The 44,054-nt window shown below is 42.9% G+C and carries 41 protein-coding genes, 2 tRNA genes and 2 pseudogenes; 32 read left to right on the top strand and 13 right to left on the bottom strand.

Translation table 11 applies throughout. The annotated features are described in order from the left end of the window. Window positions 1–127 precede the first annotated feature (127 nt). The gene (locus tag ACED45_RS16865; RefSeq protein WP_371714528.1) at window positions 128–685 is read left to right on the top strand and encodes a hypothetical protein; all 558 of its coding nucleotides are present in this window, start codon (window positions 128–130) and stop codon (window positions 683–685) included. Window positions 686–747: 62 nt separating this feature from the next. Next, window positions 748–1,170 carry a DUF2787 family protein gene (locus ACED45_RS16860; protein WP_371714527.1) on the top strand — a complete coding sequence of 141 codons (423 nt, stop codon included), beginning with the start codon at window positions 748–750 and terminating at the stop codon, window positions 1,168–1,170. 802 nt (window positions 1,171–1,972) lie between these two features. On the opposite strand, the gene ACED45_RS16855 is transcribed toward ACED45_RS16860, so the two are convergent. Next, entirely contained in the window at window positions 1,973–2,854 is an 882-nt protein-coding gene (locus ACED45_RS16855; RefSeq protein ID WP_065677652.1) for a helix-turn-helix transcriptional regulator, read from the bottom strand. Window positions 2,855–3,121: 267 nt separating this feature from the next. Between ACED45_RS16855 and ACED45_RS16850 the strand changes: the two genes are divergently transcribed. Then, window positions 3,122–3,379, top strand: coding sequence for a hypothetical protein (locus ACED45_RS16850; RefSeq protein WP_065677653.1), 258 nt, complete (start codon window positions 3,122–3,124; stop codon window positions 3,377–3,379). Window positions 3,380–3,679: 300 nt separating this feature from the next. Further along, on the top strand, window positions 3,680–3,847 hold the full coding sequence (locus tag ACED45_RS16845) for a hypothetical protein (RefSeq protein WP_010429941.1): 168 nt from the start codon (window positions 3,680–3,682) through the stop codon (window positions 3,845–3,847). A gap of 271 nt (window positions 3,848–4,118) precedes the next feature. Here ACED45_RS16845 and ACED45_RS16840 read toward each other — a convergent pair whose 3' ends face one another. The 9 genes and pseudogenes from ACED45_RS16840 to ACED45_RS16800 all read right to left on the bottom strand — a co-directional run bounded on the left by ACED45_RS16840 (window position 4,119) and on the right by ACED45_RS16800 (window position 13,795). Then, window positions 4,119–5,027, bottom strand: coding sequence for a DUF4238 domain-containing protein (locus ACED45_RS16840; RefSeq protein WP_371714526.1), 909 nt, complete (start codon window positions 5,025–5,027; stop codon window positions 4,119–4,121). A gap of 35 nt (window positions 5,028–5,062) precedes the next feature. Further along, the gene (locus ACED45_RS16835) at window positions 5,063–5,551 is read right to left on the bottom strand and encodes a hypothetical protein (protein WP_371714525.1); all 489 of its coding nucleotides are present in this window, start codon (window positions 5,549–5,551) and stop codon (window positions 5,063–5,065) included. Window positions 5,552–5,685: 134 nt separating this feature from the next. Beyond that, window positions 5,686–6,588, bottom strand: a complete 903-nt coding sequence (locus ACED45_RS16830; protein WP_371714524.1) for a DarT ssDNA thymidine ADP-ribosyltransferase family protein — start codon at window positions 6,586–6,588, stop codon at window positions 5,686–5,688. A gap of 378 nt (window positions 6,589–6,966) precedes the next feature. Continuing rightward, window positions 6,967–8,997, bottom strand: coding sequence for a DNA polymerase (locus ACED45_RS16825; RefSeq protein ID WP_371714523.1), 2,031 nt, complete (start codon window positions 8,995–8,997; stop codon window positions 6,967–6,969). A 65-nt stretch (window positions 8,998–9,062) separates the two neighbouring features. Then, on the bottom strand, window positions 9,063–10,874 hold the full coding sequence (locus tag ACED45_RS16820) for a DNA-binding response regulator (RefSeq protein ID WP_371714522.1): 1,812 nt from the start codon (window positions 10,872–10,874) through the stop codon (window positions 9,063–9,065). 2 nt (window positions 10,875–10,876) lie between these two features. Continuing rightward, window positions 10,877–11,500, bottom strand: a complete 624-nt coding sequence (locus tag ACED45_RS16815) for a hypothetical protein (protein WP_132968478.1) — start codon at window positions 11,498–11,500, stop codon at window positions 10,877–10,879. Window positions 11,501–11,627: 127 nt separating this feature from the next. After that, a complete protein-coding gene (locus ACED45_RS16810) occupies window positions 11,628–11,882 on the bottom strand; it encodes a hypothetical protein (RefSeq protein WP_065677658.1) in 255 nt (84 codons plus the stop codon). Window positions 11,883–11,921: 39 nt separating this feature from the next. Next, the gene (locus ACED45_RS16805; RefSeq protein ID WP_065677659.1) at window positions 11,922–12,476 is read right to left on the bottom strand and encodes a hypothetical protein; all 555 of its coding nucleotides are present in this window, start codon (window positions 12,474–12,476) and stop codon (window positions 11,922–11,924) included. Between the two features lie 558 nt (window positions 12,477–13,034). Continuing rightward, a pseudogene (locus tag ACED45_RS16800) lies at window positions 13,035–13,795 on the bottom strand (IS5 family transposase). 782 nt (window positions 13,796–14,577) lie between these two features. Between ACED45_RS16800 and ACED45_RS16795 the strand changes: the two are divergent. From ACED45_RS16795 to cobA, 9 genes are all read left to right on the top strand, one after another. Continuing rightward, window positions 14,578–15,840 carry an ABC-three component system protein gene (locus tag ACED45_RS16795; protein WP_065677092.1) on the top strand — a complete coding sequence of 421 codons (1,263 nt, stop codon included), beginning with the start codon at window positions 14,578–14,580 and terminating at the stop codon, window positions 15,838–15,840. A gap of 3 nt (window positions 15,841–15,843) precedes the next feature. Then, on the top strand, window positions 15,844–16,326 hold the full coding sequence (locus ACED45_RS16790) for a three component ABC system middle component (RefSeq protein ID WP_065677091.1): 483 nt from the start codon (window positions 15,844–15,846) through the stop codon (window positions 16,324–16,326). Further along, complete coding sequence (locus ACED45_RS16785; RefSeq protein WP_371714521.1) at window positions 16,323–18,284, top strand: DUF3732 domain-containing protein; 1,962 nt, start codon at window positions 16,323–16,325, stop codon at window positions 18,282–18,284. The genes ACED45_RS16790 and ACED45_RS16785 overlap by 4 nt, the downstream gene beginning before the upstream one ends. 367 nt (window positions 18,285–18,651) lie before the next feature. After that, window positions 18,652–18,738: transfer RNA gene (locus tag ACED45_RS16780), tRNA-Leu, on the top strand. 64 nt (window positions 18,739–18,802) lie between these two features. Next, window positions 18,803–18,876 (top strand) — tRNA-Cys (locus ACED45_RS16775). Window positions 18,877–19,494: 618 nt separating this feature from the next. Next, window positions 19,495–22,053 carry a nitrite reductase large subunit NirB gene (gene nirB, locus ACED45_RS16770; protein WP_060981256.1) on the top strand — a complete coding sequence of 853 codons (2,559 nt, stop codon included), beginning with the start codon at window positions 19,495–19,497 and terminating at the stop codon, window positions 22,051–22,053. A 15-nt stretch (window positions 22,054–22,068) separates the two neighbouring features. Continuing rightward, window positions 22,069–22,392, top strand: coding sequence for a nitrite reductase small subunit NirD (nirD, locus tag ACED45_RS16765; protein WP_017066844.1), 324 nt, complete (start codon window positions 22,069–22,071; stop codon window positions 22,390–22,392). A 122-nt stretch (window positions 22,393–22,514) separates the two neighbouring features. Continuing rightward, the gene (locus tag ACED45_RS16760) at window positions 22,515–23,330 is read left to right on the top strand and encodes a formate/nitrite transporter family protein (protein WP_061016882.1); all 816 of its coding nucleotides are present in this window, start codon (window positions 22,515–22,517) and stop codon (window positions 23,328–23,330) included. Window positions 23,331–23,658: 328 nt separating this feature from the next. Continuing rightward, window positions 23,659–24,435, top strand: a complete 777-nt coding sequence (cobA, locus tag ACED45_RS16755; protein WP_107899106.1) for a uroporphyrinogen-III C-methyltransferase — start codon at window positions 23,659–23,661, stop codon at window positions 24,433–24,435. Window positions 24,436–24,486: 51 nt separating this feature from the next. Here the strand turns inward: cobA and ACED45_RS16750 are convergent, their stop codons facing one another. After that, window positions 24,487–25,056, bottom strand: coding sequence for a DUF4174 domain-containing protein (locus tag ACED45_RS16750; RefSeq protein ID WP_371714520.1), 570 nt, complete (start codon window positions 25,054–25,056; stop codon window positions 24,487–24,489). 249 nt (window positions 25,057–25,305) lie between these two features. On the opposite strand from ACED45_RS16750, the gene ACED45_RS16745 reads away from it, so the two are divergent. From ACED45_RS16745 to ACED45_RS16735, 3 genes are all read left to right on the top strand, one after another. After that, window positions 25,306–25,779 carry a LabA-like NYN domain-containing protein gene (locus tag ACED45_RS16745; protein ID WP_004731130.1) on the top strand — a complete coding sequence of 158 codons (474 nt, stop codon included), beginning with the start codon at window positions 25,306–25,308 and terminating at the stop codon, window positions 25,777–25,779. 80 nt (window positions 25,780–25,859) lie between these two features. Continuing rightward, window positions 25,860–26,525, top strand: coding sequence for a response regulator transcription factor (locus ACED45_RS16740; protein WP_060981260.1), 666 nt, complete (start codon window positions 25,860–25,862; stop codon window positions 26,523–26,525). Beyond that, on the top strand, window positions 26,522–27,907 hold the full coding sequence (locus ACED45_RS16735; protein ID WP_371714519.1) for a histidine kinase sensor domain-containing protein: 1,386 nt from the start codon (window positions 26,522–26,524) through the stop codon (window positions 27,905–27,907). Before ACED45_RS16740 ends, ACED45_RS16735 begins: the two co-directional genes overlap by 4 nt. 207 nt (window positions 27,908–28,114) lie before the next feature. Here the strand turns inward: ACED45_RS16735 and ACED45_RS16730 are convergent, their stop codons facing one another. After that, the gene (locus ACED45_RS16730; protein ID WP_048660112.1) at window positions 28,115–29,419 is read right to left on the bottom strand and encodes a dicarboxylate/amino acid:cation symporter; all 1,305 of its coding nucleotides are present in this window, start codon (window positions 29,417–29,419) and stop codon (window positions 28,115–28,117) included. Between the two features lie 560 nt (window positions 29,420–29,979). Between ACED45_RS16730 and ACED45_RS16725 the strand changes: the two genes are divergently transcribed. From ACED45_RS16725 to ACED45_RS16695, 7 genes are all read left to right on the top strand, one after another. Next, the gene (locus ACED45_RS16725) at window positions 29,980–32,097 is read left to right on the top strand and encodes a TonB-dependent siderophore receptor (protein ID WP_371714518.1); all 2,118 of its coding nucleotides are present in this window, start codon (window positions 29,980–29,982) and stop codon (window positions 32,095–32,097) included. 179 nt (window positions 32,098–32,276) lie between these two features. Beyond that, window positions 32,277–33,044 (top strand): DUF3450 domain-containing protein, encoded by a 768-nt coding sequence (locus tag ACED45_RS16720; RefSeq protein WP_048660114.1) that lies wholly within the window; start codon window positions 32,277–32,279, stop codon window positions 33,042–33,044. After that, window positions 33,044–34,420, top strand: coding sequence for a MotA/TolQ/ExbB proton channel family protein (locus ACED45_RS16715; protein WP_210445655.1), 1,377 nt, complete (start codon window positions 33,044–33,046; stop codon window positions 34,418–34,420). The genes ACED45_RS16720 and ACED45_RS16715 overlap by 1 nt, the downstream gene beginning before the upstream one ends. Beyond that, window positions 34,420–34,980 carry a MotA/TolQ/ExbB proton channel family protein gene (locus tag ACED45_RS16710; RefSeq protein WP_371714517.1) on the top strand — a complete coding sequence of 187 codons (561 nt, stop codon included), beginning with the start codon at window positions 34,420–34,422 and terminating at the stop codon, window positions 34,978–34,980. Before ACED45_RS16715 ends, ACED45_RS16710 begins: the two co-directional genes overlap by 1 nt. Then, window positions 34,977–35,381 carry an ExbD/TolR family protein gene (locus ACED45_RS16705; protein ID WP_004731145.1) on the top strand — a complete coding sequence of 135 codons (405 nt, stop codon included), beginning with the start codon at window positions 34,977–34,979 and terminating at the stop codon, window positions 35,379–35,381. Before ACED45_RS16710 ends, ACED45_RS16705 begins: the two co-directional genes overlap by 4 nt. Window positions 35,382–35,400: 19 nt before the next feature. Then, window positions 35,401–36,021 (top strand): energy transducer TonB, encoded by a 621-nt coding sequence (locus ACED45_RS16700; RefSeq protein WP_371714516.1) that lies wholly within the window; start codon window positions 35,401–35,403, stop codon window positions 36,019–36,021. Further along, window positions 36,018–37,196 carry a tetratricopeptide repeat protein gene (locus tag ACED45_RS16695; RefSeq protein ID WP_371714515.1) on the top strand — a complete coding sequence of 393 codons (1,179 nt, stop codon included), beginning with the start codon at window positions 36,018–36,020 and terminating at the stop codon, window positions 37,194–37,196. The genes ACED45_RS16700 and ACED45_RS16695 overlap by 4 nt, the downstream gene beginning before the upstream one ends. A gap of 130 nt (window positions 37,197–37,326) precedes the next feature. Here the strand turns inward: ACED45_RS16695 and ACED45_RS16690 are convergent, their stop codons facing one another. Beyond that, window positions 37,327–37,647, bottom strand: coding sequence for a hypothetical protein (locus tag ACED45_RS16690; protein WP_285954463.1), 321 nt, complete (start codon window positions 37,645–37,647; stop codon window positions 37,327–37,329). 342 nt (window positions 37,648–37,989) lie between these two features. On the opposite strand from ACED45_RS16690, the gene ACED45_RS16685 reads away from it, so the two are divergent. The 9 genes and pseudogenes from ACED45_RS16685 to ACED45_RS16645 form a co-directional block, all read left to right on the top strand. Then, window positions 37,990–38,619 carry a PepSY-associated TM helix domain-containing protein gene (locus tag ACED45_RS16685; protein ID WP_371714514.1) on the top strand — a complete coding sequence of 210 codons (630 nt, stop codon included), beginning with the start codon at window positions 37,990–37,992 and terminating at the stop codon, window positions 38,617–38,619. A gap of 71 nt (window positions 38,620–38,690) precedes the next feature. After that, complete coding sequence (locus ACED45_RS16680; RefSeq protein WP_371714513.1) at window positions 38,691–39,209, top strand: DUF2271 domain-containing protein; 519 nt, start codon at window positions 38,691–38,693, stop codon at window positions 39,207–39,209. 118 nt (window positions 39,210–39,327) lie between these two features. Next, on the top strand, window positions 39,328–40,164 hold the full coding sequence (locus tag ACED45_RS16675) for a DUF4198 domain-containing protein (RefSeq protein ID WP_229647496.1): 837 nt from the start codon (window positions 39,328–39,330) through the stop codon (window positions 40,162–40,164). Between the two features lie 115 nt (window positions 40,165–40,279). Beyond that, the gene (locus ACED45_RS16670) at window positions 40,280–40,615 is read left to right on the top strand and encodes a hypothetical protein (RefSeq protein WP_048608222.1); all 336 of its coding nucleotides are present in this window, start codon (window positions 40,280–40,282) and stop codon (window positions 40,613–40,615) included. Further along, window positions 40,612–41,211, top strand: a complete 600-nt coding sequence (locus ACED45_RS16665; protein WP_371714512.1) for a DUF6162 family protein — start codon at window positions 40,612–40,614, stop codon at window positions 41,209–41,211. The genes ACED45_RS16670 and ACED45_RS16665 overlap by 4 nt, the downstream gene beginning before the upstream one ends. Before the next feature lie 13 nt (window positions 41,212–41,224). After that, window positions 41,225–42,160, top strand: coding sequence for a metal ABC transporter solute-binding protein, Zn/Mn family (locus ACED45_RS16660; RefSeq protein WP_371714511.1), 936 nt, complete (start codon window positions 41,225–41,227; stop codon window positions 42,158–42,160). Further along, a complete protein-coding gene (locus ACED45_RS16655) occupies window positions 42,160–42,894 on the top strand; it encodes a metal ABC transporter ATP-binding protein (protein ID WP_371714510.1) in 735 nt (244 codons plus the stop codon). Before ACED45_RS16660 ends, ACED45_RS16655 begins: the two co-directional genes overlap by 1 nt. Then, window positions 42,894–43,769: a metal ABC transporter permease gene (locus tag ACED45_RS16650; RefSeq protein WP_371714509.1), complete on the top strand. Its 876-nt coding sequence runs from the start codon at window positions 42,894–42,896 to the stop codon at window positions 43,767–43,769. The genes ACED45_RS16655 and ACED45_RS16650 overlap by 1 nt, the downstream gene beginning before the upstream one ends. Before the next feature lie 2 nt (window positions 43,770–43,771). Further along, window positions 43,772–43,999 (top strand): annotated as a pseudogene (locus ACED45_RS16645) (ABC transporter substrate-binding protein); the annotation flags it as partial. Window positions 44,000–44,054: the final 55 nt, after the last annotated feature.

Here is a 44,054-nt window from a genome sequence, read left to right as displayed (position 1 = left end):
GATGATCTGATCGTAGCTTTAAGCATTAGTTCCCTGATTTAGGAAACAAAGCCTCTCACCCTGTACAGATTTTGTTACCACAAGCAGAGTCGTTATAACTTAAGCCAAACAATAAGGAGAAATATGTATGTCCCGAAAAACCGCTAGTAACAAAAATAAAGCCGATAGCGAAGTAGAAGTTATTGAAGAAAACTTACCGACAGGATTGGAACCGGAGAAAGTACAAGAGACACAAGACCAAGATAATCAGGAAGCAATAGAGTGTGAGAATACTTCCATTCTGCTATCCGGGAAAGCAAAAAAGCTTAGTCCAAAGAGCGAAAGTTGCATTTATTTCGACTTGGTCAAAATAAGAGGAGATGAAGAACTGTATCTAAAGCTAACGGGTAATGACAGTGGGGGATTATTCACCAAAGAGCTTATTCCAATGAAAAAACTTATAAATATTCTTAAGGAGTACAAAGATAAATCATTTAAAAGTACAGTGTTAAAACCAGCAATAATCGGCGGAAGTGCGAATAATCCATCATTTATAGCTAGTACGCTAAGATCTGATGCGATGGGACTAATAAAGGCTGCGCCAAATAGTCTGTTTCTTCACGTTCTGTCGCCAGATTTTGATGTACGTTGTAATAAACTGATCGCATTAGTTGACGCTGACGGAACCCCTGAAACCACTGCATAACCCCCTTTCATACCGCGCACTAGCCAAGAGCGCAATCCACGTAAAATCAAAGAGCAATTATTATGAAACTAACCTATGGCGAACAGCTAGGGCTCTCCGTGTCTGACGCTTTTAAACAACTAATCAATGATGAAGTCGGTAAACATCAAATTAGCGATGACGTTACCACAATTACGCTTAATTACCGTGATAGTTTATATTCCCCTGAAGATGGAGGATTCCACCCAATCGAGTTACGTTTCGAAAAGAAAGGTGACTGCTGGTATCTGGCTTACCTGACGGACTTTTCCTATGCTGGCCTTTACTCCGAACTTGAGAAAGAAGTCGATTTCGATGTGAATCACGGTGTTGCCTTTATACGGTTCATGGGGGAAGTGCCACTAAGCAGGCCAGATGTTCAAGACTTCTTTAACACCTACCAGGCTAACTTTATCAGTTATGTAGAAATGGAAGCTTACGATGACGTTAAGCTAACTGTTGACTGAAACCAAGTACCAGACCGGGACAAGAAATGAACAGGAGAAATTTTCACGTTGTTTTGGTCTGTGAATTGGACAAGCCATCATACCAGTGCAAACAAGGTGTGATGGCTTTTGCCTTTTCATTACAGGTTACTAAGCCAAGGGATTAGAAAATCCTTGTAAGAGAGCAGCTGAATTATCTGAGATTATTACCTTTTCTGAAATGAAGACTTAATTCTTTTAAGCAAAAGCTGTGGCAAAGATATCGTGTAAGCTATTTCGGTTAGTAAAAGCTAAGACTGAAAAGAGGTGTGATGTGTTCGTGTACGGTCAAAGCGGCCACGGAGCCTAAATCACATTGTTATAAGGTGAACTGGCCGGTTGATGGGGGACGGATTAGTAATCGGCTATTCCGGCCCCATTACCATTACTGGCAATGAGGAAGGGTAATGGATCGCCAAACGGACAACTTTCGTTAAACGTGATGCACTCTAACGATAGCCAGAGGTGATTGAATCTGTAATTTCAATAGCTATATATTATTAACAATTCGGCCCCTAGCGGGTTATTTATTAGTTTATTAGGATGTACTAAAAAATGGCAACGTTTTAAGTTTTCCCTTATTCGGTATCAGTCTACGATTCCATCAAGTCAAGGGCTTTGCATGCGGAGCATGGAAAGACAAGAAAATGGTTCATACTGGAATGTTCAAGGCTAGGGCCGAGGAGTTGGGTAACTCGCGGCTTGATTATGTAGCGGGATGTCTACGACGGAGATGCCAGCCAACACCAAGATTTAGACGGTGATTGACTAGGAACTGTGGCTTTTACATGACGGTGTTCAGGTAGATCTGAAGTTCTTGCTTCAACTGGTACCGTAACCAGTCGGGTGACAATACCTCTGCATCAGGAAGCCACGCCTTTAGCTGACGAAGCAAGTGTGGAATGTTATTGGTTTGGTTACAGGCTAATACGTCTCCGGAATTCAGTACTTTCAACACTCGAAAATCATGGTCGGTGCTTTCATTGAAGAAGGCATCGGCAATGCGTCCTCGAATCTGTATAACCACGTCGACAGGAGTTATTGACTCAACATCTGATCGCCAACCAGTGATGATCTGCTCGACGTTAGTATCGGGAGAGTATTTGTCCTCATATCGGACTAACTCGGAAATTCTGGCAACTCTGAGTAAATCTAGGCGGTTTCTGTGTGCTCCGGCGAGATACCAGAGTCCTCTATCGTTCACCAACCGGTATGGGTGGAACTGATCATAGGCCTGTCCATCGCAGACAAAGCTGATTACGTGCCGTAGTTGAACCGATTCGATAAGTTTCTGGAACATAGAAGCGTTTTCGCTGATGTCTTCAATCCGTGGGTTCTTGAATAGAAACGGCGGCGTCGATTTGTTGTTAAGCACTCCGTTACTCAGGTAGTGCTTGCCCGAAAACAGGGTGTCTAGTCCCATGTTGGCAAGTAATGTTGATATTTCGTGGCTAGTCTGCTTACCCAAGACTTTTGGATCAAGAAAATAACATGCACCTTCGCGTTGAATAGGGAGGTAATTTAATCGCTCATTGAAATCCCGCTGCAGGGTTCTTTCACTCACACCGAACTCTCGCCTCAATTCTTCCAGACATAGCCGTTCTCCCGTATTCAAACGGGTCAAAATAATACCAAGTCTTTTCGCTAGGGTGTCGTGTTCTTTCATGCTACGCATTTTAGATAGACCACTCGTCAGGGCATGTCGTGCTTTGAGAGAATCCGATTATTTCTAGCGAAACTTCATAAGGTTACTGATATTGCTATAGCTTTTATTGGTCGCCAAAGCGTATGTCTGACAAGGCATATGTAACTTGAGTGAAATTGATTCACTCGTCTCGACATTACCTGTCGATCACCCTCTTTAAACTATTAACCATTCTCGCTTTCGGTGCCTTTACCGATGGCGTCATGACGTATTCAAGGAAACAACACAATGAAAAAATCAATCATCCTGCTAGGTCTATCGTGTCTATTCGTTACCACATCATCATTCGCTGGCGGTACGCTCGGCGGTAATCCGGCTGACATTTCGAAGATAGAAAAATCCTGGAATGGGAAAGCAGGTAAACAAGTTTACTCTCAGTCTGGCCAACGTATTGAGTGGTATGCCGATGCCTGTGGAACAATGAATGGTCATGTCACTGATGTGACTCAATGCAGCCCAGATACCCCGAAAGGTAAAGCACAATAAGTTTTGTTGCGGAGCTTGGCTCACGATATCTCAGTTTCGAAATTGGAACTCTCTAGGCTGCGGTATCAATGAGCTCCGCAACACACTAATCAACCAACAAGAAGGAGCCTTTACATGGCGATTAAATCAATAACAACATTAGTCACAACCTGTCCTGCATGTGGTGAGCGTGCATATGATGATGGTAGCTGTCAGGTGTGCGGCCAGTCTCACTAAAGCTACATTAACAAAAACTCTAAAGGGTCATGTTCTTCATCGAGCATGGCCTTTTTTCATATCTATATAAAGAGGTAGGGAAGTATGCAAAGTAAAACATTCTCACAATCAAAGAAGAACACTGGTATCCGTGGTGCTCAAGTCGGTGCTGCGATTGGTGCTAGATATTGTCCATACCCATATTCCATATTAATTGGGGGAATCGTTGGGTACGTAATTGCTATCGTCGCCGACGAGGTTATTGATGATTGATGGATAAGCTTGATAAGCAGGGGATAACCTCTGCTTTTTTTGTTAAAGGGTAATTAGGTCCAAAAAGGTGGACGCATTTCCTTTATAAAATTGACTCATTAAGGAATGTCGTCCACTTTCGTTCACGCAGTGATTGGACTTGAATTTTTTGAGTTCTGAGTGTCTCCAAATTATTTTTGGACAAAACTGAGTCAATTACATTATTAAATTAGATTATTACGGATTAGGTTTTGTATGGAAAAGGCTGCAAAATGTGTGAGCTAACGCTGTGTTATGTAATTGCATTCTCGGGATAGTCTGGAGTTAGTTTTTCTATGCCCCATTCTGGGTAATCACAACCATCAGCTATGGACATGATTTTTCTTATACTTTCGTATGCCGGCCACACATTCTCTACTTCTGTAACGTGTAGCGAAAAAGGCGGCTGTGTATATGACCCCAACACTTCAGTAAACATGGTGTCTGATATAACGCCCGCATGATCGGGACTCAAAATTAACGAACGATATGCAGATTTAGCCAAATAAAAATTTACCATGTGAGCCCACCCTTTAGGCATTTCGTAACCCATTGTTGGATTGCTATTCTGCTCAAAAGGATTCCAATTTTCACTCATTGGCGTAGCAACGAAACATAAATGAGGAGTTAGAGGATAGACGAGGTAGCTATTTCGAAGTTCGATAAAGCCAGTTTGTAAAACAGGGTTGTCAGTTCTTACTAAGTAATCGTCACAATGCGTTTTCAATAACAACCAATTTCTATTAGCAACAAAATTCAAATCAAGGCACTCTTGGCAACCTACTCGATCGCACATTGGCTTTGATTTCACTCCTGTTAATTCAACAGCTGTCTTTTCGTATTCAATGTAGCTAGGTGTTCGAACTAGCTGAGACAGAAGAAATTGTGCCCATAGAAATCTTTCATCTCTACTTAACTCATTATAAGTGATAAGCTTTTCGTAAATCGGAGCAACTTTAGTCTCTAAGTCTTTATCTAAAGAGTTCTCTACTTCCCAAGTATATAAACCTCTCTTTCGACCCCACTGCTTTTTGCCTTTGCTTTCTTTTTTAACTGATGTTGTGTACTCACACCAGAAATAGGACATGAAGTTAGACTCGTCAGCCCAGTACTTGTTACTAAACTTTGGCACGTAATGGGATAAAGGTTTTTTCTTTGCCACTAGTTACTTACTCCTGTAAATCATATAACGCTTTATTAGCCCAAATCCCCAAACGGATTTTTCAAATATTGCCCTAAGATTTCCGCTGCTACATCTGGTGTTTTGTCCGCTAACTTATCGACAACCTGAATTCCCTTTTGCTTCCAGTAACCGTCTGGAACAACTGCGTAATGGAGAGAGTCTCGAATCACTTCTAGTTCTTGTAGGCGATGTTTGGCATTAACTTGAAGACGACAATCATGTTGCTCATGTAATTGACCGTTACGACTACGCCACATGAATTCATAATTCTTGAAGTTGTTGCTCAAGAAGGTAACAGTTTTCTGAACAAGACGCTGATGTGTTCGTATATTTTCCTCACCATCCATCCACATTATCGTTTGCCTATTGGGGTCGTAATTATGAACAGGGATGATTTTGGTTTCTTCATACCACAAGGTCCATTCTTGAATAATGCTATCAAGCTCACTTTTAACCCACGATTTCCTAGGGTTTAGAATTTCCAAGCTTTCAAAGTACTGCATACCTTCCTCATTTGGGCTAACGCCGTGTTAAGTGCCGCCCTACCTAATCCATTGTACCGTAAGCACAAAATCCAACTAGAACTGAAAACTCCAAGCGTTGGGAGCCTGTCTTAACCGCTTTTGTTATAAAATGACTATAACCAGTCGTGATCAACTCGATTATCGAATAATTCAGGGCTAACTTTGGCATCAATACCGTTTAAGTGATCTTTGTATTTTGACAACATATCCTCGTCAGCAAAGTGAGCAGCTATAATGTAACTACGATCTATCTTATCGAAAACAAGAATCTCGGCTTGAGGGTCTGAAGGGTAATTGTCTGGTAGTTTTCGCTCATCACGTGATGGCAACTCTTCAATATCGTCAAACATTTTCTCAAAGGCTGTAGCCATTTTTCGGTTCTCGATAACCTCTGATTTCACCTCGCGTGAAGCAGCATTTCTCTCAAAAAATGCCGACTCTTTATCCAAGATAAGTTCCGGAGATAGCTCCAGCACAACCCAATTCTGTCGAGGGTTTTGAACACGCTTGATAAAAAACATTCTATATTGCGGAAAACTAATCGAAATACAGTTTGCATCAAGAAAACCATCAGAGCGATTTACATCTGTAAATTTGAAATCACCATCCTTAAGTTGAGCTCTTGGGATCAAACCCTGACTAGCGATAGCTTCTAGGTTTTCTATTTTTGAAAAATGATATAACGACTCAATCTTTCTATTATTGATGATGCCTTTGACACCATCACTTTCTATAGACTCATCTGAATCGTATTCATCGAATTCGTAGGAGGCATCACTAAAATGAAAGTCTTCTTCAGCGACCTCATCGGAGGTCATATACAGCTCGTAATAACTATTTGAACCTCTATATTCGATGTGATGTTCACAGTGCTCACAAACTAAATTATCCCAGAATTCAACCGCACTGTCTTTCATGCGTTCCGCCATAAAGTTCGGTTCTGGGACTATAATCGTTTGTTCAATAAGTTTCGCACAGCTAGGGCAAACTACCCTAATATCGGACAACATACTCATTTTTCACTCCTAGCCTTATAGCCACGACATACGGCCCTTCGCCGTATTCCATGCCAATATAATGCAGCCTTTCATCTATCACTTCAATTTACAATCAATAGCTTAGTGAACAAATTGAGAAGTTAGACTGCTTGGTGAAGCATAATGTCTATATACATTGAACTCAGATAACTTTTTGTAGGCAAAACCGTCATTAACAGGATACGAGTTAGTAAAAGCACTAACGAGAAATGGGACTTAAGTGTGCTAGGGCATTGGTGTCACTACGATAGCTCTCCAATCAACTAAGTATCGATTTACCAGCCATGATTTGAGAACCAGAAAAAGTGGTCACAAAACCTTGATAATAATTCCATTAGGCTTTGCGTCCAGTTTTGGTCATTTAGCTAGCCACACATCAAGTGTGTTCGGATCACCATCTTTGGTCCAACAGTCTGGTTGGCTTATGTTGATATCAGACCTTATCTTCAACTGTGGGTACATTTCCTGAACCACTTGGGTCATGATCTGCGCTGTTAACTCACTGACTACATTTAAGTGTTCTTTAGATACTTCGAAAACAAAGGCATCGTGCATCGCAACGATCAATTTGGCGTTGTAACCTTTATATAACTGATGAAGTCGATTTCCGGCTGCTTTGAACAAGGCTGCTGCTGTACCTTGTACTGGCATGTTTACCATCCAATTTTTCTCAGTGTGGCCGCGCTTAGCATCCAATTGGCGGTATCGGTGCAATCCCGTTGCAGTGCTGACATGCCCTCGCAGAGTGCCATACCGGGGCATTCTCTTAATGGCTTTTTGCAGTTCGGGAAACATCGATAGAAACTTATCCATCAGCTCCGTGGCCTTGTTGACACTGATATTGAGTTTTTTCGCTATTCCGAAGCTGGTGATACCGTAAATTAGGCCAAGTGTACATTGCTTCATGATGGCTCGTTTCTCTGGATGTTTCTCTTTGAAGGCCGACGAATCGCAGCTGCGGTATTCTGATTCTAACTCTTCGCTGAAGAACTCTTGTGCCATGGCTGTGTATAGGTCGCCTTGGTTGTACATCTTGACTAAGTTTGAGTCGCCATACACGCCAGCAGCAATCGCCACCTCAATCTGTGCCAGATCGACTTCTCCAATCGCGTAACCGTCTTGTGCAACCACTAACGGACGAAGGACAGCAGGAAGACCTAAGATATTCGGCGCAACGGTAGCCTGTCGGCCTGTCGCAGCCGTAAGCTGTTTTTGTTCTGGGTGAACGCGTCCGTCACTACCGACAATACCGGGCTGTAAAATGACGTCTTTGTAGACAGAATCGATATGCGTATATTTGGCCAAGAATGCCACAGCAGGGTGCAAAGCATAGTTTTTGCTTAGCATTTCACGTTTAAAATTATAGTCGTCACCATCTTTGAAGTGATGTAGTAATCCGAGTGAAGCAAAAAGCGCTTGTTTTTGATGCTGGCTATTGGGGTTTGTCATCCCTAGTTGTGCGAGCTCTTGACTGTATAGATTAAATTTACGCTCGCACGCTTCGAGAATTTGACTGCACTTATCTCTGCATACTTTAAAGCCGTTCCACTCGATAGCGGCGTTAGTCACGATCCAAGGCATCTCAATACTGATAAGGTGTTGGTGGATACCAAAGATGAGGCAGGATTGGCTTTGTGGTAGATACAGTTTTGCCACCGTGATGCTGAGCTGCGACGTCCGTTCAATCTGGAAGGCAGAAAAAGACTGGTGGTCTTGCTCAGAGCCCATCTGTAACTTCACGCTGGAAGCGAGGCCGTTTTGTACATTGTAACGTTGAGCTGTCTCCGCTAAGCCATAAAACACCATGTTCTGTTCAGCCAATGTTTTTTGGGCTTGTATCTTTTCGACCGTTGAAATACCTTGTGCGGGCTTAGCGTTATTGTGTTGACCAAGATATCTGGCTTTTTCTGCAATGCAGGTATCCCACCAATATCTGGGCTCGTGTAGGCCCAATGACCAAATACAGTGCAGGTCAGATTTGGCGTCGTGGGTTACGTAGGTCACAGGCAGATCGAAAAGGCTTTGTAGTTTTGGACTAATCGAGGGAGTCGCAACGTCAATGACGAACGAGTGCAGCGCTAGTGAGTTACTTGTGTTCTCCATCAGCGTCATGCTGAGTAAGCGTGGAGTCATGGACGAAATATCATATCTGTCATTGCCGTTCGGTAGCGTGACTACCGGAGTCGAGTAAGTGAATTGAAAGCTGAGACTGACAGCGGATAGAGTTAATTGGTATGCCAGATCAATCAATTGTTCGAGCTCGGCTTCATGCTGAATGAACTGAGTTTTCCCGATGGTATGTGACGTATCTTGAGGCAGAATCAAGGCACTCGATGGTGGGTTTGTTCTCTTTTTTAGATGCGCTTGGGTTCCAGGTAATAATTCCATTGCATGACCTTTAAGTTGTAAGGAAAGCATTTCTGACAATGCCTTCCTTGCTGAGTTAGTGTTGGTTATCCGGTCTTATGGCGTCGAACGGTTCGAGTGCTGATCCCAAGAGTTGAAGCAATCTCTTGCTGCTTAATCCCGTCGGCTATCATCTGATTGATCTGCTCTGACAGGCTTGCCGACGTTCGGGCTTGCTTGCTTTTTAAACAGAAGTGTTTTCGCAGTTGATCTAGATTGGTGTACTCATGGTCGTAACCCGACTTTGGTGCATCGTTATTTTGAAACGTGATGATTTCACGCGATTTTGTAAATGGGCGAACACGTCCAATGGCTTGGATGACGACACCCATTTCTAATGTTTGCAGCATTGGGTTTACGACTTTAGCGACATCAGAGTACCGATACTTTTGATCTGTGATGACGCCATAACGCCGTCGAGGGTTGTCAGTGGTTGCAATCGCCACGTCTATTCGCTCATCCTCGGCTCGTAGATCCTGAATCGCGTTGTTAAGTATGTCTTGGGTTACGTAATAGCTGTTTAGGCAGTAGCAGCAATCGAACTCCTCGAATTGATTAATACCGATGACCCCGTAATGGATCATGGGGACTAAGGTCATATCGTCACACTCTGCGTAAGCGCTTGCGGGAACCACACGAATATCCTGAACCCCTTCCTCTGCCAGAAATTGATTGAACAAGGAAACGCAGTGGTCGACGTGTTTCTGTTTAGAGACCAACAATACGCGTTTTCCTTCTCTCACTCGTTGGAGCGTCAATTGGGCGAAGGTATCTAGGATTTGTGGTGAGTTTTTCTTAAAGTTTGTCGCAGTCCCAATTGAGGACGCGATATTGTGCCAAATCGTCGATTCCCCTCGGAACTCAATGTGAGAGTAAGGGCTATAAAAATCCATCCCGAGCTTAAGTTTGAGTATGTCCGGGTAGGTGGTGCCGCTGTATAGCACTGTGTCGTATCCCGCATTGACTGGCGGCGCAGGAAAGTGAATTGAACCATCCGCTAATTTTTCGCGTGATTCTACCTCAGACACTCCGAAGCTTTGAATGTCATACAGAATATTGATGAAACGATCGCCAAATATGCGATCGCCAATACTGGTGATTTGAGTGATCTGATCTGGAAAAATTGCAGGGCAGCGCCACGCAGAAATATCGCGCAGTTCCTCCGTCGAGGCCTGTCGTAAACATTCTAGGTAGTGCGTTAGAGTGCCTTTTACATAGTCTGATAGATGACTCTCTTGCACGGCTTCTAGGGTTTGTTCAATCGATATGGGCGATATGCATCGACTGTAATGGTTTATGCTCACATTGGCTTCATCGAAAATGACTAAAGCATTGTTTGCTTTCGCCATCGTTACGATGTGTTGGATGAAGTAGGGGTTACGCACGAAGTGGGATTGAGCTGCATATACAATTTTCGCCCCATTCAAATTCTTGCCGTATTGGTCGGGCCAAAAACACTTATCTTTATTTGGACAAAGGGCGCAAATGTGCTTTTTGCCCAGTAGACCTAAGTTTCTACATTCGTAGCCTTTCCAGCTCAGATCGCGAGTTTCACCACACAACTTGCTGGGACGGGGTTGTATATTGACAACTTTAACATCGGCTGGAGGGCTTTGAAGGGGCTTTCTTTCTTCAAGAATTCTTCGAGTCGGCGCCGAGACAATGACGCAATCATATGTTTTCGACTCCAACGCCAAAGTGGTCAACTTATCCAGTTGGTACGACTTACCAACGCCTACCATCCAGTCGTTGAGCACGTAGTGGTGTTGCGTCAGCATCTCAAGCATAGCCTGAGCACTATTATTAAAACGAAATTCAGCGAGGCTTTCGGCCCCGCTGATGATGACTGGATTAACCATAATCAAGCCACACCTTTGAAACGTAGGCGTCTCTCGATCTCTGGGATATCTCGCAGTTCGTCGTCGGTCAAAATACGGTAGATATCAGACAAGCGTATTTCGCCAGAATCGAATGAGTCGGAAAACGCGGTAATTTTATCTTCATCGATAGTGGCGTACTCGGGGAGGGCAGTCGCATGAACATCATAGTTGAAGCCATTTTTCTCAATTGACACGAGTTGACCGCCCTTGGTGACGTAAGGCTTGATCTGCGGAAACAAGGATTTTGGCTTTTCGGATGGTGGAACAGCCAACACCTTCACCTCTCCCTCAATGTGATCGTAGACGGGAAATAGGTAGCGGCTATCTAATTTAATTTGAGCGCGGCACATCAGACAATCGGATCCACTGCACTGAAGGAACCCGAAGCCATTCATGTAGTGAAAGTAGACTTTCTCTGCCATAGGCGTAAAGAAGGTCAGCTCTGCGGACGAATTCTTTAAATCAACAGCCTGAAGTGCCAGAGGTGCAAAGTTAGGTTGGTTACTTGAATCGCCGTTAGGAAAATCGTTGAAATTCACCATAGAGTTGCGGCCATGTGTTTCGTAGTTTGCCGAAGTATGTGTGTTGTTTGAGTAGTTCATCATGTGCTCCAAAATTTATTCTTGATTCGGCAGCCAATATATTGGCTGCCGAATTTGAGGTATAAGAAGGCCGTCACCGAGAGGCTCGGCTAGTCAAAAATCAAAGTAAAAAAGTGGTGTTGCTAAAGGGTTAGTGTTTTTCGACGGTTTTAATGGCTTCGGATAGTTGCTCAGCAGCCAGCTTATATCCCCAATTCGACTTAATAGTTAAGCGTTGTTCAAACTCACGAGTGATGGCGTCTAGGTTGTCTATACGGCCAACTTGCGCCTGTACTTCGATTGCGGATTCGACAAATTCTTCCATTCGGACTTTCTGACCTTTGCAGGTGTGTCGTTTGGCTTTGTTTGTGTAAGTGATGAGTAGAGCTTGAGTACTAAATGGCATGAGATTTTTTCCTTGGGTTTTATTGATATATTGAATCAGTTATTTGTTTAGGTCGTGCTCAAGTGCGGATTTGACATTAAAGTCAAAATCATCAATTGAGTAAAAGCAGTCGATAGCCAGTGAATGGGTGGCAGCAGAAAAAAGTTCGAGTATTTCAACCTTAGTCATTTCAATATGCTCGATCACATATGCCATTGCATCGTAGATGGACTGAGGTAGCCCTTTTAGGTTGCTTTTATTGTGAATACAACTGAACGAAGCTCTTTCCAGATTGGGAAACACAACATTTGTAGTTACTTCAATATCTGCATCGTTGATGGCTTCTGCATGGGAACCAATCCATTCTTTCATTTCAAAAATATGTTCAATGGGATCACCAATTTCGCTCAAGTAATGGTTTTGAGCGATGGTGATTGCTGTGGATCCGTTTGAGTAATCGCATTCGCCGTTATAGCACTCTTCTGAATCAATAATGTTATCGATGTCAGCAGGTAATTTTGATGGAGCGAACACCAAGTTGTACGCCAGCTTAACGTAGTGAGCGACGTTAGATGGTGAAACAGAGTTAGTTAATGTTGTTAATTTAGTATTCATTCTTTAATTCCGATAGTATGATTTATTCAATTAAATCAGGAGTTAAGTTTTCCTGATGAACATAAATTTGCCCTATAAAATTGATTTTGAAAAGTGCGTATAAATGGCAGGAAATTTGTTCTTGATTTTTTTTAAACATGGTTGATAGCCCCTCAGAATGGTTCTCGCGAGGGTAGACGCTTTTTGAAAGGAAAATTGAGTTTATCCGCTTGTTTAAAGACGTTCTGAGAGCGAGTGAACTTTTACTTTTGTGATGAAAGTCTGGTTTTTTAGTTGTGGTGTTACCGATCGATACTACTAAATCCGGCTTAGAGCTTTATCTCATTGTTTTATATGAGCCTAATATTTAACCAAGTCAATACGACCGGCATTGGTGGCTTTGGTCATCGATGCCGGATTTTTTGTTTTAGTGGCGCCGCCGTCGACGTCAGTAAACTCATGCGGATAATCAGGTGATGTGATTTTGCTGGTGAATTTCGGAGTGATTCGGGGTAGGGTTTCTATGGGCTTTGTTGCGTAATTCGGACAGAAAATCAAATAGCCGAGATTGAGTGATTATTAAACAATACACTGAGTTTCAGGCATACCAAGCCCTGTAAGCTTGTTCAGCGCTTTAATCATGGCGTAGGTTTCGCCAACTTGAGCATTGAAGTTTCTCAGGCTTAACCTCCCACCTAGCAACTGCTTCACGCGATACATGGCTGTTTCAGAGAGCGAACGCTTGTGATAACCATAACGCTTTTTCCATTTCTTGTTGGAGCCGTAGAGCTTCTGACAACCTACTGCTAAATTGCGAGGGTGCCCTAGCTCCCAGAATGCAGCTCCTTCTCGTGGCGGGATAAGCGGAACCGCTCGCTTTATCCGTATGGCATCAAAGCAATTTCTTGTGTCATAAGCGCCATCACCTGATATCTCAATGATTTTGCGACGTGTCTGTTTGAGTAAGTTGGGGAGCACTTCGGTATCAGTTACGTTAGATAAACTCAGCTCTGCTGCGACTATTTCGTGGGTGCTTGTATCTACTGCGATATGCAGTTTACGCCAGACTCTACGCTTCCCCCCAGTATCATGCTTTTTGACCTTCCATTCACCTTCGCAATAAACCTTGAGACCTGTAGCAACAATTGCATAGAGAAAACTCGTTTCGCCATTAGTGTGGTAATTAAGGATATGTCGCTGAATCGGCGTGGTCTAACCCGTTTGCCTTGTTTCCACTCGGAAATCGCTTCCGCGTCAATCTAAAAGGTCAGAGAACCACGGCTTATTAAGGCTTGATTACACTGCTTCCAGTTGGTTGTTTTGTAACGAGGTTTAGACATGAGGTTGCGACGATTGATAGGGATAGCCGCACAAATCGTAGCTTCTAGATTAAGTTCCATCGACTTAAGCAACAAAGCCGGCCTAGAATTGTTGTTTCATAATGAAGCCGATAAAAGCCCCAACGGCAGATAGCACTACAGAGCTAATCTGGCATGAGTCAGGAGTTAGATTTGGATTGGAACATAAAATCTAATGGATATACACCAGTCACCAGTGTCGTAAATATCGAGCAACGTAAACTGGACGAAAAACCTAAATAAAAGTTATAGAAAGGATTTATGTCCACCTAAATAATGGCCAAAAAATTGACTTACAAAACATGATTAAAACCAGACAGAAAACAACGTTGCTGATTAAATCATATAGAAATTTTCGCAGAATAAGGTCAAGAGCCATTCCATAGCTAATTCGGTGTAAACGACCCGCAAGCTATAACTAGAGCATGGAGAATGCGCGGAAAATGCTATTGATCTTTGGGGCATTTAAGGTTGCCGAGCCTCTACTAAGGATAGATAAGGTCTAATGGCCAGAAATATCGTTCACTTCGTCCATAGCTCAAAAATAAGACTAAAAACAGAGTTTTGAGCTTTGGTGCGCGGGTCCATGACAACATATTCTGATATATTAAGATGAGTGTTGTTGATGTTCGTACATCTTCATAATACCCTGTTGTTCATAGTTTCGGTGAGAGCACGTTGCTGGATCATTGCACGTACTTCTACTTTGAACCCGTTCGAGGCTAAGTTGTCGACGGACGTTTTATTATGCTTAGGAAATAGGTATGGAAGAAGACTTACACGGGGAGAGTTCCTCCGGCAGTAATGTGCATTCTGCAACTGGCCCCGCTTTAGGTTATTACTACCAGAGTGTTTATGCCCTTACTCTCTTATTTGATTCAACAAATGACAAAGCTTTTGTCTCAGTGGAGACATGGGATGATGTTGAATTGTGTGATGGTGCTAGTAAAGAGCTCCATCAGCTTAAACATTCTATTGATGCTGAAAAGAAAATAAGTGTAGCCAGTCGAGAATTTTGGTCAACAATTAATGTTTGGGTTGATTTCATTAGTAAACATTCCTTATCCCAAGGTTTGTTTGTGTTAGTGACGGTTGCTGATATTAAAGAGGACTCGCCACTTAAGGTTCTTTCTGATACGTCAAGTGATAGAAGTATTTTAGTTGAAGAGATGCGGAAAGAGGCCAAAAAAGTTATAGATGCCAGGAAGGAAGTGGAGCTAGATAACAAACAACGAATAAAAAATAGTCAAAAACCAAATTCGTTACCCTATGAAAATAAATACAAAGGCTGTAAGTCTTTTTTAGATATGTCAAATCCTGATCAAGTTAAACTTGTTAATAATATAACTCATAAAAAAGGCGCTTTTCAGATACATGAAGGTAGAAAAGAAGTTGAAAAGGTTATAAGTAAATTATATCCGGAATATATTAGAATGGAACTAGCAAAATTAATATTGTCTTGGTGGGATAGAGAAGTAATTGAAAGTCTCACTGGGGAAAGAGCTAGAGCTATATATGCGGAAGAACTAAAACAGTTTATCGCAGAAAAGGCTGCTATTTTAATTGATGATGGGCTTACAGATGACTCTGATATTCTTAATGATATCTTTCCTGAGCCTAATTTGACGCCGATGCTCGAAAAGCAACTTGACTTGATTAACGCGACTGATAGCCAGAAAAGAAGATCAGCAGTAACTGAAATGAAGGCTAGAAACCAAAGAAGACAATGGATTGAACGAAGGTTATCGTTGGCAACCAAGATAACGCAATATGATTCGAGATTGGTAAGCGAATGGAAAGATCTTTTCGAAGAAGTGACAGAAGATATAGAACAAGAAGCTCAGAAGGTTGAAGTTGGTAAAAAGCTGCTAAAGTGGTCTCACTTTGAAGCTCATAATGAAGTTCCACCTATCCGGTATGGTTGGACAAACCCTGATTTGGTGCGAGGCAGTTACCAAATATTATCTGCGAAGAAATCAGTAGGATGGCATCCTGACTATATGGAACGTATTACTGATGAGGACTAAATTTTGATCTATGATGATGTTTTTGTGGAAACCAATCCTGCATATTGTGCGTTAATATTACATGGCTATATTCAAGGTTTTCAAAGTGAGTCTTCGCAAGGTGTCGAATTTCCATTAGCGTTTCTAGCACTACCTATTTCGATGTCAAGTAATTACGATACATCTTTCAAGAATACGCGTGTAGATACTGGTTTTTTTACTTGGGTTGATAGAAATCCTAATATTATTATTGAGTTGGCTGACTTAATATCAAATACAAAAATAATTACTAAGAGTGCAATTAAATTCGGAGCTGCAAAAAAGATTATAGGAATAAATTCTTTTGGAAGATTGATCTCTGATGGTGAAAATATTATACCTCCAAAAAAGGTGTCGACGAGTAGCGAGTTGGGCAGAATAATAACTAAATCATATAGATTTGGCCAATGGCTAGGTCAAGTTGATTCTACAAGTACAATATATAATCATCTAGGGCTGGAAATATGAAAAGTTGGAATTTAGAAAGTATTAGATTTTATAGCCTTGATGGTAAAACGCGTGACTTAAACTTCTCATTAGGAGAAGTAAATATAATAACTGGCGACTCTAATACTGGTAAAACAGCAATAATTAGAGTAATTGATTATTGTTTGGGTTCCTCATCTTGTAGAATTCCTTCATTTATTAAAGATAGAACTTCATTTGTACTTACGAAATGGACAAATGGAGACGTAGATCTGATTGTTTCTAGGGCTATTCCTAAGAAAAGTGCAAAGACGTCCACTAAAATGTTCGTTGAATATGGTGCTTGTGTTAACGTACCGGGAAAAATCGAAGACTTAAAAGGAAGGGCCAGTTTAGAGCAGGCACGCTTAGCTATTGAGAAGCTATTTGGAATCGGCAATGCTTACCAAGGTGGCGATAGTTCGATAGCAGACAGAAATAGAATATCTATACGTCAAGCGACTCCGTACATGTATCTCACTAAAAACGTAGTGGATAGTGATACGATTCTAATGCATGGACTGGATGATTCTCGAGCTGCACCAATGATTGTAGGTGCAATGCCGTTCTTCCTTGGGGCTCAAAAGGAAGATGAAATAGCGGCGGAGCGCAGGCTAAAGCAACTGGAAAAAATGATTGAAGCTGAGGTGAAGCGAAAAGAAAACTTAAATAAGTCGAACTTGGATTTTATTAATAAATGCCATTCCTTACTTAGGGAGTCACGTCAAGTTGGTATATACGAGAATCAAGAGCTTCCTGTAGAGGCAGACGCTTTGATTGAAAGGTTACTAAATGTTTCCAAATGGGATTTCAAAAAAGTTAATATACCAAATGAAGATGAAATCAATAGTTTAATTAAAGATAAGTCTTGTATTCATTCTGAGATCAGTCGATTGAAGAGAAAAAGGAAGTCGGCGTTAAATATTGGAAGTGAATCGTCATCATTTAAGTCAACAGTAGAAAGTCAAACTAAAAAATTAAAATCCTTAGACCTTTATAACTGTTATGATGTTCATGTATGTCCTATCTGTGACTCTAATATTGCAGAAGTTAACGAAGTTGTTGAAAAAATTAATGGTTCATTTAAGTCGTTAGAGTTTGAAAGAAAAGTTGTATCAAAACATAAACCTAATGTCGATAACCTAATTCGTAGTATCGACGAAGAAATTGAATTAAATACGCGAGAAATAGTGAATTTAGATAACAATATAAAATCATTAATTGCTGAGTCAGAGGAAGCGAAAAGATTTAATAACCTTTCACAGAGAGCAGCAAGGATTTCGGGTAGGGTTTCATATTTTTTGGATTCGCATGATTTCAACTCTTCATTTGATTCAACAAGGCTCAATGCGTATATAGAAGAAAAAGAAGAGCTAGAGGAAAGGTTTAATATTGAGAGGAAGATGCAAAGATTAAGTATAATTGAAAATACAATATCTAATTATGCATCGGAGGTTATGAAAGATTTACCGAGAGGAATTCCTTGTGATACAAGCAAAATACAGTTTTTCTCGAAGAAGCCTAGCGTGGTTCTTTACGATAATGAAGCTGGGAGAGAGTATCAGTTTGATGATGTAGGATCTGATGAAAACTATCTCACTATACATTTATCGTTAATATTTGGAATGCAAAGATATCTTAAAGAAGCTAAGAGACCAGTTCCTAATTTTGTTGTAATTGACCAAGTTAGTCGCCCATACTTCTCAATGAAAGAAGGTAATGAGTCTGAAGTTGAGTTAAAAGTAGGCGTGAGTAATACACAAATGGATGAAGATACCTTAGCCCTAAAACAATATTTTGACTTTCTATTTGATGAAGTTGAACGTCGTAGTGGACTACAAGTTCTAGTCTTGGAGCATGCGTATTTTTCTGATGATAAAAGATATAAAAATGCGGTTAAATATCGATGGCATAAGGTTGGGACAGAAAAGTTAATTCCAGAAGAGTGGCCTGTGTCTTAATTTATGTACAAAGTTTCGAAGCGGACATTGGATAGAATATTCTGTCCGCTTCATTTTCATGTTAATCGAATAAACATCCTGTGCTGCATTCTTTGTGCGCTGCTCATTGCCAGTTTATCCTGTGCTTAATTGTTGTGTATAATTCTCTCTCGATTTTAGGTCGAAAAACAAACGTTGGAACGGTTTTTAACCAATTGAATCCAATAAATAAATTTTTTTATTGACTCATTATCTTAATCAGTTAAAGTACGCCTCGTTCTCAGGACAACACAGTTCTAGAGATAAAGAATTTTGTAATGTTGATTCATTTCGACATTAAGATGGTGTTTTACTTTTCAGTAATCGGCATCGCAATAAAGAATTGCGTGCCCTGGTGGTGGAATTGGTAGACACAAGGGATTTAAAATCCCTCGACGTTCGCGTTGTGCCGGTTCAAGTCCGGCCCGGGGCACCATCTATTTGGTTGTTACCTTTTTTGGTAGGAATCAAAAGAGTTGTTCTCTTAAAACACTATTGAAGGCGCCTTGGCAGAGTGGCTATGCAGCGGATTGCAAATCCGTGGACCTCGGTTCGACTCCGGGAGGCGCCTCCATCACTTAAAGTTGAAAGGCCAGCAGAAATGCTGGCCTTTTTGCTATCTGAAATTCCATTTCCTAGCATTACTTCCAAATACCGATGTTTGACCTCTGTTCATTAGTGCCTCTAGGAACAAGTCCTTATCTGATGACTTTCTTTGTCGGTCTTTTCCTTGTGGAAATCTATCATTTACTAAACAACCACCAGTATATTTAAACTAATTGCGCTGTTTGTAAGTGGAATTAGTAGGGAATGGAAAAGGGCGCCTGTCCTTTGGGTCATTAAGTTCTTCATATTTATACATAGTTGCTCATGAACCTGTAACGCTTTCATGAGTTATTACAGTTCTTATGACTATAAATGAAAATGATTGTCATTTACTTGCGTTGTTGCTAATCTATTATGAAACTTTACAACATTCTTTCTAGTGCAAGAAAGTGTATATAAAAACCCGCTAAACCCCATTAAACCTACGGTTATTCGTTTGCTTAGCCTGATAATTAAGCAGATCTACCTCTTTTGTTCTACCCCTTTAGGGTAGTTTGTTTTCGTAATTGATTTACATCATATTTTCATTTTCTTTCATAATTCATTATTCGCTCAGTTAAGAAATATATAACCTTCAGGAATTCTTATGAGCAAGATGAAGCTAGTCGTAATCGGTAACGGGATGGTCGGCCATCGCTATATCGAAGATTTAGTCGAGAAGACAGATGTTGCAAACATGGACATCACCGTGTTCTGTGAAGAACCACGAGTAGCATATGACCGTGTGCACCTTTCTTCTTACTTTTCACACCACACTGCAGACGAACTTTCTTTAGTTAAAGAAGGCTTCTACGAGAAACACGGCATCAACATGCTGATCGGCGAACGTGCAATCAACGTTAACCGTGAAAAGAAAACAGTTTACTCAAGCACTGGTCGCGAAATTCAATACGACAAACTTGTTCTTGCTACCGGTTCTTTCCCATTCGTGCCACCAATCAAAGGTAACGAAGGTAAAGATTGTTTCGTTTACCGCACAATCGAAGATCTGAAAGCGATTGAAGCTACGGCTAAAAACTCTAAGTCTGGTGTGGTTGTTGGTGGTGGTTTACTTGGTCTTGAAGCGGCAGGCGCACTAAAAGCACTTGGCGTGACAACTCACGTTGTTGAGTTTGCCCCTAAGTTAATGGCTGAGCAGCTTGATCAGGCGGGTGGTAACCAACTTCGTCAAAAAATCGAACGTATGGGCGTAAACGTACATACAAGTAAGAACACGCTTGAGATTGCTCCTGAAGGCACTGAAGCTCGTAACGTAATGCGTTTTGCAGACGGTACAGAGCTAGAAACTGATTTCATCGTATTCTCTGCTGGTATTCGCCCACAAGACAAACTTGCTCGTCAAATGGGTCTAGGTATTGCGCCTCGCGGCGGTATCGAGATTAACGATCACTGTCAAACGACTGATAAAGATATCTACGCTATCGGTGAGTGTGCGTCTTGGAACCAAACGTTCTACGGCCTTGTTGCTCCTGGTTATAAGATGGCGACCGTTGCTGTTGACCACGTTGTTGGTAACGAAAGCACATTTGAAGGTGCTGACATGTCTGCGAAGCTGAAGCTTTTAGGCGTGAAAGTAGGCTCTATTGGTGATGCAAACGGTCGTACTCCTGGTTGTAAGAGCTACGTTTACCAGAATGAAGAGTCAGAAGTCTACAAGCGTATCATCGTTTCTGAAGACAACAAGAAGCTTCTTGGTGCAGTAATGGTTGGTGATACGTCTGATTACGGCGATCTTCTACAGCTAATGCTGAACGAAATTGACCTACCAGAGCACCCCGATGCCTTGATTCTTCCTGCTCATGCAGGTGCTGAAAAGCCAACACTTGGCGCGGATTCTCTTCCTGAGTCTGCAGTTATCTGTTCTTGTTTTGATGTAACGAAAGGCAAGATCGCTCAAGCGGTTGCTGAAGGTCACCATACCATTGGTGATATCAAAGCAGTGACTGGCGCAGGTACGGGTTGTGGTGGTTGTATTCCACTAGTGACTTCAGTACTAAACGCTGAACTTGCGAAAGCTGGTGTTGAAGTGAAGAACGATGTATGTGAGCACTTTGCTTACTCTCGCCAAGAGCTTTTCCACTTGATTCGTATCGAAGAGATCAAAACATTCGATGAGCTACTAGAGAAGTACGGTAAGGGCTACGGCTGTGAAGTATGTAAGCCTCTAGCGGGTTCTATCCTTGCTTCTTGCTGGGGTGAGCACATTCTTAAGCCTGAGCTAGTGAAGCTGCACGATACCAACGATAACTTCCTAGGTAACATGCAAAAAGACGGTACTTACTCTGTTATCCCTCGTATGGCGGGTGGTGAAGTAACACCTCAAGCGCTAAGCGTTCTTGCAGATGTTGCGGCTGAATATAACTTGTACACCAAGATCACGGGTGCACAACGTATCGGTCTTTTCGGTGCTCAAAAGGATGACTTACCAGCAATCTGGAAGAAGTTAATCGCAGCAGGCTACGAAACTGGCCAAGCTTACGCAAAAGCGCTTCGTATGGCGAAGACATGTGTTGGTTCTACTTGGTGTCGTTACGGCGTTCAAGATTCAGTTGGCCTAGGCGTGATGATCGAGAACCGTTACAAAGGCATCCGTACTCCTCATAAGATGAAGTTTGGTGTGTCTGGTTGTACTCGTGAGTGTGCTGAAGCTCAAGGTAAAGACTTAGGTATTATCGCAACTGACGCGGGGTGGAACATGTATGTGTGTGGTAATGGTGGTATGAAACCTCGTCACGCAGACCTACTTGCAAGCGACCTAGACCAAGAAACGCTAATCAAATACATCGACCGTTTCATGATGTTCTACATCCGCACTGCTGCGCCGCTACAACGTACTTCGGTATGGATGGACAACCTAGAAGGTGGTGTTGATTACCTACGTGAAGTGATTGTAGACAACAAGCTTGGTATCAATGACCAACTTGAAACTGACATTGCTGGCCTAGTGGATAACTTTGCTTGTGAATGGACAGATACAATCAACGACGAAGCTCAACTTAAGCGCTTCGCACACTTCATCAATGCTGATGACCGTGATGATAACGTTGTGTTTGTTGAAGATGGCCGTGAACAACACCGTCCAGCGACATTCACAGAGAAACACCCTGAAGCGAAGGGCGATATCCTTCACGTTGAACTGGTTTAATTGGGAGACGACATCATGGCATTTACCAAAGTTTGTAAGATCGAAGATATTATCCCAGGTACAGGTGTTTGTGCATTGGTTGGTGGTGAGCAAGTAGCAGTCTTCCGCCCAACTAAGGCTGAAGAAGTATTCGCGATTAGCAACACCGACCCTTACTTCCAGTCTAACGTGTTATCACGTGGTCTGATTGTAGAGCACAAAGAAGAGCTTTGGGTGGCAAGCCCGCTTAAGAAGCAACGCTTTAACCTGACAACAGGTGCGTGCATGGAAGACGAGAACTTCAACGTGAAAGCGTACAAAGCTCGTGTTACCAAAGGTGCTGTAGAAATCTCTGCTTAATCTTTGGATGAGTAAGATTTGATAGTTCAAGGGTTCTAGTTTTCGATATTGCCTTAACTCGGCAACTAGAGCCTTTTCCTATCCAATTTTAACTTTTAAATTTAACTTTTAAGGACAACCTTATGTCTACTGATTTTAAACCGGCAGAATTCGTTCAAACTATGATCGATGTAGGTGAAGCTAAAACTAAAACGAGTACTCGTGATCTTCTGATCCGAAGCACTATGGCCGGTATTATCCTTTCACTTGCGGTTGTTGTTGCTATCACAACTATCGTGCAAACAGGTATCGGTATTGTTGGCGCTCTTGTGTTCCCGGTTGGTTTTGTCATTCTAAGTGTAATGGGCTATGACCTAGTAACGGGTGTATTTGGTCTTGCGCCTTTAGCTAAATTTGACAACCGCCCAGGCATTACTTGGGGCCGTATCCTTCGTTGTTGGGGTATTGTTGGTCTTGGTAACCTTATCGGTTCTTTGATTGTTGCTTTCCTAGTTGCCGTTTCACTAACGGGTAACTTTTCTCTAGAGCCAAACGCTGTTGCGCAAAAGTTTATTGCAGTTTCTACAGGGCGTAGCCTAGGTTTTGAAAACATGGGTATGGACGGATGGATCACATGTTTCGTACGCGGTATTTTCTGTAACCTGATGGTATGTCTAGGTGTGATTGGTAACATGACGGCACGTACTGTCGCTGGCCGTGTAGCAATGATGTGGTTCCCAATCTTCATCTTTTTCGCATTAGTATTTGAGCATACCGTAGTAAACATGTTCCTATTCCCACTAGGTATGATTCTAGGCGCGGATTTCGGTATCGCGACATGGTTGAACTTCAACCTTATCCCAACAATTCTAGGTAACATCGTTGGTGGTTTGTTCCTAACATGTGTTCCTTTGTTCCTAACACACGCTAGAACAGCTCCTTCTCTAGGCGCTAAGTAATTCTTTTGTTCTAGATTAATGAGCAAATGATGAAAAATGATAAGCCCCAAGCAGTTGGTTTGGGGCTTTTTTGATCTCAACAGTCTCTACTTGATCAAGGGCGCACCATCAATGAGCATTGTGTGCTTGTTCATGGTGCAAAAGTCAGCGTGTTCCAGCGTAATAGATTGTTTTGTTATATAAACTTCTATCTTGATTAGAATTAATCGTGAAGTTTTATGGCAACAACTGATAGTCTAAGAAGTAGGGATATTGGTGATTCATACAATGATGAATCGTCATACAGAATTAAGCTTGAAATATAACAAGCTAACTTTCGGAGCAAAGCATGTCAGAAGTATCGCCATCGAATGTTAAAACAGGAAACACAGGATTTGTTTCATTAGTAGGTGCAGGTCCGGGCGACCCAGACTTACTTACGTTAAAAGCGGCACGAGTGATTCAACAAGCAGACGTTTTGGTTTATGACCGCTTGGTATCAAAGGATATCTTGGCGATGGCTAACCCAAAAGCGGAAATGCTGTATGTGGGTAAAAAGCTCGATCATCACTGCGTACCTCAAGATCAGATCAACCAACTATTGGTCACTAAAGCACAAGAGAATAAGCATGTAGTACGCCTTAAAGGTGGAGACTCATTTATCTTTGGTCGTGGCGGGGAAGAGTGTGAAACACTGGCTGAAAATGACGTTAGATTTGAAGTGATTCCGGGCATCACAGCTGCTGCAGGCGCAACGGCTTATGCGGGTATTCCGTTGACGCACCGTGACCATGCGCAAAGCGTTCAGTTTATTACCGGTCACCTTAAGAAAGACGGCGAAGATATTGACTGGCAATCTCTTGCTCAGCACAACCATACAATTGTGTTTTACATGGGGTTAAAAGAGAGCCCAAACATTCAGAAAAACTTACTGGATAACGGTATGCGAGCTGATATGCCTGTAGCGATCATTGAAAACGGTACTCGCCAAGAGCAAAAGGTTTACCGCGGTGGGCTGAGTGATTTGGCAAGCCTTGCTGCTACAGCAAAGAGCCCTGCACTTATTGTCGTTGGCAGTGTAGCTCAGCTACATGAAAAGCTAGATTGGTTTAACAAGCAAGCTTAATCATTTGGCCTTCTAGTTGTCTTTTTAAACAATTGCTGAACTCATCAAGTATCAAATACTGCAGCGGCTGCTTTGTCGCTGCATTTCTTGTTGACGCATTGGCATTTCATCGATGATATTGGTGATATTGGTGATATTGGTGATTTTCTGCCAGTCTGTCTTACCGCTCCACCTGTGCTTCTCTTTTCCGTCTTTACCTATCAAAACAGCAGTATGTGAACCTTTTGGTATTCCATAGCTATCGGTTACGGCTTCTAGGTTAAATTCTTCTTCAAGCCAAGTAGGGACTGTGTAGCCGCTCTCCGCAATGACAATGATAACTACGTCTCTTTCATCCAATTGACAGTTGTTGATCAACACTTCATTGAGAAACTCTTTGACGACGGAATCTTCCTTTGGTGCAAAGTAGATCACGCTACGGTGCGGTAACGGTTTTGAATGTGAATAGGCAGGGTAGGCAAGTACCGAGTGAATGGTTGAGCTCATGACCAATACTGTGCTGATAGTCAGTAGTTTAATCAAGCTAAACCAGACGCGAAAACGTGCTGAATAATTCATTGATTTCGCTGCTTTGGCTGTGTCGATGCTTACGCACGATTTGTGTATTTGTCGGTGTAGCATGGCCAACCTCCCTTGAAAACTCAAAGTCTGAGAATGATTTGAAAGTTACGTAGAGAAGAAAGTGAAGCTCAGAACCATTCGATAAACGTACGACACAAATCAACCTACATTAAGCATAGTTAGGATTACGCTAAACATACGGAGATTTACGTTAACGGAAGGGAACAAGTTCATTTTTATTGAGTAAAGCGACTCGCATTTTATAAGTGAATAGAATAGGGTATACGGAAAATCTAAAGGTATGAATTTATGGAAAACATAGCAATTTTGGTCGACGTTCAGAACGTTTACTACACAACACGGGATAAATACCGTTCTAACTTTGACTATAACCAGTTTTGGTATGTTGCCACGGAAGGGCGTAATGTTGTTGCAGCTAATGCTTACGCAATCTCAAGCCAAGACCCAAAGCAGCGTCAATTTCATCACATCCTTCGTGGTGTGGGGTTTAATGTGAAGTTAAAGCCGTTTATTCAGCGTCGAGATGGTAGTGCAAAAGGCGACTGGGATGTGGGTATTGCGTTAGACGCGATAGAGCTTGCAGAGACGGTTGATACGATTGTTTTAGTATCAGGAGACGGTGATTTTGAAATTCTTGTAGAGCGAATCAAAGAGCGTTTTGGTAAACCTGTTGAAGTGTATGGTGTCCCGGGGTTAACCGCTCAAAATCTTATCGATTCTGCGTCAAAATTTGTACCGATCGAAAAAGATTTTCTTCTATAGAGGAAATCAGTCACTTTATAATTGAAATCAATAATAACGATAATTAGAATGCAAACAGTTCTTATTTATCGGTGTGTGCAATGTCTCGCGTTTTAGTTGTTGATGATGATATTCAGTTGTGTGAGTTACTGGGTGAAGTATTGGAAAATGAGGGGTATCACGTTGATACCGTTCATTGTGGTGAATCGGCTTTAGAGTTTATTCAGTCTCACCCTGTTGATTTGGTTTTACTCGATGTAATGCTTCCAAATCTAAGCGGTATTCAAGTAGCAAGACGTATTTGTCAGCGTTTTGCTACTCCCATTCTTATGCTAACCGCTCTTAATGACGATGCATCAATGCTCGATGGCTATCAAGCTGGAGCCGACCAGTACATCGCTAAACCTTTTAATGTTCCTGAACTCTTAACCCGAATTAAGGTGATCTTGCGCCGAGTTGGGTTCGAGCGTCAGAGGCAATCTTTTGCTTCATCTAATCACGGCTTGTGTGAACAACTCTCCCGTTTACCTCTAACGGGGACTGAAAAGGACCTACTTGATTATCTGATCAAAAATGATGGTATCGTTGTATCCAAGTCTGATCTGCAGATACATGTCCTGAAGAAAGAGTTATGTCCTTTCGACCGCAACTTAGATATGCATATTAGCAATATACGCCGGAAATTGGTTCAGGCTGGCTTGTCGAAACAGCATATAAAAACCGTGCGTGGTAAAGGCTACAGTTACCTAGAGTCTGTCGGAGCATGAGTGCTAAGTTGGTACGCTGTCCGGAGTTCATTGCTGAACGTAAAGACGGGCTCACTTTCCAATTGTTTAGCTATCTCACGGTTATCTTAGTCAGTATCTTGATCCTTCAAGGCGTCGCTGAAAGAGCGTTGATGAAAGCTCTGCTAAAAGTCCCTGAGTCCGTTAAAGCTGAAATGTTGGATCTTGCTTATCAAGCGAATGTGTTGATCGAAGATGGAGACATGGATGAACTCGCGGATTGGGGTAATGCTCAACAGTATTATCTGTTCGTTATCGATGAAGATAATCGACCGATCACGCACCGTAACATGCATCCGCATTTTGAATTCAAATTGAAGTACTTGCGCACCTTAGATCATCAACTGAGTGATCGTGTTAGTAAGCCTATATTCGGCCTACCTCTGAATAATGGCAGAACGCTCGTAATTCAACTACCGCACCAGTTCCATCCGGCTAAATCCTTTGCTCCATACTCCTATATGATCAAAGCTTTGATTGCTCTAGTCGTATTATCGCTGTTCTCAATTATTATGGCGAAGAGCTTGCAACAACCGCTGGATAGATTGAGGGAGGCTAGCCGCAGACTTGCTCAAGGTGACTTTACTGTCAGTGTGGTTTCGGAGTTAAACTCCACGACGCGCGAGTTCAACGAACTCGCGCATGATTTTGATCATATGACATTTGAGATCAAGTCTCTGGCAGAAAAGCAGCGTCGTTTGATTCGTGATGTGTCACACGAGTTAAGAACGCCATTAGCAAGGCAAAACCTCGCACTACACCTGCTACGAAGCAAGGTTGATGATAAAAGCATTGGTTTGCTAGAACGAATGGAAAGCGAAACAGAAGAGATGAACAAGCTGGTGGGTGAGATACTTGAATTTAGCCGCTTAGAAACCTCTCGCTATGACTCTAAATTAAGCTTAATGCACCTAGAGCACTATTGCTCGATGTTGATCGCGCAGATGCAAAACGATTTAAAGCCGAATCAAACTTTGATTGGTGACTTAGAGACACCGACATCAATGGTGAGTGTTGATGAGAGACTACTTCTTCGAGTGATCGGTAACTTGGTCGGCAATGCAATTAAATACGCGGGTGAGAACGCTCATGTTATCGTGACGACATACGAACAGGTCATAGATAAACGTTACAGTGTCATATCTGTAGAAGATGATGGTGAGGGTATTGCTGATAACAAGATTGCGGGTATATTCGACCCGTTTACACGAATTGAATCAGCGCGCGATAAACAGTCTGGTGGCTACGGGTTAGGTCTTGCGATTGTTAAAGAAGCGATGGGTGTGATGAATGGGCACGTTACTGCTGAGAATAGAGACGGTGGGGGGCTTAGAGTGAACCTTATGTTCCCAATCGCTGATTAGCTTTCTGTTTTTATCTGTCGTGTTCCATAGGTAACTATGATTGAAAGCGTGCTTAGAAATATAACTAATAGATATAGTTTAGAAACATCGCCCAATAAAAAACGCCACTGCATCTGCAGTGGCGCTTTTCTTTATGTGCTTTGAATGAGCTAGACGTAGCCATTAATTACGCCAGAGCTTGAAGACAAGAGCATCAGATAAGCGAGACTATGCCTGTTGGCGAGCTAGCTTAACTTCTTCTTCTTTCTCACCTGCTGCTGGGTCGTTGAAGCGAGACTCGTCTAGAGCGCCTTCAGACTTAGCAACGATGATAGATACGGCACTATCACCAGTGATGTTTACAGCGGTACGAATCATATCAAGAAGGCGGTCAACACCCATGATTAGAGCGATACCTTCAAGTGGTAGGCCAACTTGGTTCAATACCATCGCTAGCATAACAAGACCAACACCAGGAACACCTGCAGTACCAACAGACGCCAGTGTCGCCGTTAGGATAACCATTAGGTAATCACCCATAGATAGGTCGATGTTGTACGCTTGCGCGATAAACGCAGTCGCAACACCTTGCATGATTGCAGTGCCGTCCATGTTCACAGTTGCACCTAGTGGTACTGTGAAAGAAGCGACTTTGTTGTCTACGCCCATGCGGTTCTTAGCTGTTTCCATTGTTACTGGAATTGTTGCGTTTGAAGATGCTGTTGAGAATGCAAACATGATTGCATCTTCCATCTTACGTAGGAACGTAATCGGGCTAAGGCCAGTGAACCCTTTAAGCATTGCGCTGTAAGTCACCAGACCGTGCAACAGCAGGGTACCCGCAAGCACTAAGAAGTATTCTGCTAGGTTCCAAATCGCGCCCAAGCCAAGGCCAGAGAACAGTTTCGCCATCAAGAAGAACACGCCGTAAGGAGCAAGGTTCATTAGTAGCGCAACTAGCTTCATGATCACTTCGTTTAAATCAGAGAAAACGGCAGCGATACGTTCGCCTGGTTTGCCGGCTGCACTGATTGCGATACCAAACAACACTGCAAATACGATAACTTGTAACGTTTTGCCCTCAGCCATCGCCTGAATAGGGTTGGTTGGGAACATGTCGATGATTACTTGGCCTAAAGAAGGAGCATCCGCTGATTTAAAAGAGCTCGCAGCAGTAAGATCCGCACCAGCTCCAGGTTGGAACAGGTTACCGATAGTAAGTGCTAGAGTGATAGCAACGGCTGTAGTACCGATATAAAGTGCAAGCGTTTTGCCCCCCATACGGCCAAGAGTTGATAAGTCTTTAAGAGAACTTGTACCGCATACTAGTGAAACGAAGACTAGTGGCACAACAAGCATTTTTAAACTGGCGACAAAGATTTGTCCGCCTACTTCAAAGAGTCCGTTAACGATGTAGTTGTTAACAAATCCGCTGTCTGCAAAAAGGGATTGAATGGCAAATCCCGTTAATATACCTACGACCATACCGAGGATTACTCGACCAGTCAGAGACATAGGTTTCTTGGTATTCATTTAGAACACTCCTTATTATTTATAACTTTGATACCTTTTCAAAGTGAGCAGGAGATTAGCAGTCGGTTGTTCAAATCGAAAAACAAAAAATGAGTTTGGAATTATAGATGTGATCAGAATCACTGATAATTGTGTAAATTCAACAAAATCCAACAATATAATTCACTATAATTTTACATTTATCGAGGGTTTTATACATAAACTTGTCGTTTCAAAGGTAGTAAATAAGAAGAGATGATTTTCTTATTGATCGTCACACCTCAAATTGACCTGGTCAATAACGCAGTTTCAAAAAAACTGGATGGCGACAACCACTTTTAAGCGTAAATGTTCTCTAAATATCTGTATTGAAATGGGTTTGTTTAACTTTATAAAAACGCCTTTCCGCCACGCCTTTACAAAACTTTACGAATGCAAAGAATGTAAATTTAATGCAAATGGTAATAATTATCACTTATATTCTCTCCCGAAATGATTCAGTGGTACCGGAAACGGTTCAGCGAGCACATCGAATAACTAACAAAGTGCTCGTCTAAAAGAATAAAAGCGGAGTAAAGGACATGTTTTCAAAGAGCCCATTGGCTTTAGTGATCGGCGCAGTATTAGCTTCACCAGCAGTATTGTCAGAAACAGTAAAAACAGACGAGCATATGGTTGTTGAAGGTCGTGACTACGGTTACAAAGCCGACACGAACACAACAGCGATGCGTATGGAGGCAACTCAATTAGAGACTCCGGGACAAGTTTCAGTAATCGATGAGCAAATCATCGATGAACAGCGTGCTAGCACGTTAGGTGAAGTTCTTAAGAACGACGCATCTGTTGGTGCGGGTTCTAAATCAACTAACCGTGAGCGTTTCACGCTTCGTGGTTTTAATTTGGAGAGTAGCTCTGGTTACCTGCGTGATGGCGTTCAACACTGGTCTCATTACCGCCAACCGGTAGAGCTTCTGGAGCGAGTTGAAGTATTGAAAGGCCCAGCTGGTCTACTTTACGGTAAGTCTGCTCCTGGCGGTCTTGTGAACATGGTTTCTAAGAAGCCAACATATGAAACTCAAGTTAACGTAAGCCAAGATATCGGTTCTGACAGCTACACGCGTACTACCGCTGATGTTAGCGGTTCATTAAATGATGACCAAACTTTACGTGCTCGTTTGATTGTTTCACAAGAAAACCAAGACTCTTACCGCACACGTTTTGATGGCACCGATGTAGAGACTGACCGTTTTGTTGGTGGTCTATTTGTTGATTACGATATCAACGAAGACATCATGTTGTCTGTTCATTACGACCGCACTATTGAAGAGGGCGATTTAGACAACGGTTCTAAAATCGATACTTCTACTGGTAAAGTTATCGACCCTAACACGGTTAATGACCAACGCTTTGCTCAAACGGACAACGACGTTGCAAACTACGGTGCATCTGTAACCGCTAACTTGAACGACGCTTGGTCTGTGAAGACAGGCATCAGCCGTCAGTTCTATGAACGTCAACGTACAGAATCAAACAACACAGTATATAGCGATAAGAGCGGCGGTTACGGCTACAAAGTATCAGACCGTCACGATGAATGGACGTTTGATACGGCTTATGTAGATTTTATTGGTGATTTCGATGCACTAGGTGTAAACCACCGCCTACTTGTTGGTGTGAATGGTCTTCATTACGATTACGAGCGTTTATACGATTCTGGCTACACATGTGTTAACGCAACAGAAGCAGAAGCAGCTGCTGCATGTGGTAACGGTTTTGATATGCCTTCTAACGTTAACTACAAGAACGACAATGAAGTGTCTCACTCTGAAAGCCAACACTACGGTCTTTATGTTCAAGACTTAGTAACGCTGACTGAACAGTGGCAAGTACTTGGTGGCGTGCGTTTCGCTTACGACAAAACGACGAGCAGCTCTAATCAAGAAGAGAGCTACAACAACATTCTTCCTAAGCTTGGTGTGATTTATTCACCAGCGTCTAATGGTTCTATTTACGCGGTTTACTCTGAAAGTTTCGAACCTGTTGGCGAAATCACAGATAAAGATGACGTGAACTTTGGTCAGTCTCAAGATGCTAAGAAGGGCACACTTTACGAGCTAGGTTCTAAATGGGAACTGTTTGATGAGCGTCTGTTTGTATCAGGAGCATTGTTCCAGATCACTCAATCGAACATGCAAGTGACTGAAGACCTAGATCCAGCAAACAATAACGGCAAAGAGACACGCACAAGCCAAGTTGGTGAGCAAGTTCATACTGGTGTAGAACTGTCGGCTACCGGCTACATGACTGAAGCATTCTCTTTGAGTGCATCAACTATGTTCTTGGATGCTGAATACCAAAATGACCCTGCACTTGAAGGCAAAACTCCAGCTGACGTTCCTGAGTTTACGGCTAGCATTTGGTCTACTTATGCATTCAACAACGGTACTGATGTAAACCTGGGTATTTATCATGTAGGTGAGCGTTACACAGAAAGCGCTAACACATTCAAAAAAGATGCTTACACTCGTGTAGACATGGGTGTGTCACATACAATGAAGTATGATGAAAACCTAGATTTCGTTGCACGCTTCAACGTAGAAAACTTGTTTGATACTGACTACCTTGAAGGCGGTAGCACGAGCAACGTTGTTGTCGGCGAAGGCCGTAACTACATGGCGACTTTACAGGTAAAATACTAATTTGTTAGTAGGGTACTATTAATAGCTTAAATATTAAGGGGAGGGTTTCGACTTTCCCCTTTCGTGATTCCGCTATTTAATAAAAATATCCCTAGTAATGCGAGTGACTTTTAATGATAATGAGACTGCTTATCAATAAAATTCATTTGACCTTCTTCTTATAGTAAATGACTACAATTATGAATCTTTTAAAAACTAGCCTAGCGCTTGCCATCAGTTTGGTTGCAACGTCTTCGATGGCAAACAGCTTGGATCAAGCTCAATCAATTCAAAATAAGACCAATAACGCGTCGGCCTCAAGCCAAAAGGTTATTGATAAAAGCTCGCAAGCGACTTTAATGCTGCAAGCTGAGATTGAGCGTCTGCAAGAAGAAGTGAAAAATCTAGAAATCTATCACGATCACCTTGCTGCATTGGTTGAAAGCCAGAATCGAGAAGCTCAGAGCATTGAAGGGCAGATCGACGAAATCAAATACACACGTCAAGGTGTTGTGCCTCTGATGTATCAGATGATTGATGGTCTTCAACAGTTAGTTGATAACGATGTGCCAATCAAGAAAGAACAGCGTTTAGAAAGAGTTGAAAAGCTGCAAGCAATGATGACTCGTGCTGATGTGAGTGATGCAGAAAAGTATCGTCGTATTCTAGAAGCTTACCAAATCGAGATGGACTACGGAATCAAGCTAGGTGCTTATCAAGGTCGAGTAGCATTGAACAGCGACAGGACGATTGAGGCTGATGTATTGCATTTAGGTCGTATCTCATTAGTTGCTCGTAATCTAAACGGTAGCCAATACTGGTCTTGGAATCAAACACAAAACCAATGGCAAGAGTTAGATTCCTCGATGAAATCTGAGTTAGATAAAGCTTACGACATTGCTAGCCAACAGGCTGCACCAAGCCTAATTACTTTACCTGTTTCTCTAACTGTTGCGGAGGTTAAGTAATGAACTTAAAGCCATTAGCAGCATTGCTTTGCATCACGTCTATTTCCTTTTCTGCTTTCTCTGCTTCTGATTCAACGGCTCAGTTGGTTAACAAAGCGAAGTCAGAAAATCGTACTCAAGCTTCTCACAATGTGGTTCGTGAAGCCGATTTTAAAAAGACTGAACAAGAGCTGAAAGCGATTAAAGCACAGCTTGAAGCGAAACGTACCTCTATTCAAGGCGCGACAGATGTTCTGACTCAAACATTCAGTGATAACGAAAACAAGCTTGCTCGCTTAGAAGAGAAGCTGCGTTTAGAAACCGGTAGCTTAGGCGAGTTGTTCGGTGTCGTTCGTCAAAACGCAAAAGAACTAGGAGCAGAGCTTAGCTCAACAGTAAACAGCGTTGATCGCGCTGAGCACACAGCGACCGTTGACCAAATTATCGATGCTAAATCCCTGCCATCAATGCCACAACTTTCTGGTTTGTGGATGAGCATGGTTGAGCAGATTCAAGCGAGCTCTGAGCTTAGCAAGTCTCAAATTGCATTCATTAATGGTGAAGGTAATACACAAACTGTTGATGCGTATCGTTTAGGTTCGATTGGTCTTGTGACAGATCAAGGTTATGTTAGCTGGAACACTCAGCGTGAAGATGCGATTGCGTATCTGAAACAGCCATCGAATGGTCCAACATTGGCATCGCTTTCTACATTAGCAAATGGCGACGTGTCTAACGTGGTTGTCGATCCTTCTCGTGGGTTCATGTTAGAGCAACTAGCGCTAACGCCAAGCCTAACTGATCGCCTTCAAGCAGGTGGTGTCGTTGGTAAAGTGATTCTTGGCTTACTTGCAATCGGCTTAATCATCGCATTGGTTCGTGGTATTTCTTTGGCTATCGCTCATCAGAAAATTCGCGCTCAACTTAAGAACCCTGAACAAGCAGGTGATAACCCTCTAGGCCGTGTTCTTGCAGTTTACAACAAAGAGCAAAATCAAACCGTTGAAGCGCTAGAGCTACGACTTTTAGAAGCGGTAGTGGATGAGCAGACTCACCTAGAGAAAGGCCTATCTATGCTTAAGCTATTGGCGGCACTTGCTCCAATGTTAGGTCTTCTAGGTACTGTAACCGGCATGATCGAAACATTCCAAGTGATCACACAGTTTGGTAATGGCGACCCTAAAGTAATGGCGGGCGGTATTTCGATGGCGCTTGTAACGACGGTACTTGGTCTTGTTGCAGCAATGCCTCTTCTACTGGCACACAACATTCTTAGCACTCAGGCTGAAAACATTCGCAATATTCTTGAGAAACAAGGTATTGGTCTTGTAGCCGAGCAGGCAGAAAAAACGGTTGAGTCAAAAGCTGTCGTTTCACCAGTTGGGACTGCTGCGTAATGGATATTTTGTCGGGTTCTCTATTACCAGCGAGTTGGTTAACGAGTGACTGGCTGCTGTCTTTATCAAGCTTTATGGTGCAGGGCGGTTTCGTTCTGTGGTGGCTAGCGGCTGTCGTCCTAGTGTATTGGGTGCTTGTGGTAGAACGTGTGCTTTATCTTGCGTTCTACTTTCCAAAGCAGCGCCAAGCTTGGATTACTAAGTGGCATGAAAGAGAAGATCACTCTTCTTGGCATGCCAAAGCCATTCGCGAAGGTTGGTTAGGGCAAGCGAGTATCTTACTTTACCAAAACTTGAACTTTATTAAGCTGTTAGTCGCTATTTGTCCGATGTTGGGTTTGTTAGGTACCGTCACCGGTATGATCTCTGTTTTTGATGTGATGGCGACTCAAGGAAGCAGTGACCCTAAATTGATGGCTTCAGGTATCTCGTTGGCAACACTGCCAACCATGGCGGGTATGGTTGCTGCATTAGCCGGCATGTTTGTTCATGCTCGTTTAGCGAAAGTGTGTAACCGCTTAGAATTGAAATTAGAAAAATCTTTAAGGAGTCAACGATGAGACTCGGTCGACGTCATTCAAAAAACGAAGAGGCTCAAATAGACCTTACTTCGATGCTTGATATTGTATTTATCATGCTTATTTTCTTTATTGTGACCAGTTCATTTGTTCGTGAATCAGGGGTTGAAGTCAATCGCCCACAAGCTTCTAACGTAGTAAGCCAAAAGGATGCGGGCATCTTTGTTGCGATTACTTCTGCTAACGACATCTTTATCGACAAACGTGTCGTAGATGTTGAACGTGTCCAAGCAACGTTAGAACACTTGTTGCTAGAGCAACCTGATGCTTCTTTGGTTATTCAAGCGGATGAACACGCTTACAATGGTACGGTTGTTAAAGTGATGGACGCGGCTAAAGGTGCGGGTGTTAAAAACATTGCGCTTGCTGCTGAAAAGCGATGATCTTGGAGGATCTTCATAAATGATTCGCCTATTTCTTGCTTTACCGCTGGCGGGTGCATTGGGCCTGGCTCTATTTTCTTTCATGGCTTGGATGGTCGATAATGGCCATCAACGTTCACCAGATGATAGCGAGACGTTGAGTTTCAACATGGTGATGGTTGAACAAGAACAAGAAGTTCAAAGAAGACAACGTGCCGTCCCTGAAAAACCAGAAATGCCAGAGCCGCCACCGGAAGCGCAAACATCTCAGTCACAAGCTGAAGTTACGCCTCTGAATTCGATGTCTTCTCTGCCTTTATTGGATTTGAATACATCCATTGATGGCCTAGCGATTAACGCACCGACATTCTCTGATTTTGGGTCAAACCAACAAGCAATGCCTTTGTACCGAGTGGAGCCTCGTTACCCAGCGAAAGCGCTTAAGCGTGGAGCTGAAGGCCATGTGATTATGTCTTTTACCATCGATGAAACGGGGCGCCCAATTGATATTCAAGTCACTGACGCAAACCCACGTCGTATGTTTGAACGTGAAGCGATGAGAGCACTTAAAAAATGGAAATATCAACCGAAAGTCGTCGATGGAAAAGCGATAGCTCAGGTTGGTCAAACCGTGAAACTAGAGTTTAAGTTGGCAAAATGATGAAACAGATATGGATATTAGTGGGCTTGTTGTTAATGCCCCTTACAACACAGGCACAAGAGCTAACCCAATATACTGCTATTCGTGTTCAAAAGGCGCATAAGCTTGCTCAAGATGAACAGGTTAAACAGGCCATTGACGTACTTGCAGGTTTAGAGCTTTCTAAGGGCTACGACAAAGCGTACGTAGCTCGTATGCTGGGTGTGTTTTACTGGCAAGATGGCAAAACGGATAAGGCAATTAAGCAGCTTACTTATGCCGTAGACACTAATTTGCTGGTGGATGAACAAGCTTGGATAACGAAGCGTATGCTTGCGGATCTGTTATTAAACGATCAGCAGTTCAAAAACGCGCTTCCACATTACTACGAGTTAGTAAAAACAGCACCAGAGGCAGAAAAGAAAGAAGTGCTTTGGATGCGAATTGCACAAGCGGAATACCAAATCGAAAACTGGTCAAAAGTACTAGTAGCGATTGGTAATCGTGATAAGTTCAATGCAAAATCAGAACTGTCGCCTCTGTCTCTAAAACTGGGTGCGCAACTACAGTTAAAGCAGTGGAAGCAATCTATTCCAACACTGGAAAGCCTGATTGAACTTCAGCCAGAAAAAGACAACTGGTGGCGTCAACTTGTGGGCATTCAGTTAAGACTAGAACGTAACCGCGATGCATTGAACACGTTAGCGTTGGCGGATCTACAAGGTGTTGAGCTGAAAAACTCAGACCGCCGACTACTGGCTCAGCTTTATGCTAAACGTGGTATTCCAGAGCGCGCAGCGCAAGAAATTAGTAAGTTAGACGATGCGAACAGCGATGTTCAACTTCTGGCTGAGCAAGCAACCTACTGGCAGTTAGCGAAAGAGTGGGACAATGCGATTGAAGTGTGGACGTTAGCGTCTAAAAAAGACACGCAATATCATTGGAACGTGGCTCAATTACTGGTTCAGCAAGGTTACTACGATCGTGCTCTGGTTGTTTTGGATAAAGTGAAAGACAAGAACAAGCAAGCTGATGTTGCTTTAGCGAAAGTACGTTCATGGTACAAGCTAAAGAATCTTGATAATGCTCTTGCTCAAGCGAAACGTGCGAACAACATTGAGCCTTCTTCTGAAGCAAAAGGTTGGATTAAATATCTGACTCAGCTAAGAACAGTGAGTGATAACGGCAACGTTTAACTGCTAATAGCACAACAGAAGACAAGAGAAAGTAACAAAGAGAAAAGGGTGTCATTTGATGGTTCAAATGACACCCTTTTTAGTTTTTGGCGATTAAAGCTGTTTGATCTTTATCGTTCCAGTGCGTCAATTAAGGCTCGCACATCGTGCCGCTGGACGTCGCACTCTGAATTACGCCACTGGTATCAGCGACCCAATTAATGGTGCAGTCACGATAAGGATTTTTGAATGCGTGTACTGTATAACCATTGTCTAACGGCTTCTTCGTCTCAATCCAAGCATAGTTGCGAGACGCCCAAAAACTGATAGGGCGTGAGCGTTCGGTGAGATAACGTTCTTGTACATCGGTTATGTCTGAACCGATGTATTGTTGAATATGTTCTTCCGTGCTGGCTACTTGACTGGTACACGCCGTTGCTAGCGCAGCAAAAGCCAAAACAATAATACGCATTTCAAATCCTTTTAAGCTTAATTAGCTATCTCAAACCAGTGGTCAAATAGTCCCAACTTTCTATCCTTAAAGCCACAACTGTTACCTTAAACCCATCTCAGTCAAGGATGTTGAGATTGAGGTTTTTTGAGCTTTGACCCTGTTATCGATTACCTCTAATAGAACGAATCAAATCCCTCTAGTACACGTTAGCAAGAATATGCATACAGTTCGATTACTTCCGATGTAATGTTATGTAAATTTCCTTACGCCGCTCGGCAAACGTAAACAATGTAAATTGAATGCCAATACGAATGATTATCAACTAAATTGTCGCCATAAAATTTATAGGTATTGGTTTGTATGTCGTTAAAAAGTAGGGCGGTTCAGTCATGGGCTCGTCGACTTCATGTTTATATTTCTATGGCACTTCTGTTCGTGGTTCTTTTTTTCTCAGTGACAGGTATCACCCTGAACCGACCTGAGTTATTTGAATCAAGCCAACCCAATATTCAACGCTCTACGCTAACGCTTCCTACGAGTTTATTTACAATCCAAGACGGCCGTTTAAAAGCTGACGAGACAGCATTTGAAACGTTTCTGTTTGAAGAAGCTAACCTCTCCGGCGTTCCTTCAGGTTTGGACATCTACGCAGAGATTGAAGACGGTGAGTTGCTCATCGGTGAAGTGTCTATGGACTTCAAAGGACCAGGCTACAACGCTTCCGTGTTTGTTGACGTTGCGTCTGAATTTGTAGAAGTCGAAACCACTAATTACGGTGTTATCGCATTGTTGAACGATCTACACAAAGGTCGTAACAGCGGAGAAGTATGGAAATGGTTTATCGATATCACCGCGCTACTGATGATCTTCTTTGTGCTGACTGGCGTGTGCTTACTGCTACCTAAGAAAAAGACACTCAATACCTCCATCAAGTGGACGGTGTTTGGGTCTGCAATCTCACTTGCTATCTATTTTGTCGCCGTGCCTTAACGCTTGATTCGATTGATGAATCGGATTGAAAAACGAACTTAAGGTTAAACGGATTTAAAAGGTTGTTAAACATGAAAAAAATGAACAGGAGCCAGGTGCTTCTTGCTTTATCTCTTTTGCCAAGCCTAGGTATGGCACAAGTGATCCCTGATACGGCAAAACTTGATGTCAGCTTTGAGCTTCCAAAAATCGATACCTCTATGTATGCGCGTCCTTATGTGGCGGTATGGGTAGAGAACAGCGAACGAAAGTCCGTGAAAACCATCGAGCTTTGGGTCGGTAAAGACGAATGGCTTAAGGATCTGCGTAGCTGGTGGAGAAAGGTTGGCCGTTACGATCGTGAACTGGTTGATGCTGTAACGTCTGCAACCCGTCCTGCTGGTCAGTACCGTTTCGTTTGGGATGGCAAGAGCGACAGCGGTGAAACGTTAGAACAAGGCGAGTACACGGTTCATATTGAAGTGGTTCGTGAACACGGTGGCCGTAACTACCTTCGCCAAAAAGTATCACTCACAGATTCAAACGCGTTTTACGAATTAAAAGCAACGCAAGAGACGGGTGTAATCGCCCTGAACTACATCGCAAATTAGTAGGTGCGAACAGTAACTAGTAAGTACGAACTAAAACCAAGCTGAACAGAATAGACAGTGGTCATCGCAGGCTCAGATAGAGCGACACGGCTAACAATTATAAATAATGGAATTGAACATGATGAAACAGACAAAAATCAAAGCACTTGCTCTAGCGGGTGTGATGGCATTCGGCCTAGCAGCAACGACAACGGCACAAGCTCACCCACGTTGGATTTTGCCATCTCACTTCACTGTATCTAAAGAAGGTGGTGATTGGCTAACGTTCGACGTTACTGCGTCTCACGGTACGTTTGTTTTTGATAAGCCTGCTGGCAGCGAAAATGCTCATGTCATCATGCCTGATGGTCGCAGCGAGCGTCCTAACTTTGTGATTCGTGGCAAGCGTCGTTCAATCTTTGATTTCTATTTTGAAGAAGAAGGTACACACAAAGTGGCGATCAACAACCAGCCGTCTTACTACACGCAATACAAAGCGGGTCGCCGTGACACGGTGAAGTGGATTAAAGCAAACAAAGCTGAGCGTGACTCTGTTCTTCCTGAAAAATCACGTGACGTGGTAACACAAATCAGTTTCACTCGCGCAGAAAGCTACATCACGGTAGGTAAGCCAACGGATTCAGTGTTCAAAATTGAAGGCAAGCTTCTTGAAATGAAGCCAGTGACTCACCCTTCAGACATCGTTGAAGGCGAACCTGTAACATTCCAGTTCTTCTACAACGGTGAAATCCAGAAAGATGTGAAAGCGGAGATTACTCGTGAAGGTACGCTTTACCGCAACCACCAAGAGCAGATTGACGTGGTGAGCGATGAGAACGGCGAGATCACCTTTACTCCAGACGTAGCGGGTCGTTACGTAATGAAAGCGAACTACAAAGGTGAGTTGATTGACAACCCACTGGCAGACAAAGCAAGCGCGAACGTTCACCTAACGTTCGAAACACTGCTTCAATAATCTGTGCTATCGGGGCTAGGTTCCTGATTAAGCAACCAAAAACTTAAGGGCTCATTTGAGCCCTTTATCGCTCAGTTTATTACTGAGAATTTGCACTGTGGCTAGGGTACGAACCATGACAATAAAAACAAAACTTAACGCATTAATGACTCCTTGCTTAGCACTGGGACTTGGTTTCGCTGCATTACCTGCACAAGCACACTTTCCACTGATGAGTTGTTGGTTTGAAGGCAAAACCGTGGCCTGTGAAGCGGGTTATTCAGACGGTAGTAAAGCGATTGATTACGCGGTTGAGATGTACGACTACGAAGACAACTTGATTGCGAAAGAGATGACGGATAAGCGCTCTATCGTTGAGTTTCCAAACCCAGACACTGAGTTCTATCTTGTGTTTGATTCAGGCCACGAGTTTCCTGTTGAAGTGGACGTTGTTGAGATCAGTGAGAAATGATGATTGAAGGTGTACGTGCAGACACGGGTGGCAGAGAAGGCAAATGGGTAGGGCTGAGCATTGTATTCATCCTGAGCTTTGCTACGGTCGCTATCCCATTTCATCAGGCAGAATCCCACGTTAAAGCAGTGCTTGATCATCAAATTTTGGTGACCGATGTTGAACAAGAAAACTTGGCGATGTTATCAGAGCTGCGTTTGGCTCATGAAGAGATTCGTGACCTGCGTATTGACTCAGACGGCGAATGGCCGAGTGTCGCATCACTTAAAGATGAATGGGTTGCGCCATTTGTAGAAGACCAAAGCTGGAAGCGCAAAGGTTCTCATACTTGGTTATTGGACGAGCGTGGTTATTATTTCTCTACTCCAAGTGAATATGCGACACCAAGTGGACAAGCTACACCAACTGATCATGGTTTTGCAGATTCTTTTATTTTAAACGCGAACAGCGTTTCTCCAGAAATCTGGATCTCCTTCGATGGTGTAGCGAAACAGCCTGATACTTTTGACCAACAAATGCTTGAGTCTGCCGGCTGGAAAATGGTTGTGAATGAATCAGAAATTGAACTGCATCATGAAAGTGATGCTCACAAATAATAAGAGATTTACTATGCGAATTATGACTCTGTTCATGTCGTTACTAGCGGTGTTCATGGCACCGAATGCATTAGCAAAAGAATACAAGGTCGACAGCGACAAGCTGACGATTGGTATCACGCTTCAACCTTACTACAGCTATGTGAAAGCCGTAGTAGGCGACAAAGTGAACATTCTTCCTTTAGTTGACGCTGGTTTCAACCCACATAACTACCTGCCACAACCGAACGACCTGAAACGATTGAGCCAGATGGACGCAATCGTAGTAAACGGCATTGGTCACGACGACTTCGCGCTTAAAGTGATTTCAGCCGCGCAACGTGATGATTTAGTGGTGATCGAAGCAAACAAAGAAGTGCCTCTACTTCCCGCATTAGGCCAGTCTGTTGGTCAAGGTGCCGTGAACCCGCATACTTTTGTTGGCCTATCGACCACGATTCAAAAGGTTTACACCATCGCAAGTGAAGTTTCTAAGCTCGACCCAGACAATGCTGCGTTCTATCGCAAGAACGCGCGCAAATACGCCAAGCAATTTCGTTTTATGAAGCGTGATGCGATGTTGTCATTAGGTGAGCTAGACACATCTGGCATGAAAGTAGCGACAACACACAATGCGTATGGCTACATCCTCCAAGAGTTTGGTGTGGATGTGGCGGCGGTGATTGAACCTGCACACGGTGTTGAGCCAAGTGCTAGTCAACTGCAAGAGACGATCGAAAAGATCCGCGCATCGGGTATTGATGTTCTGTTCTACGAGCTAAATATGCCAAACCGTTTTGTTGACACCATTGAAGCTGAAACAGGCGTTCAGCTTTACCGTTTTTCTCACATGACGCACGGCGAATATGAAGACGATAAAGTGGAAGTTGAGATGAAGAAAAACCTAGAAACGTTAATCGAAGCAATGAAATTTGCGGCGGCGAACCAAGTTAAAAGCGGGAACGCATAATGCTAGGTCCATCAATCTCAATTAATAAACTCGGCCTGCAATACGATAACAACGTGATTCTTGATGATATCTCACTAGAACTTAAAGCGGGTGAGTGTCATGTGATTATGGGACCAAACGGTGGAGGCAAAACTTCTTTGTTGCGATCTGTACTTGGACTTACGCCTTTCTCTGGTCAAATCAATATCCACTGGCCAGAAAAGCCCAGTATTGGTTACGTTCCCCAAAAAGCGACTTTCGAATCGAGCTTACCTTTGACGGTAATGGACTTCGTATTGCTTAATCAAACGCGAATCCCATTGTTTTGGCGCCGTAAATCTAAGCAATTGGATCTTGCTCTTGCCCAGTTAGACCGCGTTGGCATGGCGACACGCAGCGACCGCCGCATGGGACAGTTATCGGGTGGTGAGCAGCAACGCGTGTTGTTTGCTCAAGCGTTATTGGATAACCCAAGTCTATTGGTGTTGGATGAACCTACGACCGGTATGGACGAGCAGGGCGTGCGTTATCTGGAATCGCTGATTCGTGAATGTGTTAATGAAGGTCGTACGATTCTTGCGGTACACCACGATGTCACGGCAGTTCGTCGACTTGAAGCGAACGTACATGTCGTTAACCGATTCTTAGTGGATAGTGGCCCACATGAGCAAGTACTGCATCCAACGAAGATCGAAAGCCTATTCCAACACTACAGTAGTGGCTCAGTAATGACTGAATCGAAGGAGGTTGCGTAATGGATTGGTTACGACAACTTGCCATTAGTGGTGTTGAAGCGGGTCTGTTATCAGAAAGCTTCATGTATGCCTTCATGGTAAACGCTTTGGTTGCAGCGTTACTACTTGGTCCTCTATTAGGTGGTCTGGGTACTTTGGTGATTGCCAAGCGTCTGGCTTTCTTCTCAGAAGCCGTTGGTCACGCCGCGTTAACTGGTATTGCAATTGGTGTTTTGCTTGGTGAGCCACCAGAAAACCCAATCATTGGTCTGTTTAGCTTCTGTATGATCTTCGCTCTGCTTCTTCATTTTGTAAGAAATAGAACCAACGTTCCATACGATACCTTGGTTGGTGTGTTCCTTGCGCTGGCATTGGCAGTGGGTGCAGCGTTACTGATGTACGTGGCTCGTAAGATCAATATTCACATGCTTGAGAACGTACTGTTTGGTTCGATCCTTACGGTAACGGACCAAGACTTAGCGATTCTCGCAGGCAGTTGCGCGATCATCATTTTGCTTTTGATACCGACATTCAACCGTATCCTGCTTACCTGTATCAGTCCTGATATTGCGAAGGTTCGCGGTTACAACACCAGTTTCTACGACTACCTGTTTGTCATGATGATTACGTTAGTCACGATTGCTGCCGTGAAGATCGTGGGTGCAGTTTTGGTAGGCGCTTTGTTATTGATTCCAGGTGCGACGGCTCGACTACTAACTAAACGCATGGGTAGCTTTGTGCTGTTATCAGCTCTGCTTGCGACCATTGCTTGTCTGGTTGGTACGGTATTACCAATGGAACTTAAATTGCCAGTACCGTCAGGTGCTTCAATCATCATCGTTTCTGCAACGTTTTTCCTAGCAGCAACGTTATACCGAATTGTAAGAAAGGAGTAATCATGACTTGTTTAATGAATCGTATCACTAGCTCAGTAAAACGTATCGCTAGTTCAGTAAAAACAGCGGCTCAAGTAGGTGTGCTTGGTAGTGTGTTAATGGCTGGTTCTGTGATGTCACTGAACGTGAATGCAGAAGATATTCTAACGAGTACACCTGTAACCTATGCACTAGCGACAGAGCTAACTAAAGGCACTGACATCACGACGGAGTACCTGCCACCAAAGCGCTGATATGACCCCCACTGTCAATTAAAAACGTAGAAGTTTCTCTCCTGTATTATCA

Origin of the sequence: Vibrio crassostreae (assembly GCF_041439375.1) — a bacterium.
GTDB lineage: Bacteria > Pseudomonadota > Gammaproteobacteria > Enterobacterales > Vibrionaceae > Vibrio > Vibrio crassostreae_D.
Note: the sequence above shows the minus strand (reverse complement) of the source record. Positions and strands in the feature narration are given on the sequence as shown.

Coding starts and splice junctions, on each gene's coding strand:
- ACED45_RS16865 (WP_371714528.1), top strand. CDS start 128: ATGTCCCGAAAAACCGCTAGTAACAAAAATAAAGCCGATAGCGAAGTA.
- ACED45_RS16860 (WP_371714527.1), top strand. CDS start 748: ATGAAACTAACCTATGGCGAACAGCTAGGGCTCTCCGTGTCTGACGCT.
- ACED45_RS16855 (WP_065677652.1), bottom strand. CDS start 2,854: ATGAAAGAACACGACACCCTAGCGAAAAGACTTGGTATTATTTTGACC.
- ACED45_RS16850 (WP_065677653.1), top strand. CDS start 3,122: ATGAAAAAATCAATCATCCTGCTAGGTCTATCGTGTCTATTCGTTACC.
- ACED45_RS16845 (WP_010429941.1), top strand. CDS start 3,680: ATGCAAAGTAAAACATTCTCACAATCAAAGAAGAACACTGGTATCCGT.
- ACED45_RS16835 (WP_371714525.1), bottom strand. CDS start 5,551: ATGCAGTACTTTGAAAGCTTGGAAATTCTAAACCCTAGGAAATCGTGG.
- ACED45_RS16830 (WP_371714524.1), bottom strand. CDS start 6,588: ATGAGTATGTTGTCCGATATTAGGGTAGTTTGCCCTAGCTGTGCGAAA.
- ACED45_RS16825 (WP_371714523.1), bottom strand. CDS start 8,997: ATGGAATTATTACCTGGAACCCAAGCGCATCTAAAAAAGAGAACAAAC.
- ACED45_RS16820 (WP_371714522.1), bottom strand. CDS start 10,874: ATGGTTAATCCAGTCATCATCAGCGGGGCCGAAAGCCTCGCTGAATTT.
- ACED45_RS16815 (WP_132968478.1), bottom strand. CDS start 11,500: ATGATGAACTACTCAAACAACACACATACTTCGGCAAACTACGAAACA.
- ACED45_RS16810 (WP_065677658.1), bottom strand. CDS start 11,882: ATGCCATTTAGTACTCAAGCTCTACTCATCACTTACACAAACAAAGCC.
- ACED45_RS16805 (WP_065677659.1), bottom strand. CDS start 12,476: ATGAATACTAAATTAACAACATTAACTAACTCTGTTTCACCATCTAAC.
- ACED45_RS16795 (WP_065677092.1), top strand. CDS start 14,578: ATGGAAGAAGACTTACACGGGGAGAGTTCCTCCGGCAGTAATGTGCAT.
- ACED45_RS16785 (WP_371714521.1), top strand. CDS start 16,323: ATGAAAAGTTGGAATTTAGAAAGTATTAGATTTTATAGCCTTGATGGT.
- nirB (WP_060981256.1), top strand. CDS start 19,495: ATGAGCAAGATGAAGCTAGTCGTAATCGGTAACGGGATGGTCGGCCAT.
- nirD (WP_017066844.1), top strand. CDS start 22,069: ATGGCATTTACCAAAGTTTGTAAGATCGAAGATATTATCCCAGGTACA.
- ACED45_RS16760 (WP_061016882.1), top strand. CDS start 22,515: ATGTCTACTGATTTTAAACCGGCAGAATTCGTTCAAACTATGATCGAT.
- cobA (WP_107899106.1), top strand. CDS start 23,659: ATGTCAGAAGTATCGCCATCGAATGTTAAAACAGGAAACACAGGATTT.
- ACED45_RS16750 (WP_371714520.1), bottom strand. CDS start 25,056: ATGCTACACCGACAAATACACAAATCGTGCGTAAGCATCGACACAGCC.
- ACED45_RS16745 (WP_004731130.1), top strand. CDS start 25,306: ATGGAAAACATAGCAATTTTGGTCGACGTTCAGAACGTTTACTACACA.
- ACED45_RS16740 (WP_060981260.1), top strand. CDS start 25,860: ATGTCTCGCGTTTTAGTTGTTGATGATGATATTCAGTTGTGTGAGTTA.
- ACED45_RS16735 (WP_371714519.1), top strand. CDS start 26,522: ATGAGTGCTAAGTTGGTACGCTGTCCGGAGTTCATTGCTGAACGTAAA.
- ACED45_RS16730 (WP_048660112.1), bottom strand. CDS start 29,419: ATGAATACCAAGAAACCTATGTCTCTGACTGGTCGAGTAATCCTCGGT.
- ACED45_RS16725 (WP_371714518.1), top strand. CDS start 29,980: ATGTTTTCAAAGAGCCCATTGGCTTTAGTGATCGGCGCAGTATTAGCT.
- ACED45_RS16720 (WP_048660114.1), top strand. CDS start 32,277: ATGAATCTTTTAAAAACTAGCCTAGCGCTTGCCATCAGTTTGGTTGCA.
- ACED45_RS16715 (WP_210445655.1), top strand. CDS start 33,044: ATGAACTTAAAGCCATTAGCAGCATTGCTTTGCATCACGTCTATTTCC.
- ACED45_RS16710 (WP_371714517.1), top strand. CDS start 34,420: ATGGATATTTTGTCGGGTTCTCTATTACCAGCGAGTTGGTTAACGAGT.
- ACED45_RS16705 (WP_004731145.1), top strand. CDS start 34,977: ATGAGACTCGGTCGACGTCATTCAAAAAACGAAGAGGCTCAAATAGAC.
- ACED45_RS16700 (WP_371714516.1), top strand. CDS start 35,401: ATGATTCGCCTATTTCTTGCTTTACCGCTGGCGGGTGCATTGGGCCTG.
- ACED45_RS16695 (WP_371714515.1), top strand. CDS start 36,018: ATGATGAAACAGATATGGATATTAGTGGGCTTGTTGTTAATGCCCCTT.
- ACED45_RS16690 (WP_285954463.1), bottom strand. CDS start 37,647: ATGCGTATTATTGTTTTGGCTTTTGCTGCGCTAGCAACGGCGTGTACC.
- ACED45_RS16685 (WP_371714514.1), top strand. CDS start 37,990: ATGTCGTTAAAAAGTAGGGCGGTTCAGTCATGGGCTCGTCGACTTCAT.
- ACED45_RS16680 (WP_371714513.1), top strand. CDS start 38,691: ATGAAAAAAATGAACAGGAGCCAGGTGCTTCTTGCTTTATCTCTTTTG.
- ACED45_RS16675 (WP_229647496.1), top strand. CDS start 39,328: ATGATGAAACAGACAAAAATCAAAGCACTTGCTCTAGCGGGTGTGATG.
- ACED45_RS16670 (WP_048608222.1), top strand. CDS start 40,280: ATGACAATAAAAACAAAACTTAACGCATTAATGACTCCTTGCTTAGCA.
- ACED45_RS16665 (WP_371714512.1), top strand. CDS start 40,612: ATGATGATTGAAGGTGTACGTGCAGACACGGGTGGCAGAGAAGGCAAA.
- ACED45_RS16660 (WP_371714511.1), top strand. CDS start 41,225: ATGCGAATTATGACTCTGTTCATGTCGTTACTAGCGGTGTTCATGGCA.
- ACED45_RS16655 (WP_371714510.1), top strand. CDS start 42,160: ATGCTAGGTCCATCAATCTCAATTAATAAACTCGGCCTGCAATACGAT.
- ACED45_RS16650 (WP_371714509.1), top strand. CDS start 42,894: ATGGATTGGTTACGACAACTTGCCATTAGTGGTGTTGAAGCGGGTCTG.